The sequence below is a fragment of the Enterobacter sp. DVT3837 genome, from assembly GCF_056238685.1.
In genome coordinates this window covers 2,924,587-2,981,321 of sequence record NZ_JBWDLA010000001.1, presented here as the reverse complement: position 1 = coordinate 2,981,321, position 56,735 = coordinate 2,924,587, and the positions used below count along the sequence as shown (strand labels likewise).

Annotated in this window: 57 protein-coding genes (2 of these 57 only partly in view); 23 read left to right on the top strand and 34 right to left on the bottom strand. The window is 53.7% G+C overall.

Features of this window, described 5'->3' with window-relative positions; genetic code table 11:
- The 11 genes from AC0XWG_RS14760 to AC0XWG_RS14710 all read right to left on the bottom strand — a co-directional run.
- Positions 1 to 291, bottom strand: the 5' portion of a protein-coding gene (locus tag AC0XWG_RS14760) for a DUF1133 family protein (RefSeq protein WP_475680743.1). The gene continues 288 nt to the left of window position 1, outside the view; only the first 291 of its 579 coding nucleotides appear in the window; its start codon is at positions 289 to 291; its stop codon lies off the left edge, out of view.
- A gap of 13 nt (positions 292 to 304) precedes the next feature.
- Positions 305 to 1,294 carry a DUF968 domain-containing protein gene (locus AC0XWG_RS14755; RefSeq protein ID WP_475680742.1) on the bottom strand — a complete coding sequence of 330 codons (990 nt, stop codon included), beginning with the start codon at positions 1,292 to 1,294 and terminating at the stop codon, positions 305 to 307.
- A complete protein-coding gene (locus AC0XWG_RS14750; RefSeq protein ID WP_475680781.1) occupies positions 1,291 to 2,007 on the bottom strand; it encodes a phage antirepressor KilAC domain-containing protein in 717 nt (238 codons plus the stop codon). The genes AC0XWG_RS14755 and AC0XWG_RS14750 overlap by 4 nt, the downstream gene beginning before the upstream one ends.
- Positions 2,008 to 2,031: 24 nt before the next feature.
- Positions 2,032 to 2,421 (bottom strand): RusA family crossover junction endodeoxyribonuclease, encoded by a 390-nt coding sequence (locus tag AC0XWG_RS14745; protein ID WP_088208214.1) that lies wholly within the window; start codon positions 2,419 to 2,421, stop codon positions 2,032 to 2,034.
- Between the two features lie 70 nt (positions 2,422 to 2,491).
- Positions 2,492 to 2,740: a hypothetical protein gene (locus AC0XWG_RS14740; protein ID WP_475680741.1), complete on the bottom strand. Its 249-nt coding sequence runs from the start codon at positions 2,738 to 2,740 to the stop codon at positions 2,492 to 2,494.
- Complete coding sequence (locus tag AC0XWG_RS14735; protein WP_475680740.1) at positions 2,737 to 3,396, bottom strand: MT-A70 family methyltransferase; 660 nt, start codon at positions 3,394 to 3,396, stop codon at positions 2,737 to 2,739. The genes AC0XWG_RS14740 and AC0XWG_RS14735 overlap by 4 nt, the downstream gene beginning before the upstream one ends.
- Positions 3,396 to 3,890 (bottom strand): hypothetical protein, encoded by a 495-nt coding sequence (locus tag AC0XWG_RS14730; RefSeq protein ID WP_475680739.1) that lies wholly within the window; start codon positions 3,888 to 3,890, stop codon positions 3,396 to 3,398. Before AC0XWG_RS14730 ends, AC0XWG_RS14735 begins: the two co-directional genes overlap by 1 nt.
- Positions 3,887 to 4,777 carry a conserved phage C-terminal domain-containing protein gene (locus AC0XWG_RS14725; RefSeq protein WP_128348815.1) on the bottom strand — a complete coding sequence of 297 codons (891 nt, stop codon included), beginning with the start codon at positions 4,775 to 4,777 and terminating at the stop codon, positions 3,887 to 3,889. The genes AC0XWG_RS14730 and AC0XWG_RS14725 overlap by 4 nt, the downstream gene beginning before the upstream one ends.
- The gene (locus AC0XWG_RS14720) at positions 4,767 to 4,946 is read right to left on the bottom strand and encodes a DUF4222 domain-containing protein (RefSeq protein ID WP_083264141.1); all 180 of its coding nucleotides are present in this window, start codon (positions 4,944 to 4,946) and stop codon (positions 4,767 to 4,769) included. The genes AC0XWG_RS14725 and AC0XWG_RS14720 overlap by 11 nt, the downstream gene beginning before the upstream one ends.
- A gap of 240 nt (positions 4,947 to 5,186) precedes the next feature.
- On the bottom strand, positions 5,187 to 5,657 hold the full coding sequence (locus AC0XWG_RS14715; protein WP_063928804.1) for a YmfL family putative regulatory protein: 471 nt from the start codon (positions 5,655 to 5,657) through the stop codon (positions 5,187 to 5,189).
- Positions 5,658 to 5,698: 41 nt separating this feature from the next.
- Positions 5,699 to 5,917: a Cro/CI family transcriptional regulator gene (locus AC0XWG_RS14710; protein ID WP_023305900.1), complete on the bottom strand. Its 219-nt coding sequence runs from the start codon at positions 5,915 to 5,917 to the stop codon at positions 5,699 to 5,701.
- 98 nt (positions 5,918 to 6,015) lie between these two features.
- On the opposite strand from AC0XWG_RS14710, the gene AC0XWG_RS14705 reads away from it, so the two are divergent.
- The 13 genes from AC0XWG_RS14705 to AC0XWG_RS14645 all read left to right on the top strand — a co-directional run bounded on the left by AC0XWG_RS14705 (position 6,016) and on the right by AC0XWG_RS14645 (position 13,748).
- Entirely contained in the window at positions 6,016 to 6,735 is a 720-nt protein-coding gene (locus tag AC0XWG_RS14705; protein ID WP_032624446.1) for a LexA family protein, read from the top strand.
- Between the two features lie 1,123 nt (positions 6,736 to 7,858).
- Entirely contained in the window at positions 7,859 to 8,230 is a 372-nt protein-coding gene (locus AC0XWG_RS14700) for a hypothetical protein (protein ID WP_016247397.1), read from the top strand.
- A gap of 53 nt (positions 8,231 to 8,283) precedes the next feature.
- A complete protein-coding gene (locus tag AC0XWG_RS14695; RefSeq protein WP_181599446.1) occupies positions 8,284 to 9,114 on the top strand; it encodes a YfdQ family protein in 831 nt (276 codons plus the stop codon).
- Positions 9,115 to 9,249: 135 nt separating this feature from the next.
- Positions 9,250 to 9,789, top strand: coding sequence for a hypothetical protein (locus AC0XWG_RS14690; protein ID WP_061091835.1), 540 nt, complete (start codon positions 9,250 to 9,252; stop codon positions 9,787 to 9,789).
- Complete coding sequence (locus AC0XWG_RS14685) at positions 9,777 to 9,974, top strand: hypothetical protein (RefSeq protein ID WP_016247400.1); 198 nt, start codon at positions 9,777 to 9,779, stop codon at positions 9,972 to 9,974. Before AC0XWG_RS14690 ends, AC0XWG_RS14685 begins: the two co-directional genes overlap by 13 nt.
- The gene (locus AC0XWG_RS14680; protein ID WP_475680738.1) at positions 9,971 to 10,474 is read left to right on the top strand and encodes a hypothetical protein; all 504 of its coding nucleotides are present in this window, start codon (positions 9,971 to 9,973) and stop codon (positions 10,472 to 10,474) included. The genes AC0XWG_RS14685 and AC0XWG_RS14680 overlap by 4 nt, the downstream gene beginning before the upstream one ends.
- A complete protein-coding gene (locus AC0XWG_RS14675; RefSeq protein ID WP_061091837.1) occupies positions 10,471 to 10,692 on the top strand; it encodes a TraR/DksA family transcriptional regulator in 222 nt (73 codons plus the stop codon). The genes AC0XWG_RS14680 and AC0XWG_RS14675 overlap by 4 nt, the downstream gene beginning before the upstream one ends.
- Positions 10,693 to 10,698: 6 nt before the next feature.
- A complete protein-coding gene (locus tag AC0XWG_RS14670) occupies positions 10,699 to 10,911 on the top strand; it encodes a hypothetical protein (protein ID WP_061091838.1) in 213 nt (70 codons plus the stop codon).
- A complete protein-coding gene (locus AC0XWG_RS14665; RefSeq protein WP_061091839.1) occupies positions 10,908 to 11,141 on the top strand; it encodes a hypothetical protein in 234 nt (77 codons plus the stop codon). Before AC0XWG_RS14670 ends, AC0XWG_RS14665 begins: the two co-directional genes overlap by 4 nt.
- Positions 11,138 to 11,530, top strand: a complete 393-nt coding sequence (locus AC0XWG_RS14660; RefSeq protein WP_061091840.1) for a hypothetical protein — start codon at positions 11,138 to 11,140, stop codon at positions 11,528 to 11,530. Before AC0XWG_RS14665 ends, AC0XWG_RS14660 begins: the two co-directional genes overlap by 4 nt.
- A gap of 201 nt (positions 11,531 to 11,731) precedes the next feature.
- Positions 11,732 to 12,304 (top strand): 3'-5' exonuclease, encoded by a 573-nt coding sequence (locus AC0XWG_RS14655; RefSeq protein WP_061091842.1) that lies wholly within the window; start codon positions 11,732 to 11,734, stop codon positions 12,302 to 12,304.
- Between the two features lie 44 nt (positions 12,305 to 12,348).
- Positions 12,349 to 12,558 (top strand): hypothetical protein, encoded by a 210-nt coding sequence (locus tag AC0XWG_RS14650; RefSeq protein ID WP_001515618.1) that lies wholly within the window; start codon positions 12,349 to 12,351, stop codon positions 12,556 to 12,558.
- Between the two features lie 2 nt (positions 12,559 to 12,560).
- Entirely contained in the window at positions 12,561 to 13,748 is a 1,188-nt protein-coding gene (locus AC0XWG_RS14645) for a phage integrase Arm DNA-binding domain-containing protein (RefSeq protein WP_475680737.1), read from the top strand.
- Positions 13,749 to 13,966: 218 nt separating this feature from the next.
- Here the strand turns inward: AC0XWG_RS14645 and AC0XWG_RS14640 are convergent, their stop codons facing one another.
- Both AC0XWG_RS14640 and AC0XWG_RS14635 read right to left on the bottom strand, forming a co-directional pair.
- On the bottom strand, positions 13,967 to 15,154 hold the full coding sequence (locus AC0XWG_RS14640) for an MFS transporter (RefSeq protein ID WP_128347406.1): 1,188 nt from the start codon (positions 15,152 to 15,154) through the stop codon (positions 13,967 to 13,969).
- A 124-nt stretch (positions 15,155 to 15,278) separates the two neighbouring features.
- Positions 15,279 to 15,539 (bottom strand): DUF2534 family protein, encoded by a 261-nt coding sequence (locus tag AC0XWG_RS14635; RefSeq protein ID WP_008500962.1) that lies wholly within the window; start codon positions 15,537 to 15,539, stop codon positions 15,279 to 15,281.
- Positions 15,540 to 15,747: 208 nt separating this feature from the next.
- On the opposite strand from AC0XWG_RS14635, the gene eco reads away from it, so the two are divergent.
- The gene (gene eco / locus AC0XWG_RS14630) at positions 15,748 to 16,251 is read left to right on the top strand and encodes a serine protease inhibitor ecotin (RefSeq protein WP_049006431.1); all 504 of its coding nucleotides are present in this window, start codon (positions 15,748 to 15,750) and stop codon (positions 16,249 to 16,251) included.
- Between the two features lie 35 nt (positions 16,252 to 16,286).
- Here eco and mqo read toward each other — a convergent pair whose 3' ends face one another.
- From mqo to AC0XWG_RS14595, 7 genes are all read right to left on the bottom strand, one after another.
- Entirely contained in the window at positions 16,287 to 17,936 is a 1,650-nt protein-coding gene (gene mqo, locus AC0XWG_RS14625; protein ID WP_128347405.1) for a malate dehydrogenase (quinone), read from the bottom strand.
- A 255-nt stretch (positions 17,937 to 18,191) separates the two neighbouring features.
- Positions 18,192 to 19,628 (bottom strand): magnesium transporter, encoded by a 1,437-nt coding sequence (mgtE, locus tag AC0XWG_RS14620; protein WP_049006426.1) that lies wholly within the window; start codon positions 19,626 to 19,628, stop codon positions 18,192 to 18,194.
- Between the two features lie 144 nt (positions 19,629 to 19,772).
- Positions 19,773 to 21,416: a multidrug ABC transporter permease/ATP-binding protein gene (locus AC0XWG_RS14615; RefSeq protein ID WP_128347404.1), complete on the bottom strand. Its 1,644-nt coding sequence runs from the start codon at positions 21,414 to 21,416 to the stop codon at positions 19,773 to 19,775.
- Between the two features lie 75 nt (positions 21,417 to 21,491).
- A complete protein-coding gene (gene alkB / locus AC0XWG_RS14610) occupies positions 21,492 to 22,142 on the bottom strand; it encodes a DNA oxidative demethylase AlkB (RefSeq protein WP_028016277.1) in 651 nt (216 codons plus the stop codon).
- Positions 22,142 to 23,200, bottom strand: a complete 1,059-nt coding sequence (ada, locus tag AC0XWG_RS14605) for a bifunctional DNA-binding transcriptional regulator/O6-methylguanine-DNA methyltransferase Ada (RefSeq protein ID WP_049006423.1) — start codon at positions 23,198 to 23,200, stop codon at positions 22,142 to 22,144. The genes alkB and ada overlap by 1 nt, the downstream gene beginning before the upstream one ends.
- 72 nt (positions 23,201 to 23,272) lie before the next feature.
- Positions 23,273 to 24,331: an FAD:protein FMN transferase ApbE gene (gene apbE / locus AC0XWG_RS14600; RefSeq protein ID WP_028016275.1), complete on the bottom strand. Its 1,059-nt coding sequence runs from the start codon at positions 24,329 to 24,331 to the stop codon at positions 23,273 to 23,275.
- A gap of 116 nt (positions 24,332 to 24,447) precedes the next feature.
- A complete protein-coding gene (locus AC0XWG_RS14595; RefSeq protein ID WP_028016274.1) occupies positions 24,448 to 25,560 on the bottom strand; it encodes a porin OmpC in 1,113 nt (370 codons plus the stop codon).
- A 743-nt stretch (positions 25,561 to 26,303) separates the two neighbouring features.
- On the opposite strand from AC0XWG_RS14595, the gene rcsD reads away from it, so the two are divergent.
- The gene (gene rcsD, locus AC0XWG_RS14590) at positions 26,304 to 28,976 is read left to right on the top strand and encodes a phosphotransferase RcsD (protein WP_028016273.1); all 2,673 of its coding nucleotides are present in this window, start codon (positions 26,304 to 26,306) and stop codon (positions 28,974 to 28,976) included.
- Positions 28,977 to 28,992: 16 nt separating this feature from the next.
- A complete protein-coding gene (rcsB, locus tag AC0XWG_RS14585) occupies positions 28,993 to 29,643 on the top strand; it encodes a response regulator transcription factor RcsB (RefSeq protein ID WP_003859405.1) in 651 nt (216 codons plus the stop codon).
- A 66-nt stretch (positions 29,644 to 29,709) separates the two neighbouring features.
- On the opposite strand, the gene rcsC is transcribed toward rcsB, so the two are convergent.
- Entirely contained in the window at positions 29,710 to 32,556 is a 2,847-nt protein-coding gene (gene rcsC / locus AC0XWG_RS14580) for a two-component system sensor histidine kinase RcsC (RefSeq protein WP_028016272.1), read from the bottom strand.
- 136 nt (positions 32,557 to 32,692) lie between these two features.
- Positions 32,693 to 35,329, bottom strand: coding sequence for a DNA topoisomerase (ATP-hydrolyzing) subunit A (gene gyrA / locus AC0XWG_RS14575; RefSeq protein ID WP_028016271.1), 2,637 nt, complete (start codon positions 35,327 to 35,329; stop codon positions 32,693 to 32,695).
- A gap of 146 nt (positions 35,330 to 35,475) precedes the next feature.
- Between gyrA and ubiG the strand changes: the two genes are divergently transcribed.
- From ubiG to yfaE, 4 genes are all read left to right on the top strand, one after another.
- On the top strand, positions 35,476 to 36,204 hold the full coding sequence (gene ubiG / locus AC0XWG_RS14570) for a bifunctional 2-polyprenyl-6-hydroxyphenol methylase/3-demethylubiquinol 3-O-methyltransferase UbiG (RefSeq protein ID WP_475680736.1): 729 nt from the start codon (positions 35,476 to 35,478) through the stop codon (positions 36,202 to 36,204).
- A 347-nt stretch (positions 36,205 to 36,551) separates the two neighbouring features.
- Positions 36,552 to 38,837, top strand: coding sequence for a class 1a ribonucleoside-diphosphate reductase subunit alpha (gene nrdA, locus AC0XWG_RS14565; RefSeq protein WP_028016269.1), 2,286 nt, complete (start codon positions 36,552 to 36,554; stop codon positions 38,835 to 38,837).
- A 51-nt stretch (positions 38,838 to 38,888) separates the two neighbouring features.
- Complete coding sequence (gene nrdB / locus AC0XWG_RS14560) at positions 38,889 to 40,019, top strand: class Ia ribonucleoside-diphosphate reductase subunit beta (RefSeq protein WP_028016268.1); 1,131 nt, start codon at positions 38,889 to 38,891, stop codon at positions 40,017 to 40,019.
- Positions 40,019 to 40,273, top strand: coding sequence for a class I ribonucleotide reductase maintenance protein YfaE (gene yfaE, locus AC0XWG_RS14555; protein ID WP_028016267.1), 255 nt, complete (start codon positions 40,019 to 40,021; stop codon positions 40,271 to 40,273). Before nrdB ends, yfaE begins: the two co-directional genes overlap by 1 nt.
- A gap of 23 nt (positions 40,274 to 40,296) precedes the next feature.
- On the opposite strand, the gene glpQ is transcribed toward yfaE, so the two are convergent.
- Both glpQ and glpT read right to left on the bottom strand, forming a co-directional pair.
- Entirely contained in the window at positions 40,297 to 41,349 is a 1,053-nt protein-coding gene (gene glpQ, locus AC0XWG_RS14550; protein WP_128347401.1) for a glycerophosphodiester phosphodiesterase, read from the bottom strand.
- Between the two features lie 11 nt (positions 41,350 to 41,360).
- Positions 41,361 to 42,713 carry a glycerol-3-phosphate transporter gene (gene glpT / locus AC0XWG_RS14545; protein WP_032659131.1) on the bottom strand — a complete coding sequence of 451 codons (1,353 nt, stop codon included), beginning with the start codon at positions 42,711 to 42,713 and terminating at the stop codon, positions 41,361 to 41,363.
- 255 nt (positions 42,714 to 42,968) lie between these two features.
- On the opposite strand from glpT, the gene glpA reads away from it, so the two are divergent.
- From glpA to glpC, 3 genes are read left to right on the top strand one after another with little or no spacing between them, the layout of a single operon-like run.
- Complete coding sequence (glpA, locus tag AC0XWG_RS14540) at positions 42,969 to 44,597, top strand: anaerobic glycerol-3-phosphate dehydrogenase subunit A (protein ID WP_128347500.1); 1,629 nt, start codon at positions 42,969 to 42,971, stop codon at positions 44,595 to 44,597.
- Positions 44,587 to 45,804 (top strand): glycerol-3-phosphate dehydrogenase subunit GlpB, encoded by a 1,218-nt coding sequence (glpB, locus tag AC0XWG_RS14535; protein WP_108090817.1) that lies wholly within the window; start codon positions 44,587 to 44,589, stop codon positions 45,802 to 45,804. The genes glpA and glpB overlap by 11 nt, the downstream gene beginning before the upstream one ends.
- Positions 45,801 to 46,991 (top strand): anaerobic glycerol-3-phosphate dehydrogenase subunit GlpC, encoded by a 1,191-nt coding sequence (gene glpC / locus AC0XWG_RS14530; protein WP_128347400.1) that lies wholly within the window; start codon positions 45,801 to 45,803, stop codon positions 46,989 to 46,991. Before glpB ends, glpC begins: the two co-directional genes overlap by 4 nt.
- A 33-nt stretch (positions 46,992 to 47,024) precedes the next feature.
- On the opposite strand, the gene AC0XWG_RS14525 is transcribed toward glpC, so the two are convergent.
- The 10 genes from AC0XWG_RS14525 to AC0XWG_RS14480 form a co-directional block, all read right to left on the bottom strand.
- Positions 47,025 to 48,224, bottom strand: coding sequence for a nicotinamide mononucleotide deamidase-related protein YfaY (locus tag AC0XWG_RS14525; RefSeq protein ID WP_028016261.1), 1,200 nt, complete (start codon positions 48,222 to 48,224; stop codon positions 47,025 to 47,027).
- 93 nt (positions 48,225 to 48,317) lie between these two features.
- Positions 48,318 to 48,857, bottom strand: a complete 540-nt coding sequence (locus tag AC0XWG_RS14520) for a YfaZ family outer membrane protein (RefSeq protein WP_028016260.1) — start codon at positions 48,855 to 48,857, stop codon at positions 48,318 to 48,320.
- A 124-nt stretch (positions 48,858 to 48,981) separates the two neighbouring features.
- The gene (menE, locus tag AC0XWG_RS14515) at positions 48,982 to 50,343 is read right to left on the bottom strand and encodes an o-succinylbenzoate--CoA ligase (protein ID WP_475680735.1); all 1,362 of its coding nucleotides are present in this window, start codon (positions 50,341 to 50,343) and stop codon (positions 48,982 to 48,984) included.
- Positions 50,340 to 51,305, bottom strand: a complete 966-nt coding sequence (gene menC, locus AC0XWG_RS14510; RefSeq protein WP_475680734.1) for an o-succinylbenzoate synthase — start codon at positions 51,303 to 51,305, stop codon at positions 50,340 to 50,342. Before menC ends, menE begins: the two co-directional genes overlap by 4 nt.
- Positions 51,305 to 52,162 carry a 1,4-dihydroxy-2-naphthoyl-CoA synthase gene (menB, locus tag AC0XWG_RS14505; RefSeq protein ID WP_080328564.1) on the bottom strand — a complete coding sequence of 286 codons (858 nt, stop codon included), beginning with the start codon at positions 52,160 to 52,162 and terminating at the stop codon, positions 51,305 to 51,307. The genes menC and menB overlap by 1 nt, the downstream gene beginning before the upstream one ends.
- A gap of 10 nt (positions 52,163 to 52,172) precedes the next feature.
- The gene (gene menH, locus AC0XWG_RS14500; protein WP_128347397.1) at positions 52,173 to 52,934 is read right to left on the bottom strand and encodes a 2-succinyl-6-hydroxy-2,4-cyclohexadiene-1-carboxylate synthase; all 762 of its coding nucleotides are present in this window, start codon (positions 52,932 to 52,934) and stop codon (positions 52,173 to 52,175) included.
- Positions 52,931 to 54,601 (bottom strand): 2-succinyl-5-enolpyruvyl-6-hydroxy-3-cyclohexene-1-carboxylic-acid synthase, encoded by a 1,671-nt coding sequence (gene menD / locus AC0XWG_RS14495; protein ID WP_128347396.1) that lies wholly within the window; start codon positions 54,599 to 54,601, stop codon positions 52,931 to 52,933. The genes menH and menD overlap by 4 nt, the downstream gene beginning before the upstream one ends.
- Before the next feature lie 88 nt (positions 54,602 to 54,689).
- Entirely contained in the window at positions 54,690 to 55,985 is a 1,296-nt protein-coding gene (gene menF / locus AC0XWG_RS14490; RefSeq protein WP_128347395.1) for an isochorismate synthase MenF, read from the bottom strand.
- Between the two features lie 96 nt (positions 55,986 to 56,081).
- Positions 56,082 to 56,387, bottom strand: a complete 306-nt coding sequence (gene elaB / locus AC0XWG_RS14485; RefSeq protein WP_028016253.1) for a stress response protein ElaB — start codon at positions 56,385 to 56,387, stop codon at positions 56,082 to 56,084.
- A 53-nt stretch (positions 56,388 to 56,440) separates the two neighbouring features.
- Positions 56,441 to 56,735, bottom strand: partial view of a GNAT family N-acetyltransferase gene (locus AC0XWG_RS14480; RefSeq protein ID WP_475680733.1) — the 3' portion only. Its footprint extends 167 nt past the window's final position; 295 of the gene's 462 nt are visible here — the last part of the coding sequence; its start codon lies off the right edge, out of view — the gene reads right to left on this strand; the stop codon is at positions 56,441 to 56,443.

The following is a 56,735-nucleotide window of genomic DNA, read 5'->3' as shown; positions in this document are numbered from 1 at the left end:
AGAACAGAACGCCAGGCCGCTTTTGTTTTTGCTGTCGAGGATTTCGCGCAGGTATGCTTCCAGCTCAGGTTTAGTGATGCCGGATTTCTTCATGCGGCGCAGCGCATCGTTGATTGCGGTCTTGGTGATTTTCCCGGATGCCAGCAACTGGTTGAACATATTTCCGCCAGAACCACCACCGATGTATGACCAGCGGCCCCACATGCGAAGCTTGCCCTGTACCCAGATGCTTTCGAGAGTGTGAAGGCGAACCATCTCGCCGGATTTGCCAACTTTTGAAGGATTGATCATGTTGCGTCTCCACTTACGCCAGTACGCCGATTTCCAGCGCACGATCTAAAAACCGAAATAACAGCACCAACTGGTCGCCGTGCTTCGCTTCAAATGCCACAGGATCAGCGTGCAACTCATCGTGATGCGCTCTGCACAGCGGTATCACAAACAGGTCGTGCGCTTTTGTTCCCATTCCACCCTGCCCGTGGCCTATCAGGTGGTGGGGGTCGTCTGCCGGGTTATTGCAGCAACTGCACTGCTGCGACTTCACCCAGCGGGTGTACTTATCGTTCTCCCAGCGGCGGCGCTTTGGCCTCAGCATGAAAGATTCCGGTGATTCAGGATCGACCTTCACCGAGACTATCTTCTTAACTTTCTCCTGGAGGATTTCAGTAGCCGGTAATGACGGAACAATGTCGCTTTCCCGCATCACTGAGCTGTGCGATTCTGGCTTAATCCTGAGTGCCTGATTGGCCACTGATTCAGGTATAAGGTCAGCCAGATCGTTGCGTACCATCCACCAGCAGAACTCAGGAAGCGTCAGGGTGTGGTCTGCGCTAAAGCCAAGCATGATATTCACCCTTTCGAGTAACCATTTTACCAGGTTCTGCATGGCAATTCCTGCCAGTCTTTCAGTGTTTTGTTCACGTAACTGGTTATCACAGCCCCAGCAGAGTCGAATACTTCCGGGGGCGTGACGCATTACCGTAAAGTCCTTTGAATGCCATTCATTGTGAGGCCACTGACATTCGAATTTACGCTCCAGCCAAGCATCAAGACCGCTAAGCCCACCTGCCCGCTGAATTACTCTCTCATTCAGGAGAATTTCCTGCATACTGACATCATCTGTCAGTGGCTGGTGCGCTTCCGGAATAAGACCAGATGGAAGATGCTTGATTGCTTCTGATGGGGTTTCAATCACTACCCGGCCACGACGGAACAGCCACAGCAACTCGTTACCAGGGCGGAACAGCACCACCCCGGACATTGGCGCAACTTCAGGTGTCAGTATGGCTCTCACGCGATTTGCCCCTTAGCGATATGTTCAGCCCACAGGCCGCCAATCCAGCGGACGCCCTTAGCGGTGAAGCGAGACTGATTGAATGCGTAGTTGGTCTGGTTGGTGGTGCCGGTCTTCACTTCAAAGCGCCCTGCTTCGATGTGTTTACTCTTTGGTGTAAGCACACGGTTTAGTCGATACATGATGCCATTCTCAATGAGGAACATCGCGAACTCGGGTTCTTTGGCATTCAGGAGCTTGGCTACCTGCCGGAATGTCATTGAGCCAGTGGCTTTGACGTAGCGATCAACAAATTCAGCCTTAGGTGCGGCAATTGCCAGTTCTTCACTCAGGCGTTGCTTCTGTTCGGCAAGGTCGGCAGCGAGGCGGAGTGCTTCAGGAAGTGTTTGAGGAACTACCATCCCGGCTCCGTTCTCCAGTTCCTGCCAACGATCAACCAGACGAGCAGTAAACTCCGGGCACAGCTGTGCAACGATCACATAGCTGTCTCGCTTGTTAACTTCGTAGTAGTGATAAACCTGCTGGTTCTGGGGATGGGTGTACTGCATTGCAGCATACCCCCCAATAACACCTGAATGCATGAGTCGCTCGATTGCCACACAGACGTTGCTGTGCCGTGAGTCGACCAGTTTTGCAATCTCACGGCTGGACATCGTTATTTGATGCCCCATCGCGGAGGCGTGGTGAGTCGGACACATTACGGTGATATTCATCTGATTCATGCTCTTCTCCACTTATCAGGCGGCTGCACCCGCCAGAGGTTCATGTTTCTTGATCGATATCTCTACTCGTCCACCAGGTACTTTCGGGCCCCACTCCACCAGCATTCGCTGCACCTGACTGTCATCCTCCCAGATGCCAGCGTGAGTAAGCGCGTCAAAAAGAGCCTTGTTGTAGTTGTCGATATCACGGCGGCGTTCGTCCGGTGGGTACAGCATAATTTCGACGGCTGCCGGTACGGTCGACGGTTTCGGAAGGAAGCGCAACTGCTCAACAATGGCCACGCAGGCAGCGCTTTGATATGCCCTGCCTTTGGCGCTGATAAGATGGCGGCCTTTTAACGGCCCCTTGTTCGGGGCTCGCCAGTATGTGTTTACACTCGGCGGGAACGGGAGCACCAGTTTCATAAGGTCACTCCCTGCTTTTTCAGCCATTCCACCGCGTTATCTCTGGCCATGTATCCACCGGATAACTCGTTCATAAGTCCTCCCCAATGCGGCCCTTGTAGCGGCCAAAGCGACCGTTAAGCCGCCCGATGATGCTGTAGAACATCATTAGGCTTACCCCCATAGGCTTAACCTTCTCGTGATATTCCTTCAGGATCGGCGTTGCTATTGAGTTCCACCCTGCTGAGGGATTATCAGTGATGGCTTTCTTAAGCGCGGTGCTGCATTGACGAGCAACATCACGAACCGCGTTATCCTGCTCGGTTGATAGTTTTATCATGCTGCATGCTCCCGGTTATTTGTCACCGGAACAGCAACACCGGAAATCAATTCAACCGCAGCTGACTCGGCCTGATTACCCCAGTGGTCCCAGCCTGGCGCACCGCAGCGGCTGAATAGTTCGATGCGAGAAACGTCACCGTAAAGCTTCTCCAGCCTGAAACGGGCCTCTGCTGGCTTCTGGCTATGCTCACCGAGTGGACTGTAGATAACCTGCTTGATGCTGGCGCACTGGCGTTCGAGTCCATTCCCCCTGGTGGCGATCAGCATGTCTTCGGTATTGGCTCGGGTGTAGTTGCCGCCGTTCATGCGGGTCTGCTCGTTAAGCAGGTCGAGGAAGTCGTAAAAATCCTCTACTCCACCAGACTGAAGTGCTTTGTTGATGTGCTGTTCTGCCAGCGAGTTGAACTTCACCCAGGTGAAGCCCTTCATCGTGCGGACCTTAAAGCCCCATGCTTCAGCCAGTTCGATTGCCTCTCGGGTGTGCGTCCCGGTGAACCACATAGCCAGAACAGCATCATCGGCAGCAAGGTCCCAAACTGGAAGGCGCTTCATGTCGATCAGCTTCATCGTGTCGTAGTGGTCTTCTGCTGCACCGTTGCTGGCTTTGTTGTCATAGAGCCATGCTGGGTCAGCGTAAATCAGTGAGTATTTCATCAGACGTTCCTCGCTCTGCCAGTCAGACACCAGCCATCACCACATGGTTTTGCTCTCTGAACCATACTCAGGCAGCGCTGGCGCTCCTCCAGAATTTTCCCCCGCATTTCTTCGCTTTTGGAGCGATTGAAGGCATCCATCAGGACAGTGGCGGCCCGCAGGAACAAACCCTTGTCAGATAATTCCTTTGCCTTCTCCATCATCACAACGACAGCAGGGTTTGGTGCACTTTCCTGTTTTGGCTCAGGCATGACTTCGGCTTTTTCTACCGGGTAGCGCGGGACAATAGGCCCAATTGGACCAACAGGTGCCTTTGCGTAGTAACGGAAGTTAGGACGCACACCTTTGCGCTCAGCGCGGTTAAGCATGACCAGACGGCATACCGCACGCTGAACGCTGTGTAATTCGTACTCCGGTAGTGCGGCGGCGATCTCTCTGTTCGTCAGTCCTGGGTTGTTGGCCACGAACAGCTGGATAGTTTTCAGAAAGCTCATAGGGTACCTCCGGAAACACGGAAACCTGAGTTGGCTGGAACGCTGTAATCAACGTTCTGGAAGTTGGCCTTAAAGTTTGGGTCAGAGCTACCGCTCAGTTGCCAGCGTCCTTTGACACACGCAGGCCTGCCGCGCTTTTGCCATTTCTGAGCCTTATCAAAATACTCAACGCAATTTTCTGGACCAAAGAGAGTGCTCGGGCGAAGATAATCATCCATTTTTGGATCGTCAGCCCATTTTGCTGTGAGATAGTCCACCACCAGCATCAGGTCTTCAGCGCTGTAGTCTTCGGAAAGTCTTCCCCTGATGTATCCCAAAACGGTTTTGTTGCGCCCGCCCTTCCCGTATGACGATCCAGTAACCTCGTTGAAATGGGATAAGACACGAATTGCCGGATCGATATCGTCTGGTTGCGAGGCAACCTGACAAGAAGTTTTTTTATCTGATGGATCAGTAGTTGATTTTACTGACGGATCCCCACCAGATTCTGACGGGTGAAAACTGCCGTTATTACTGCTTTCCGACGCATCGAATTTTGACGGGTCGGATTTTGATGCATCAGATTTTGACGCGTCAGATTCTGACAGGTGAGAAAAGGCAGAATCACGGAGCTTTTTAACATTTAATTGATAAACGTTGGATGCGTTACGGTTGCCCTTACGGCGCTGCTGGCGAGTCAGCCAACCATCTTTCTCAAGTTGACCTATTGCCGTGCGAACAGTACTCTCACCAGCCCCAATCTGACGGGCAATAGTAGCGATAGAAGGCCAGCTAACCCCCTCGTCACTGCTGAAGTCTGCCAGACGCGCCATGATGGCAACGCTGGACAACTTCATGCCTGAAGAAGCGCAAGCGTCCCAAACGTAACCGGTTAATTTAGTGCTCATGGTCGTCCTTTAACTCTGTAAATTTACGCTGGAATTGCTCAAGAGGGCTGAAGCACTCATGATCGTACCCTTCGCGCAGGTATATAACGCGTCGAGTCTGTGGCTCCCATCTGATGACATGGACCGGGACGCCGTAGTGGTCTTTGAATCGCCGGTTAACTTCAGCCATTCCTCACGCCCCTTCTCGTTCATCTGAGCAAAAGCCTCTACCATCGCGTTCTCTGGCTGGTAGTTGTTCGTGCCAGCCTGGTCGTTTAATCTCTCCACATAGCCGAACGGGGAGTCTTTTCCCACCAGCGGAAGGCATCTGAATTGCTTCGCTGGTCTCAATCGGTTTAAACTGTTCATGCGTTAGTTTCTCCACTGAATACGACACGCCACGACGCCCGGAGCTGCACACTCGCGGGCGTCACTTTTTTGGGCTTTTCTTACGGCTAAACAGCGCGACAATCGCGCGGATTTCTTCCTCACGCGCAGCCAAGTGACGGCGGTGATGTTCGTGAATCTCTTCAGCTTCATGCGGCTCAATCACTCCATCCTCCAGGGCTTTCTGGATAATCTGATCAACCTGACCACGTGCTGCTGCAGTTCTCATAGCGCGGGTAAACAGATCGACACGGTCCAGGTCTTCCATCTGAGGAGCATCCACCAGCAGAGCACCGCGACGCTGTGCAAAGTAATCAGCCAGGAGAGACGTGTTTGAAATGTCCTCCATCGCTTCCAGCTCGTTCACTTCGAAGAAGCGGCAGCCGTTCTTCTCGTACAGGTTGTTGTTGAACTGCGTTACGGACATGCCAAGAGCACCAGCCATAGCCTCACGGCCACCGGGGTACGCTTTGCACATCGCTTTCACTACTTCTTTCAGGCTTGGCTCTACCATGTTGTTTTTCCTTTGGTAGTTACGTAATGCTGAATGCTGGGTTACGGTGTGACTGCAACGTCAGGATCAGCAGGTTTGTTTTTGTTAGGGAATGGTCGTACTTCCTCGGCTTCAATTTTCCCGTCTTCGTTAACCAGGATATTTACCCGGCGATTACGCTTGAGGGCTTTACTGATGGCGCTTTGGTATACCCCAAGAGCCTCAGCTGTTTTGGCCTGACCGTTTTCCAAAACATATTCAGAGAGCGGAATAATCTTCATTGGTTTTCCTCGTGGTTTGCACATAAGAAGTATCACTGTTAGTGATAAATAAGTCAACACTAGCGGTGATTGGTGATTATGCCGTGCGGTGATAAATTATGAGAATGAAAAAGAAACCATTGACCGCCGAACAAATTGCCGACGCCAACAGGCTGAAAGCTATCTTTGAGTCCAAGAAAAAAGCGCTGGGGCTCTCACAGGAGACTTTGGCTGAACAAATGGGTATGGGGCAAAGTGGTGTCGCTCAGTTACTGAATGGCACCAACGCTATCAACGCTACTCATGCTGCACAGTTCGCTAAAATTCTCGGGGTAAAAGTCGATGATTTCAGTCCATCCCTTGCAGCTGAGATATCAGCTATGTTTGAGGCGATTGCTAACGGAAGAAATCAATCCTCTGTGTATGAGTACCCGCTGTTAACCGAAGTTCAAGCGGGTTCATTTTGCCCAGTTAATTCATACACAGAACGCGACGCGAAGGAATGGGTTTCAACCACTGTTAAAGCCAGTGATTCTGCCTTTTGGCTTGAGGTATCAGGCCATTCAATGACTGCTCCTCCAGGAGTAAAGCCAAGCTTTCCTGAGGGAATGCTCATACTCATCGATCCAGAACAGGACGTTGAGCCTGGTGATTTTTGCGTAGCTGGTATATTCAACGATTCAGAGGTCACTTTTAAAAAATTTGTGCGTGAAGACGGGAAGCCCTGGCTAGAACCTCTAAACCCCAGCCCTCGCTATCAGGCCATTGAATGTAATGAGAATTGCAGGATAATAGGCAAAGTTGTTAAGGCCCAATGGCCTGAAACCATCTTCGAATAAGGAGCCAATCGGCTCCTTTTTTTTGCATCTTTTTTCATCTTACTAATCATAAAGTTAACACTATACGTGATATTTTTATCACTACAGGTGTTGACCATTTAATTACTATTGGTGATACTCATTATGCGCCGGGGTGATGATGTTTAAGACCATCGGTAAGTTAGCGGTACGGTATATGGCACATGTGCCGCAGCGGTCCGGGGATTCCTTGCAAGACATATCCAGATCCAGCGGGTAGCCGGAATGTGCAAGCCAGTTGTGTACGACAGCCAGAGACGTTTCACCAGCGTGGCGATTAGGTGACAGCCCAGACGATATCTGAGTGGCTTAAAAAACAGATGGGAGCCGGTGGAATCCCGGCACATAACATGAAAGCGCACTCCATCAACTATCGGTTGTGGATGACAGGTAAGTAAACGCACGGAGTGCGCTTCCAGTTGTGATGAATTGCAGCCCTTTGAGGCAACCAGAAGATAAGCACCTGGCGTCACAGCACTATTGAACATGGCGAAAGCCGAAAGACTTGAAGGCGGTTTTCTCAGGTTGCGCGCTAAAGAATAGCGGGGAGAACCTGGGGCGGAGAGCAAACCCCGCGATGCAGGACTTGAAATACCTCACAGACCAATAAGCCGTCTGGCAGCGTAACTGCCCTTTACATCAGCCCCGGCGAGGTGGCGCCGACGGACCGGGGCTGATGAATCGCAACACAACATGAAAGCGCATTCCTCTTTTCACTGATGGGGATCGGTTTGTTACCTGGCGGAGTGCGCTTCCAGTTGTGGTAATGCGGCTCTGCGCACGTGACGAGGCCAATAAGTTTATTTCAACTTTGAAATGAATACGTTTCTTAAGGTGTAGCGTCGTCGGTTCTGGCCGGTCCGGCAGGTGGAGGCACCACCGCCACAACAACATCATTGCTGTGTGTAGTCTTTGCCCATCACATCGGTGGGCACCTTTTTTACACAAGAGACAAGGGCATCACCGGGCGACGGGCTCATTCCCCAATCCACCCGGGCGCTATGGAAATGGACCTCCTACCCATAGCCGAAGCGCAGGTGCCCTTTTCTGTTGTGTATGGAGAAGTTCCACTGGCGGTGGCAGCCGCCTCACAGAGGGTTAAACCATGAGTAATGACCGCATGACCGTAGTGCCCGATTTCCTGGGCGAACTGGATGCCGGCGTGTTCATGAACAAGATCGCGGCAGCTTTAAACACTACCGCGCTTGGCGTTCTGAACAACGGTACCAAAGGCAAAGTAGTCCTCACCTTTGATATTGAGCGTATGGGTAACTCCGTCGAAGAGAAGCGCGTCAAGATCAAGCACAAGCTGAACTACGTCACCCCCACCCCGCGCGGTAAAGCCTCCGAAGAAGACACCACCGAAACACCAATGTGGGTTAACAAAGGCGGCAAGCTGACCATCCTGCAGGAAGATCAGGGGCAGCTGTTCGGGATCAACGGCGGCGTTGACGGAAAGCTTAAAGCGGCACAGTGATCCGCAGCAGACAAATCACTGACATCCGATTGACCACATATTAAGGAAATTTTATGTCCCAGATTTTAGACGGCAATGCCCTGCAGCAGGTGAAAGACCTGGTTCTTTCCGGTTACCACCTGGATGCAGCAAAAGTTACGGCATGCCCGACTGCCCTGCTTCCTGAAGGTGTTAACGTTGAAAGCCTCGAGCGTTTCGAACTTGAGCGTTTTCGCTTCCGTGGCGCCATGACCACAACCAGTATTCCTGATTTTGTGCGTTACGCAGCAGGCTACGCCAACGAAGCCGAACCAGCGCGCTGCTTTATCGATGCTGACAACATGACCGCACGCTCTGTCTTCAACATCGGTACGTTGGCTAACCCTGGCCATGCTGATAACGTCGCCTCGATCACCCTCAAAAAGACAGCACCATTCCGAGCCTTGCTTCAGGTAAACGGCAATCGTCTGGGCCAGAAAGAAATTGCTGAATGGCTGGAGGACTGGGCCGACTTCCTGACCGCATTTGATGCCGACGGGAATGTGTTGTCCATCGCGCAGGCAGCTGGTGCCGTTCGTCGCGTCAATATCAAACAAGTCTCGGAAGCTGCTCATGAAGACGAAGACTTTGGCGGCAAAAAGTCCCTGATGCAGAGCGTTGAAGCCAGCAGTAAAGACGTCATGCCGGTGGCCTTTGAGTTCAAATGCGTGCCATATGAAGGACTGGGCGAACGCCGCTTTAGCCTGCGTAACAGCCTGCTTAAAAGCGGGGAACCAGTGTTTGTACTCCGCATCGTTCAACTGGAAGCCCAGGAAGAAGCTATCGCCAACGAGTTCCGTGACCTGCTGATCGAGAAGTTCACCGACAAGCCGGTTGAAACCTTTATCGGTAACTTTAAAGCGTAATTTCTCTGCATTAAATCCCCGGCGCCGCGGGGATTTATTGAAGCGTAATTCCCTTTATTAATCGCCAATGGCGAGGGATTCGTACAACCAAAAACTGGCGCAGGTGCAGCTGCCAAATATGGAGAAGAAAAGACGATGAGTTATATCCAGACACTTTCAGGAAAGAAATTCGATTACCTCAATTCAACCGCTGACGATGTGGAGATCGAGGATATCGCGACCGCACTTTCACACATCTGCCGCTTCACTGGTCATCTGCCAGAATTTTACAGCGTGGCCCAGCACTCGGTGCTGTGCAGCCAAATTGTGCCGCCAGAGTTTGCCTTTGAAGCCCTGATGCATGACGCGGCCGAAGCGTATTGCCAGGACATCCCTGCTCCTCTCAAAGCACTTCTGCCGGATTATCAACGCATCGAAACGATGGTTGATGACCTGATCCGCACCAAATTCAGCATAACCTCTGATATGTCAGCGGTAGTGAAATATGCCGATCTGGTGATGCTTGCCACGGAACGCCGCGATCTGGATATCGACGACGGCTCACTCTGGCCTTGCCTCGAAGGTATTCCGGCCAGCGACATTATCCAGATCGTTCCTCTTCGCCCAGGCCAGGCATATGGCTTGTTCATTAACCGTTTCAATGAGCTTACGGAATCACGCGCATGCCTCGCATGAAGATAAAAGAACTGGTAGCCGCAGCCCATGCTGCGGCGGGGAAACTGCCACCAGCAGAAGCCTCTCTGATGCGTGAGGTAGCCACTCGCCTGGACGTTACATTTGCCGCCTTGACGGAATCGATGGACCAGCGAATGAGCCTTGACGCCGAAATTAACCATCTTCGTCAGGAGTCCGTCCAATGACCACCAACAAATACGCGACTCTGCACGGCACAATCGCCAGAGCTAAACGCAACGACTGCCAGAAGGTAGTGATGCGTGTGACGTTAGTTGAAAAACTCCTCCTTCAACTGTCAAACGCTGAGAAGCAGGTAGCTGCGCTAGCTGCGGAAGTTCAGGCGGTGCGATGGGCTGCCGGGCAGGTTTATTCAGCTGGGTATAATCATGGGCACCTTAATACTGCTGATGAACTCCCCTATGCATCTGATGAAGAACTTCTTCAGAGAGGAAATGAAGTCCTTATCGAGTTCACCGACCCAGACCATTCAGGCAATGTGACCGACGCTGTACTGGATGAAGTGCGTGCCCACGCTATCAAATCTGCCCTCAACGATTGTTCGGAGTGCCTCGATAGGGACTGCATCATGGATTCGAACGGCATCAGTTATGAAGATGCTGCACTCCGTGAAGCGGGTGCCATGGCGCTGCACGATGCGTTACTTCGCCAGGAGCGTGCCGTATGAGTTCAGACATCATCGATCAGGCAAACGAGCTGGTAGAGCACCGCCTGCAGCTGGCCATACAAAAACACCGTATTGATCAGAATGCAGTCTCTGCAGAGCACTGTTCTGAATGCGAAGAGGACATTCCTAAGGCGCGCCGGGTTGCAATGCCTGGCTGCAAAACATGCGCCAGTTGCCAGGAAGTTTTAGAGCTCATGATAAAGCAGCGTAAGGGGTAATCGACAATGGCAATAAACCAGAAAATAAAAACCCATACCGGAACCATCATCACCAAAGATGGCGAGAAAACCGTGCAGTTGCGCGAGACTCCAACGACCTGGTGTGTTGGCCGCACTGAAACCTACCGGAAAGAAGATGGCCGCCGCAGCGGAGCGCCGTTGACATCACGCAGACTGATTCTGAGCAGTATTAAGCCAATCGAAGGCGGTGGAGCATGAGCAATTTGTTACTTCTCAAATGCACCAAAGACACTGAAGGTTGGTGGACTGAGGGAGAGGTTTACCCGGCTCGTGTGGTTGCGGGTGGCTTCGTTCTGGTTGGTGATGATGACGAACTGGACGGAGAAGGATGGAGTGCCGCGCCGAAGGAATACCGTGAAGATGGCTCAGTGGTTTATCAGGTCGGCGGCGTTGATGGTGAAGTTTTGTTTGAGGAATCAGCCCAATGAGCGACGTTGGCAAACAACCGTACCGCGCTGACGGCGGCGATATAAGCACTGGCCGCCTCAAAGAGATAGCAGACAACCCATACGGTGACGAGGAGAAGTGCTGGCTGGCGAAGCGCGTGCTGGCATCGCTCGAAGCGGAGCCTGTGTCGCAGGTTCTCTCAAGTCGAGCGGGTAACGATACATCAACGATTGATAAAGCTCTGCCAGAAGGAACCACGCTCTACACCGTCCCACCAGCGCCGGTAGTGCCGAATGGTTGGGTGATGGTTCCGGTCGCGCCGACAGAAGAAATGCTTGCAGAACTCTGCCTTGTTAAAGGTTGGACAGACCGAGCGCTTAATGCCCGGTACCAAGCAATGCTTGCCGCAGCACCCAAGCCGGAGGCCTAATGCCCAGTAAACTCACACAGCGGCGTCTTCGCCGACTTAAAGCCGATGTCGCATGGTGGCGTGCAGAGGCTGAAGATTGCAGAACACGTCTGCTGGAGCTGGCGGGGGAAATCGATAGAGTACGAGCACAGATCGTCAGAGTACCAATGCCGGTGGTTGTCCCCTCGGCTTTAATCGCAGAATTAGCAATGGAGAAAGCAGTTGAACGACTTAATGATTGACCTTGAATCAATGGGAAAAAAGCCAAACGCGCCGATCGTCTCAATTGGTGCCGTCTTTTTTAACCCTCATACAGGTGAACTTGGCCAAGAATTCTATACGGCCGTCTCGCTTGAAAGCGCAATGGATCAAGGGGCGGTACCGGATGGAGAAACGATTCTTTGGTGGCTAAAACAAAGCCCTGAAGCGCGCTCAGCTATTTGCGTTGATGATGCGATGCATATCACTGATGCACTGTCGGAACTTAGCCATTTCATTCACCGGCATGCATATAATCTCAAATACATGAAGGTCTGGGGTAACGGGGCCACGTTTGACAATGTGATTCTGCGCGGAGCTTACGAACGCGCCGGACGCATTTGCCCGTGGGAATTTTGGAACGATCACGATGTACGCACGATTGTTACCCTCGGTCGCAGTGTTGGTTTCGATCCGAAGCGTGACATGCCTTTCATTGGCGATGTTCACAACGCCCTGGCTGATGCGCGCCATCAGGCAAAATATGTGTCAGCAATTTGGCAGAAACTTATCCCTGCCACCAGCACCAACGAGTAAACCACTCAGCCCGGGTGCAGCCGGGCTTTATGGAGAAGGAAACCATGGCAAAGCTAATGAAAGCGAGTCTCTGGAGTAAGCGCGAATTTACCAAAGACTCCATTCCTGACAACCGTACAATTAAACGTTGGGTCGAAAACGGATTACTCATGGGAAGGATTGTAGATGGTTCAGTTTTTGTCTATGAAACCGAAAAATGGGGAGTTGACTCAATTGTTAATCAGGCGGTACGTCAGTTAATAATTGAGGGTTGACCATGGCAGCAAGGCCACGAAAAAAAGAATACCGCCACCTTCCTGATTATCTTTTTTTTGATAAAGATCGTGGCGTGTATAAGTTCACGCTTATAACTGGGAAAAAGAAAACTCTCGGTTCGGATCGAGTAATGGCTATAGCCATCGCCCGAGAATATAACCTGAGGATGCGCCCTGAAAATACACCATCGATAGATTCATTAATTCGGGAATCGGGAGGGCTGAATGGTGAAGCCCAACCGTTTTCTGAACATGTTGATCGCATTATGGAGAGAGCAATCAAAGATGAGCAGCCGTCTAAAAGCACACTTGACGATTGGAATAATGATGCCATCAGGGTTAAAGAATTTTTTAATAACATACCCGCATGCGATATTGAGCTTGAGCACGTAAATGCCTACATACGAAATTACCATTCTGAATCGTCGGCCAATGTTCAGAACCGAAAAGTTAGCTTCCTGAAAAAGCTATTCTCTTATGCTGTTGATGAATCGCTAATGATGGATAACCCTGCAACACGGAAAAAAATGCGGCGTGTCGATAAAAAGGTCCGCCGGCGACTTACTTTGGAACAGTTCCTGGCCATACATGCAGCTGCTGAACCTTGGCTGAAGACTGCAATGGACCTTGCCATACAAACTACGCAAGCGCGCCTGGAAGTTTCCCGGATCCGGTACTCGATCAAGGAACCTCAAGAAGGGGTTTGCGGCTGTGTATGGTTCGATCAGGAGGAGGCTGGCATATTCGGAACGCTTTACATTCATCGGCAAAAAGTGCAGCACAAAGAGGCTTCACACGTCGCTATTCCGATCGGCAGGGCCCTGAAAGATATCATCGACAACAGCAGAGACAATGTGGCCAGTCCTTATGTTGTTCACCGGCTTCTGGAAAAGAGAAGCAATCCGATAAGCAAGGAAGTTAACCACCCAACACAGGTGGCCCCTGATTATTTGAGCAGGGCATTTTCAGAGCTGCGGGACCGGATAGGTGTAGCGGCAGAATTACCTATCAAAGAAAGGCCAACTTTCCACGAGATTAGAGCGCTGGCGGCTCATATTTTCGAAAGACAAGGTATCGATCCGCAGGCAAGGATGGCCCATAGTGATGCAAAATCGACAAAAATTTATACCCAGAACCATGTTGAATGGGTAGAAGTTCCTCATGCTGAAATTGTCTTTAAAGCCGGGTGATGTATGGGGAAAAACCTACCCGTAACTCATTGATGTATATAGTGCGGATTTTGCAAAAAATGCACTGTTTGCATATACAGTCAAACATGCCGTAGCACCAGTATTTACAAGGGTTGCAGCGGCTTTACCGCAGTGACATGGGGTGTCGGGGGTCGGAGGTTCAAATCCTCTCGTGCCGACCAAAAATACATTGAAAACCAGCCTGATGGCTGGTTTTTTTATTGCGCCTCACCCGGTGTTTTATGCAGATACGCCAGCGTAACAAGACAAATTACCGCTCCGGCATAAAACGTGTATTGTGCGCCAAACATTTCCCAGATCGCTCCGGCGCTCACGCTGGCGATTAGCAATCCCACGCCACTGACCAGGCTAAAAATACCAAAAGCCGTACCTCGCAGATCGGCCGGAGCGGTTTTAGCAACCATGGCCGCCAGCACCCCCTGAGTCATTCCCATATGAACGCCCCACAGTGCGACACCGACAATAATACCGATCCAGTGGCTACTCAGCGCCAGAACGACATCTGCGCCAATCAATACCATTAACCCCCACTGCAGGAGTCGAGTGTGGCTCATGCCATCAGAAAGCTTGCCAAAGGGATAGGCCGAGAGTGAATAGAGAACGTTCATTACCACCATCACCAGCGGAATAAACGCCAGGGGAACACCCGACTGTTGCGCACGAAGCACAAGAAATGCCTCGCTGAAACGGGCCAGAGTAAACACCGCGCCAAGGCCAATCACCCACCAGCACGCTTTCCCCAGACGCTTCAGATTCGCTCTTTTGATGGGGTTAGTGCGTTTGTGCTCGACAGGGGTTTTCGGTTCCTGCAGACCAAAATAAAGCAGTGCAACTGAAAGCAGGCCGGGGATGAGCGCTATCCAGAAAACGGTACGGAAATCATTATCCAGCAACAACATCAAACTCACCGCCAGTAATGGTCCGAGAAAGGCCCCAGTGGTATCCATCGACTGACGCAGCCCATATGCCGCACCGCGCATTTCCGGCGGTGTGACGTCTGCAACCAGTGCGTCTCGTGGTGCTCCCCGGATCCCCTTCCCCGTTCGGTCCATCAGACGTGCACCTAAAACCATACCTGAGGAAGAGGCCAAAGCGAAAAGGGGTTTGCTTAGCGCGCCCAGGCCATATCCCAACAGTGCCAGACCTTTGCGCTGACCAAGATAGTCGCTTATCGCTCCCGAAAAGACCTTAATAAAGAGAGCGGTTGCCTCCGCCAGCCCTTCAATCAGACCGATGAATAACACGCTGGTCCCGAGCGTGGTCATCATAAAAAGAGGGAGCAGGCTGTGAATACTCTCTGAAGAGATGTCCATCAGCATACTGACGCCTCCCACAACCCAGACACCTTTTGGGATCTGGCTGAGTACTGGAAATCTGGAAAGCATGCGCGACTCCTGCTTTAAAAACAGTTGCCTGAATGTTTACAGAATAGGATATGGCGGATTAAAAAACCTGAGGAGGAATAATGGGGCTATAAAAAAGCCAACCCGCAGGCTGGCTCATGAAGGCTTAGTGCTTTTCGCGTCCACCCAGGAAGAAAATACCCAGCGGGATAGCCAGCAGCACGGTGAACACCAGGCTGTAGACAAAGATCATTGCTGATTGCAGGACATACATGCTGGTCGTCCATGCTGAGAGGGGGATGTTGTATTGTTCGATAACGCCAACAATGGTTGCCCGCCCAACGCATGCGGCAGCAATCATAAACACAACCAGTAGCGCCAGGAGGAACTTACGGCCTTCAGGTGTTTTAAGTTTTGCACGAACCATCTCACTTCCCTTTACAGATGAATAACATTATAAGGTGTTTAAAATAACACGAACTATCGTCAGACTCCACACCAGTACAAACAACCATTAAAAACGCCAAAATTAAGTTTATAACACTGAGAATATTGAAAATGTAAGTAAATAAAACCAATCATTCATGAGCGCTATGCTAATCTGTTCAGGATCGTTTTGACATAAAGGAATGACAATGAAAAACGCACCTAAGTTTGCCATCGCTCTGATCGCCGCCGCGTGCGTCAGCACCAGCGCTTTTGCCAGCGAAACCCCAAAAGAGCAGCCGCTGGAAAAAGTTGCCCCATATCCGAAAGCGGACAAAGGGATGAAGCGTCAGGTGATTCAGTTACCGGCTCAGCAGGATGAAGCAAATTTCAAAGTGGAGCTGTTAATTGGCAAAACGCTGGAAGTGGATTGCAACCAGCACCGTCTGGGCGGTCAACTGGAAAGTAAAACCCTGGAAGGCTGGGGTTATGACTATTACGTCTTCGATAAAGTCACCTCTCCGGTCTCTACCATGATGGCCTGCCCGGATGGCAAGAAAGAGAAGAAATTTGTGACGGCGTATCTGGGTGACAACAGTCTGCTGCGCTACAACAGCAAGCTGCCGATCGTGGTCTACACGCCGGAAAACGTGGAAGTGAAGTATCGCGTCTGGAAGGCAGATGAGAATGTCGGACAAGCGGTAGTACGTTGAAAAAAAGCCGGGTAATCAATACCCGGCTTTTTTATTTACAGCGCGATATCCGCAACCGGTTTGTTTTCTGCCTGAGGTTTAAGCTCCGCTTTTGGCGCAGCATCAGCAGCCTGCGGCTTGACGTATTGCAGTTGCAGTACACGGCTGGTGTATTCCAGCTCCTGCTCCGTTGCCTCCACGTTACCGTTCAGCTTTGTACCGTAGGATGGAATAATAGTTTTCAGCTTAGCCTGCCATTCCGGGCTGGACACTTTATCTTTAAACACTTTTTCCATCAGGTGCAGCATGATTGGCGCAGCAGTAGATGCACCAGGTGACGCCCCCAACAGCGCAGCAATTGTGCCATCCTTATCGCTCACCACTTCGGTACCCAGGCGCAGCACACCACCCTCTTTCGGGTCGCGCTTGATGATCTGCACACGCTGACCCGCCTGCCACAGACGCCAGTCTTCTTTCTTCGCCTCCGGGTAGTACTCTTTCAGCGCTTCGAAACGATCGTCGTCAGAGAGCATCACCTGGCTAATCAGGTATTTCACCAGGTCGAAGTTATCCAGTCCCACATCCATCATTGGCTTAACGTTAGAGGTGGTGGTTGCACTGAGCAGATCCCACAGAGAGCCGTTTTTCAGGAACTTAGTTGAGAAGGTCGCGAACGGCCCAAACAGCACCACGCGTTTGCCGTCAAGCATACGGGTGTCGATGTGCGGCACAGACATTGGCGGCGCACCAACAGAAGCCTGACCGTACACTTTAGCCAGATGGCGATTCACCACTTCAGGGTTTTCGGACACCAGGAACTGGCCGCCGACCGGGAAACCGGCATAATCGTCAGCTTCCGGAATACCGGATTCCTGCAGCAGTTTCAGCGCCGCGCCACCTGCTCCAATAAAGACAAACTTCGCCTTGATGACGTGCTCGGCTTCGTTGTTTTTCAGGTCAGCAACGGTCACGCTCCAGCTGTTGTCCGCGTTGCGCTTAAAGCCACGCACTTCGGTGCTGAGCTGCAGATTGAAGTTCTCTTTTTTCTTCAGAGACGTCACCAGCTGACGGGTTATTTCACCGTAGTTAACGTCAGTACCAATTTCAGTACGGGTTGCCGCCACTTTCTGGTTCGGGTCACGACCTTCCATAACCAGCGGGGCCCACTCTTTGATCTGAGCGTGGTCTTCAGAGTATTTCATACCGCGGAACAGCGTGCTCTGCTGCAGAGCCGCGTAACGCGCGCGCAGGAAGTTGACGTTCTGCTCGCCCCACACAAAGCTCATATGCGGCACGGTGTTAATGAAGGAGTGCGGGTCATGCATCACACCGCTGTTGACCTGGTGTGACCAAAACTGGCGTGAAATCTGGAATGCTTCGTTGATCTCTACCGCCTTCTCGATACTAATGGAACCGTCCTTTTTCTGCGGCGTATAGTTCAGTTCCATGAGTGCCGAATGTCCCGTACCGGCGTTGTTCCAGCCGTTCGAGCTCTCCTGCGCCACGCCATCGAGGCGTTCGACCATGGTCATTGACCAGTCTGGCTGCAGTTCCTGCAGATAGGTTCCCAGCGTGGCGCTCATGATACCGCCACCAATTAAAAGGACGTCCGTTTCCTGCTCTTTTGGTGCGTCAGCTTTCGCCGCCATTGAGACGGTGTTAAGCCCCACGGCCAGAGAAAAGAGCATGGCAGTCATTTTTTTCATAATTTATGCCTTAGTGTAAAAGTGCTTGATGCGTGGAAATTGCAGGTGAAAAAAGCTGCGGGGGCACGGTAACAACTTTTAAATATTGTTTAAAGGTTACGAAATTATTGTAATTGTGAAATTTAATGATGGATTGTTTGTGGGGAATTACGCTGGCTGCTGGTACCGATTAATTTGCAAACGCAGTGAAAGGATTGGGTGTACTGGGCGGGATTATCATCATGGTACTGCTTCCCGCCCGTATTAAGCATCTGATTAAAGAAGAAAAATCGTCGCCAGCCCAAGAAAAATAAAGAAGCCACCGGTATCGGTGATGGCAGTGATCATCACGCTCGCCCCCACTGCAGGGTCGCGTCCCAGTTTGGTCATCGTCAGAGGGATAATCACGCCCATCATTGATGCCACCAGCAGGTTCAGTACCATCGCCAGCATCATCACGCCTCCTAGCGCCATATCGTCGTACAGCCACCAGGTAATACCGCCCATAATGCCGCCCCATACCAGGCCGTTAATCAGCGCAACGCCCATTTCTCTTAAGATCAGGAAGGTAAAGTTGCCGGGCTGAATGTTCTCCAGCGCCAGGGCGCGGACGATCATAGTGATAGTCTGGTTTCCGGTGTTGCCGCCAATCCCGGCCACAATCGGCATCAGCGACGCCAGCGCGACTAACTGAGAAATAGTGTGTTCAAAACCATCAATCACGCGGGAAGCGATAAACGCAGTACACAGGTTAATGGCAAGCCACGCCCAGCGGGTTTTGACGGCCTTGCCAACGGATGCATGGACGTCGTCTTCCGCGCTGAGCCCGCCGAGAGCACGTAAATCGTTATCAGTTTCTTCGTAAACCACATCAACGATCTCATCAATGGTCAGACGCCCCATCAGCTTGCCGACAGAATCGACTACCGCTGCACTCACAAGGTCGTCACGTTCGAAGGTACGCGCCGCTTTTTCAGCATCGTCTTCCGGAGAGAAGACCATCGGCTCGGTCTCCATCACTTCACTCACCCGCCGTTGAGTACTATTGAGCAGGATCGTTTTCAGTTCCAGCTCACCGAGCAACGTTTTATCCCGCGAGGTCACAAACAGTTTATCGGTGTTATCCGGCATACTGCCGAGGCGGCGCAGGTAGCGCTGGACGGTACCAAGCGTAACGTCCGGGCGTACCGTGATAACGCCAAACTCCATGATCGCGCCAACGCTGTGTTTCTCGTAGTGCATCACCTGACGCACACGTGCCCGCTCTTCGGCTGGCAAAGAGGCCAGCAGGCGGCCGGTCAGATTACGCGGCAGATGTTGAACAAGGTAAATCTGTTCGTCGATATCCAGCGTTTTCAGCGCATCAAGAATATCCCGGTCGCTCATCTCGTCGATAAGGTCATCCCAGACGTTTTCCGAGGCTTCAAGCAGCACCTGACCACGCTCGTGATCCTGCACCAGACGCCACAACGCATGGCGCTCCTCCGAAGGGAGCGCCTCAAGGGTATCGGCCAGGTCAGGCGGGGGTAAATGGGCAACCAGCGCACCTACCTCAGCAATATCGTCGGCTAAGGTGCCGACATCATATTGCTCAGCCAGGGTCAGTTTGCCCAATAACGCAGAAGTGACCGCTTTATCGGTCGTGAGAAGCCAGATCAGTCGCGCGCGTTCCTGGTCACGCTGTCTGGCGCTGTTTTTCGTTAATACCGACATCAATCATAAATCCATGAAATAAGATGGTATTAAGCATAGCGCGGGGATATGTAAATAAGAATAAACAACAGGGCGGGATGGAGAAAAAAGCGGCATTACGGCCACGTTTTATCCCCTCTCCCTGTGGGGGAGAGGGTAACGGCATCATGCCGTACGCGCCACCGCGTCACGCGACGCCGCATCTCGCTCTTCACCGGTCAACTCGCTCAGTTGACCGTCGCGCATCTCCAGCAGACGGTCGGCATGAATGAAGTAATGATCGTCGTGGCTGATGGCGAAAATGGTTTTGCCCATCTCCTGCATCAGCGGCAGCAGAACCTGATAAAACTCGCGGCGGAAATGCGGATCCTGATCCGCTGCCCACTCATCCAGCAGAATAATGTCGCGCTCTTCCGCCAGCGCCAGCAGCAGCGCCACGCGTTTTTTCTGCCCTTTAGAGAGTTTCAGGTTGAGGATCTTTCCGTCCTGTAGCTCCAGCTTGTGCGACATCTGCAATTGTGCCAGCCATTTCTCCACCAGCGCAGGATTGGCCTGTTGCCCTTCAGGCCCAAGCAGTTGTTCAAACAACCAGACATCGGTGAACACCGCCGAGAAAAGCTGGCGGTAATCCTCAGGTTTCTCCGCGTTCAACGCCCTACCGTCCAACAAAATCTCGCCCGATTGCGGCTGATAGAGCCCGGTCAGCAACATTGCCAGCGTCGATTTACCACTACCGTTGCCCCCAATCAGGAACAACAGCTCACCGCGATGTATCGTCAGGTTGACCGGTCCTATGGAGAAGGCATTGTCCCGATAGCGGAACGTAACGTTACGAAGCTCCAGCGTTTGCCAGTTGGGGAAGGCCTGCGGGCGCGGAAATTCGGCTTTGAACGGCGCAAGGTCGAATTTTTTGAGTTTATTAAACGCAACTTGCGCACTCAGCAAGGTAGGCAGTGCGCCGACAGCGGAGAGCAGCGGTGTGCGTAAAAACAGTAACGTTAATGAGTAGGTTGCCGCCACGTTGGTGTCCGCCCAGCCCAGGCTGTTCGCCATCCAGAATACCAGGCCAATGGCGCCCAGCATCATAATGTTTGACCAGTTCACCGCGCTCAGGTGGAAGGTATCGGCGCGAATGATATGGTGTCGGTATTCGCGCGCATCCGGTAGGTAGAGATGGTTAAAGATATGCTCGGCACGTTCGCGGTTCAGCGTCAGCTCTTTACGCCCTTCCAGCACCGTCTGGTAATCGTTATAGAGCTTATCTTCGGTTTCGCGCAGCACCGCCATGTGTTTATAGACGCGTGACACCAGAACAAAACCGCCCCAGATGGTAATGACTATCCATAGAGCAGTCACTGCCAGCATTTTGCTGGAGAGCCAGGCGAGATAGGCCGCAGAGCCAAAGGTCAGAATGATCCCCTGGACCAGTTCCGGTAAACGGACGAATGCAATAGTGATGGCGCGCACATCGCTGGTCAGTCCCGCCAGCAGAGAAGCACTTCCGAGTTGTTCAACACGCTCGATCTGGGTGTCCAGAATCCGCTTGATAAATTCACTGCGTAAACGAAAAACAAAATGGTGCCCAAGCGCAGTCAGCGCCAGCTGAGAGCCGAGCGTGACCGCCATCAACAACAGCAACAGGCCAAGAAACTCCGGTAAAACGGAGAGTGACGTGTCGACCATTTCAATCAAACGTACGTTAATAAATGCGATCAGGCCAATACCTAATGCGGCACTGGCAAGGCTTAACGCCATTACTGCAATGAAGGGCCAGCGATACTGACGCCAGACAAGAAGAATTAGTTGCATGCAGGCAATCCGGACAATAAAAATCAGCCAGCAGTGTAAACTGCCCTGCGGTTACATCAAGAATAATTCTTATTTTTATTTACTCTCTCCTGCCTGGCGAAAGGTCAGGTTAAATCGGTACTCGCCAGTTAATGGGTGAACCCCGGGTTTCAGAGGCTGAATGCCGTGGTAAAACAGCCGCGCTTCCCTGCCCCACACCACCACATCGCCATGCTCCAGCATCAGGCGCTTGAGCGGGTCGTTGCGGCGTAACCCGCCGAACTGGAAGACGGCAGGCAGACCCAGGGAGACGGATACGATAGGCGCGCGCAGGTCAGGTTCATCCTTATCCTGATGCAGCGAGAGCTTCGCACCCACGGCGTAGCGGTTAATCAGACAAGCATCCGGGCGGAAGTCTGGATAATCCGCAGCCACGGCGGCCTCGTGGCAGAGAGACTGAAAAACAGCAGGGATGGGAGGCCACGGCTGACCGGTTAAGGGATCGACAGGGGCATACAAATAGCCCCGTTCGTTCGTCGCCCAACCGAGTTCTCCGCAGTTGGCCATTGCCACCGACATGGTGTAGCCTCCCGGCGTCACCATATGGCGAAACGGTGAAACGGCCGTTACCTCTTCAATACCGGCAAGCAGCGCCGCCGCACGTGAAAGTGCAAAGCGGCGGAGGATCACCGCGCCCGGAGCAAGGGGTTCCTGCCAGGGTTCAGCATCCGCAAAAAGATCGAGCATCATCCCTCCTGGTGTTCCGCCTCACGTTTCAGTAATAACGCTTTTCGTTCAGTTCCCCATCGGTAACCCGATAGCGCACCGTCATTGCGAACAACGCGATGGCAGGGGATCACAATTGCCAGTTTGTTTGCAGCACAGGCTCCGGCAACGGCACGTACGGCATTGGGTTTACCAATTGCTTTTGCCACCTGCTGATAACTTGCCGTTTCGCCGCAGGGAATGTCGCGAAGTGCCTGCCAGACGCGCTGCTGGAAAGCAGTTCCACGTATATCCAGCGGCAGTGACAGCGGCACTGCACGGTTATCAATACTGGCGATCACCTGGTGGGTCCGCAGCGCAAAAGCGTCTTCCAACGGTACGCGCTCTGCTTTTGGAAACAGCGTAGCAAGCTCTTCGGTTAATTCTGTATCGCTGTCACCCAGCAGTATCGCGCAGATCCCCCGCTCGCTTTCAGCAACCAGACAGAGTCCTAACGAACAGTCGTCAATGGCGTAACGCACGGCCACATCTCCTTTACGATACTGTTTCGCCGTCATACCCAGCGTATCGCTGGCTTTACGATAATAACTGCTGCTATCAGGAAATCCTGCCGCCAGCACGGCGTCGGTAATGTTGTCTCCCTGCGCAAGCGCCGTGCGCAGTCGCTGTCCCCGCGCCGCCTGCTGCCAGGCTTTTGGCGTCATACCCGTCACGGATTTAAACAGACGATGGAAATGGAAAGGACTCATGGCAACCTGGTTAGCCAGCTTTTCCAGTGTCAGAGTGGGATCCTGCTCCAGAAGGCGACAGGCGTGCTCTATTTTTGCCAGTTTCTGTTCCTGAGGATTGCCTTTGTCCGGCATGCAGCGCTTGCACGGGCGAAACCCTGCCTGAATGGCATGGTGGACATCAGCATAAAAGCAGACATTTTTACGCAGCGCGTGGCGGGCACGACAGGACGGACGACACACGATCCCCGTGGTCTGCACGGCAAAGACAAACTGTTCGTCAGCGCGTGGATCGCGGGCCAGCACGGCCTGCCAGCGCTCTTCATCGGTAATAAAGGTCGGGTTTTTCATCATCAACTCCTCTTACAAGCATACATACAGCGTGCCTGAGTGCCACTGATAAAAAACCCGCAACCTTGCTTTTTAATTTTTTTCGCTCACCAGGAAGCTGTTGAACTGCGGCGAATGCCAGGTTTTAAATCCGTCAGCCTCTTTGATGATCATATAAACCGCCAGCCCTTCCTGGCGAACCACCTCTTTGGCTTTCTCCGGTCCGAGTACCATTAACCCGGTATCCCAGGCATCGGCTTCCAGCGCAGTGGGTGCAATGACCGTCACCGAAACCAGATTATGGGTGATTGGGCGCCCGGTCTGTGGGTCAATGACATGCGAAATGCGTTTACCGTCAAGTTCGTAATAGTTACGGTAGCTTCCGGATGTGCTGATGCCATGCCCGTTGATATCCACCATCGCCTGCACGGCGTTTTGCCGATCGGTCGGCTTTTGGATGGCCACCCGCCAGGGCTTATCACTGGCGTTCATGCCGCGGCTCACTAAGGCGCCCCCCACAGACACCAGATAACGCGAAATCCCTTCCTGGGCCATCAGCGCTGCCAGGTGATCTGCCGCATAGCCTTCCCCAACCGTTGACAGGTCGACAAACAGATCGGGGATATCTTTTTGCAGGTACTGTTGACCGTACTGATTGATCACCGTCAGATGCTGTAGACCGGTTCTGGCACGGGCATCATCAATGGCTGCCTGATCGGGTGTGGTGACCGGCTGCTTGTTGGGGCCAAACCCCCAGAGATTTACCAGCGGTCCAACGGTGACGTCCATCGCTCCGCCGGTTTTGTAGCCCACGCGGAGTGACTCCGTCACGATATCGGCCATCGCTTCACTAACCGGCCACAGGGAAGTACTGCTTGAGAGATTAAAGCGCATCAGCGCCGAGTCATTTTTATACGTTGAAAGTAGCTGATCGTCGGCATCCAGTTGAGACTGTATTTTGCCACGGAGTTCGTCTGCGCGCGTTTTATCAAGGTTCATAACGCTGACGCGCCAGAAGGTGCCCATCGTTTTACCTTCAAGCACCGTCGCCGCAGGTGCATCGGCTTTCGCCACCGGCGGCGTGGAAGAGTCACAAGCGGTCAGGAAAAAAAAAGTAGCCAGAAAGCTGGCGCGTAAAAAAGTCATGTCCATTCATTATTATCCTCATGCCAGGGCGGCAAGAGTACACCAAAACGGGTAAGTTGTGAGATCCTAAAAAAACAGACTAAAAAGGGGCCATCAGGCCCCTTTGTCAAATTGCGAAGCGATTAGAACTGGTAAACCAGACCCAGCGCTACGATATCATCAGTACCGATACCAGCCTGTTTGGTGAAGTTGTTGTCATCCAGCAGGTTGATTTTGTAGTCCACATAGGTAGACATGTTTTTGTTGAAGTAGTAAGTCGCACCCACATCAACATATTTCAGCAGATCCTGATCGCCGTAAACTTCAATGTCCTTACCTTTAGACTGGAGGTAAGCCACGGAAGGACGCAGGCCGAAGTCGAACTGGTACTGAGCAACCACTTCAAAGTTCTGCGCTTTGTTGGCAAAGCCGTAAGCGGTAGTTGGGTTGCTGCCGTTAGAGGTACCGAAACGGGTTGCGTTGTAGGTCTGAGAGTACTGCGCTGCCAGATAGATGTTGTTGGCATCGTATTTCAGGCCACCAGAATAGACTTCTGCGTGATCGCCCTTACCGTATACGCCAGCTGCATTCTGGTCGGCGGTACGTTTGGAGGAGGACATTGCGCCGCCCACGCTGAAGCCTTCGCCCAGGTTATAGGTCACGGATGCACCGTAGCCGTCGCCGTTCTGGTTCAGCAGGCTGCGACCGTTAGTGTTTTCACCGCTTACGCTGCCGTTTTTGCCCTGATATTGCAGAGCAAAGTTCAGGCCGTCAACCAGACCAAAGAAGTCCTGGTTACGGTAGGTTGCAACGCCGTTAGCACGGGATTGCAGGAAGTTGTCTGCGCCGTAGGTATCGCCGCCAAATTCTGGCAGAACGTCAGTCCAGGAGGTTACGTCGTAGATTACGCCGTAGTTACGACCGTAATCGAAAGAACCCGCCTCAGCGAATTTCAGACCCGCGAACGCCACACGCGTCCAGGACTGGTTGTCACCTTCAGTGGTGTTGCCCTGGATCTGGTATTCCCACTGGCCGTAACCGGTCAGCTGATCGTTAACCTGAGTTTCGCCTTTGAAGCCAAGACGCATATAGGTCTTGTCGCCGTCGTTACCCTTGTCGTCAGAGAAATAGTGCAGACCATCGACTTTACCGTACAGATCTAATTTGTTGCCATCTTTGTTATAAATTTCGGCCGCATTTGCTGCGCCTGCTACCAGCAGTGCTGGTACCAGGAGGGACAGTACTTTAACTTTCATTTTATTAACCCTCTGTTATATGCCTTATAATTACCACTGCTTACTGGTTAACCCTCATTAACCAGTCGGCAATTTCATTCTCCGCAAAATTACAGAATAATCCAATGCGAATATGATACTAAAACTTTGAAGATGTTTCATTTATGCATCAACATGTTTCAATTTGTAAATATCAAGGAACTTTTACAAAGCACAAATAGCTTAGAAATTTAGCACGCATAATCAAACAGAAAAATAACCACATAAATATCAACAATTTACAATAAAATTCGTTACAGCACTGAATGACAAAACAAGATCGCGCCTAATCTCTAAAATAACCCCTGCTATCATCATTAACTTTATTTATTACCGTCATTCAGTTTTGAATGTCTGTTTATCCCTAATTCAACCGGATGCTTCGCATTCGGTTTTTTTTTACCTTTCTTTACGTAAATTTTCTTTTCCTGTGCTACCACCCTGAAATTGTAACGACTATTAACTAAATTCTCGCCGCGTATCCCCTGACGTGGAAAAAATGATGAAAAACTCAATTTCTTGTTAATTCGTGCTTTTTGCCATATAGCACTGTTTTATATTTGTACATTCCCGGTGAGTGTGTACATGTTTAGGACACTTTCCATCTCTGATATTACCTGTGGAAAAAGTCGTCGCTTCCAGACCAGTGGCGCTGGAAATTCAGTTATTACCCTTTATACTGCCCTATCGCGACAGAGCACGACCATCACAGGTTAGAGATATCAATGAGTCAGACTGAAACTACCGCCCCGAGCAAATTCTCCCTCCTCCCCGGGAGCATCACCCGTTTCTTTCTTCTTTTGATCGTTGTGCTGTTAGTCACCATGGGGGTTATGGTGCAGAGCGCGGTGAACGCCTGGCTAAAGGACAAAAGCTATCAGGTTGTTGATATCACCCATGCCGTACACAAACGCATTGATACCTGGCGCTACGCCACCTGGCAGATTTACGACAATATTGCGGCTGCGCCCGCAACCTCATCCGGGGATGGGCTGCAGGAGACACGTCTTAAGCAGGACGTCTATTATCTCGAAAAACCGCAGCGCAAAACGGAGGCACTTATCTTTGGCTCTCACGACAGTGCGACGCTGGAGATGACGCAGCGCATTTCGACCTATCTGGATACCCTTTGGGGAGCCGAAACCGTGCCGTGGTCGATGTACTATCTGAATGGTCAGGACAACAGCATGATCCTGATCTCGACGCTGCCGTTGAAAGATCTCTCTTCCGGGTTTAAAGAGACAACCGTGGGCAGCATCGTCGATTCCCGTCGGGCAGAGATGTTGCAGCAGGCAAATGCTCTCGATGAACGTGAGAGCTTCTCTTCCCTGCGTCGCCTGGCCTGGCAAAATGGTCACTATTTTACCCTGCGCACCACGTTCAACCAGCCAGGGCATCTGGCGACGGTGGTGGCCTTCGATTTGCCAATTAATGATTTAATCCCGCCGGATATGCCGCTCGACAGCTTCCGCCTTGAGCCAGACAGCAGCACACAGAATATGCGTGCGGCGTCTGACAAAGAGGCCGCAGAGAGCGTATCGATCTCTTTTAATGGCTCGAAAATTGAAATTGCCTCTTCGCTGAACTCAACCGGTATGCGTCTGGTGTGGCAGGTGCCGTTTGGCACGCTGTTGCTCGACACCCTGCAAAATATCCTGCTGCCTCTGCTGCTGAATATCGGTCTGCTGGCGCTGGCTCTGTTTGGCTACAGTACGTTTCGTTTCCAGCCGGGTCGTCAAAGCGACGCCTCTGCGGTTCCGGCGGGCACCACTAATGAGTTGCGCGTGTTACGTGCATTGAATGAAGAGATTGTTTCCGTGCTGCCGCTTGGGGTCTTAGTTCACGACCAGGAAGCGAATCGTACGGTGATGAGCAACAAAATTGCCGACCATCTGCTGCCGCATCTTAACCTGCAAAACATCACCACCATGGCGGATCAGCACCAGGGGGTGATTCAGGCCACCATCAACAATGAACTGTACGAGATCCGTCAGTTCCGCAGTCAAATCGCCCCACGCACGCAAATTTTCATTATCCGCGATCAGGATAGAGAAGTGCTGGTGAATAAAAAGCTGAAGCAGGCGCAAAGACTGTATGAGAAAAACCAGCAGGGGCGCGCGGCATTCATGCAGAATATTGGTGATGCCTTCAAACAGCCATTAAAAACGCTGGCAACCCAGGCGGCAGCGTTAAATACGTCAGAAAGCCACCAGCTTGCCAGCCAGGCCGACTCACTGGTTCGTATGGTTGATGAGATCCAACTGGCGAATATGCTGGAGAATGATTTCTGGAAAGGAACACCTACCCTCTTCTCCATTCAGAATCTGATCGATGAAGTGGTTCCGGAAGTCCTGCCCGTGATTAAGCGCAAAGGACTGCAACTGCTAATCAATAACCATTTATCCGCGAATGATGAACGTCATGGCGATCGCGAAGCACTGCGCCGCATTCTGCTGATGCTTATTCAGTATGCGGTGACCACCACGCAGATTGGCAAGATCACCCTGGAGGTGAGCACAGACGAGTCTGCTGAAGATCGTCTGACGTTCCGCATCCTGGACACCGGGGAAGGCGTCACAACGAGCGAAATTGATAATCTGCACTTCCCGTTCCTTAATGACACGCAGAGCGATCATTACGGCAAAGCCAATGCGCTGACCTTCTGGTTATGCGATCAACTGGCGCGTAAGCTTGGTGGTCACCTGAATATCAAGGCCCGTGAATCCCTCGGCACCCGGTACTCTCTGCACGTTAAAATGGCCGCCAATCCACAAGAAGAAGATGAAGAACGTCTGCTGGATGATGTTGTGGTGATGGTCGATGTGACCTCAAATGAGATCCGCAATATTGTGGTTCGTCAGTTAGAAAACTGGGGCGCGGCCTGCATCACGCCGGATGAAAGGCTGGCAAGTCAAGAATTTGATCTGTTTTTAACTGATAATCCGTCTAATCTTACTGCCTCCGGCTTGCTTTTAAGCGATGATGAGTCAGGCGTGCGGAAAATCGGCCCTGGCCAGCTGCGCGTCAACTTTAATATAAGCAATGCGATGCAGGAAGCTGTACTACAACTAATAGAAGAACAGCTGGCGCAGGAAGAGATAGCGGAATCCCCGCAAGGCAGCAATGAAAATGCCGAGCTTCACGCCAGCGGATATTATTCGCTCTTTGTTGATACAGTACCAGATGATGTTAAGCGGTTGTATACTGAGTCCGCTGCGAATGATTTTGCAGCGCTGGCACAGACAGCACACCGGCTTAAAGGGGTGTTTGCCATGCTTAATCTGGTTCCCGGCAAGCAGTTATGTGAAACGCTGGAACATCTAATTCGTGAGAAAGATGCCTCTGGCATTGAAAAATACATCAGCGACATTGACGCCTACGTCAAAAGCTTGCTGTAGCAAGGTAGCCTTATACATGAACAATATGAACGTAATTATTGCCGATGACCATCCGATTGTACTGTTCGGTATTCGCAAATCACTTGAACAGATCGAGTGGGTGAATGTAGTCGGTGAATTTGAAGACTCTACAGCACTGATCAATAACCTCCCAAAGCTTGATGCACACGTGCTCATTACCGATCTCTCCATGCCTGGGGACAAGTACGGTGATGGGATCACGCTCATCAAATATATTAAACGTCACTTCCCCGATATCTCGATTATCGTTCTGACCATGAACAACAACCCGGCGATTCTGAGCGCGGTGTTGGATCTGGATATCGAAGGCATTGTGCTGAAACAAGGCGCACCAACCGATCTGCCAAAAGCGCTCGCTGCGCTGCAGAAAGGCAAGAAATTCACGCCTGAGAGCGTCTCTCGCCTGCTGGAAAAAATCAGCGCAGGTGGCTACGGTGACAAGCGCCTGTCGCCGAAAGAGAGCGAAGTACTGCGCCTGTTCGCCGAAGGTTTCCTGGTGACCGAAATTGCCAAGAAGCTGAACCGCAGTATTAAAACCATCAGCAGCCAGAAGAAATCAGCGATGATGAAGCTGGGTGTGGACAACGATATTGCCCTGCTGAACTATCTCTCCTCCGTCACGCTGAGCGCAACGGATAAGGATTGATTCCCTACGTGTGCCCCTCTCCCACAGGGAAGGGTGAAAACGTAAAAGGCCCTTGCGGGCCTTTTTTTATATCCGCGTTTTTCTCACGCGATCCGCATAAACAGACAGTGTCTGCTTCAGCACATCCAGCGTCACCGGTTTTGATAAACAGCTGTCCATACCTGACTCCAGGCAGCGCTGTTTCTCTTCCGCCAGCGCATTCGCCGTCACGCCCACAACCGGTAACGTCAGGCCAAGCTGGCGGATGCGCTGCGTCAGACGATAGCCATCCATATTCGGCATATTTACGTCGCTGAGAACGATATCAATATGATTTTTACTCAGTACATTCAGCGCATCCACGCCATCATTAGCCGTTTTGCACTGATAGCCAAGCGAACCCAACTGGTCGGCCAGCAGGCGGCGGTTAATCGGATGGTCATCCACCACCAGAATCATCATATCGTCATTCACCGACGCCAGAGACTCCGGTGACGGTAATCCACCCGCGCCGTCACTCTCTTCCAGATGCACTTTGTAGATGCGTGCCAGCAGGCTCATCAGCTCATGCGGCGTTGCTACGCTATGTACCCATTCTCCCGGCGCACGCTCAACCGGGATGCCGATGTGACGACGGCAGAAGAGTACCGTCCCTCTTCCCTGCCACGGCTGTTCCGGCATATCGTCGGTAATCAGCACATCGTCCACATCCGGTGTTTGACCTTCATAACGGGACACCCTCACGCCGCTGTGAGTGAGCAGCGCAGTGAGATAGTCATTCAGTGAAGCATTATGCACCGCCAGCCAGCAGCGCTTATTGCTCAGGCCGTCAACCGTCGTTTTTGCCGGATACTGAGCCGAATAGAGCGGAATGCGGATAGTGAACTGACTACCCATGCCGGGCTCAGTATCAACAGAGATATCGCCGTCCATCATGCTCACGAGCTTTTCACAGATCGCCAGCCCCAGCCCGGTGCCCTGGAAGTTACGCTGCACGCCGGTACCGACCTGGAAGAACGGGTCGAACAGACGAACCACTTCTTTCGCTGGAATACCCACTCCCGTGTCCCTCACGCGGATACTCAGGTAGTCTCCGGCCCGGCAAACGTGTAAAACAATACAGCCGATATCGGTGAATTTAATGGCGTTACTGAGCAGGTTAGAGATGACCTGCTGCAGGCGCATGGGATCGCCGTGCAATGTCAGCGGCACATCCGGTTCGATAAAACAGTAAAGCCCCAGCTGTTTACGCACCACCAGCGGCAGATAGTTGGCGCTGATGTGGTTCATCACCTCACGCGGAGAGAACTCACGCGGTTCGATTTTCAGCTGCTCAGACTCAATTTTGGAGAAGTCGAGAATATCGCTGATGATTTTCAGCAGCAGGCTGGAGGAGTTGTTCATCGCCGTCACCAGCCTGTCGACCCCTTTCGGCAATTCCTTCGTCTGCAACAGGTCGAGGTTACCGATAATCCCGTACAGCGGCGTTCGCAACTCGTGGCTGACGGTCGCAAGGAACATCGATTTCGACTGACTGGCCTGCTCTGCCGCCTGCGCCATCTCCTGCAACGACTCTTCCATCTTCACGCGTGCAGAAACATCCACCAGCACGCAAATCGCCACGTTTTCATTGCGATAGCGGGAATGAACAAAGCTGATTTGCAGGTTAGTGTGCGTGCTGGTCAGCACGTCGACAAAGTTAACCTGCTGACCACAGATAATTTGCGTCAGCCTTTGCCGATCCTCATGCGTCAGCATGTTCAGGTAATTATGTGCCAGCTCATTACTCAGGATATTGGTCCCGTCCTGGGTACGCAGAATACAGATCCCCACCGGCGCCGAGGCAACAATCTTGCGGTTAAACTGCTCGTGTTCCTCCAGCCGCTGGGCGTCGCTTTCGGCAGGAATAAAGATTTTCCGCTCATACATGCGCGCCAGCGTGAACAGCGCGCCCCCCACCAGCAGGTTGAGCAGAATCGCATTCATGATAAGAATACGTATCCGCTCAAGCACCATATCCACCGGCAGCGAATAGACGATACTCAGCGACGAAGGCGGCAGGCTCTTCTTCAGCACCAGTTCGCGGAACCCCGAGGTATAACCAAACCACGATCGCTCCTGCATCCAGTGCGGATCGACGTTTAAACGGTTGTCCGGCCCGGCAAGGGAGATAAGCTGATGTCCATTTTCATCAAGAATAGTCACCCCCATTGGCAGACTGCCCGGGGTGAAGAAGTTTTCCATGCGAATGGTCTGTTCAATCCCCAGCAGCGCCTGCAGGCGATTGCCCAGATACACCGGCGTCAGGGCGTAGAAATAACCCACCCCCGTGCGCGGACCCTGGCTTATCCAGAAGATGTTATTTCCGCGCTCATCCTGCGGTGCATTGCGGTATTTCACGATGCGTTCGTGCAGGCTTTTCAACGCATCATCACGCTCGACGGGAAGATCGCGCAGGCCAAAATCCGCCACGCAGAGATTTTCACTGCCAATCAGGAATACGCGATTGAGGTCATAAGCAGCAGAAAAATTGTCGCGCCAGTAGCGCATAAACCAGGCAAGAGATTCCAGTGACCCACGCCAGGTATTGCTCATGGTGGAACAATCGGAATCCGGGAACAGCGGCTGGAAGTCCGGGACTTCGGTTTTGTCGTTACGACCGCGGAGGGCAAGAATACCGTTTTCCGCCGTCAGACGATTTTCAGCAATGTACTTCAGCTCCTTCATTACATCAGACGTTCGCTGAATGTAGCGCTGGGCCTGGTCGGAGCTTAAATTAAACTCCTGGCGGATCTCCGCCTCTTTCTGATGCAGCGCGTTAACGATGTAAAACACCGAGAACAATGCCACCAGCAGCCAAAGCAAGAGCGCCAGCGCCCGAAACAGATAGCGAGATACTTTCAGCGTAGTACGAAAGGAGACGAGGTATTTCAAAGGGGCGAGGCTCCGCCGTCGGGGTCAAAAAGAATGGGTTTAAGGTAGCGGTAAACGCGCCTTGTCGCAACGTTGAGTTATCTGCTTCTGCAAAAGAAAAGGGCCGGAATCCGGCCCTTTTTTGCATCATGCAATATTACTCGTCAGCGTCATCCGCTGCATCGTCGTCGGTGTCGGTTTCCGGTGCGATATCATCATCACCTTCAGCGACGCTGCCGTCGATGGAATCGAGCTCTTCGTCGTCCACCGGCTCTGCGACACGCTGCAGACCCACAACGTTTTCATCTTCCGCAGTACGGATGAGGATCACGCCTTGGGTGTTACGACCCACCACGCTGATCTCAGAAACGCGCGTACGCACCAGCGTACCGGCATCGGTGATCATCATGATCTGGTCGGTATCATCTACCTGAACCGCGCCCACAACGGAACCGTTGCGTTCGGTGACTTTGATAGAGATAACGCCCTGCGTGCCGCGAGACTTGGTTGGGTATTCCCCTTCCGCCGTACGTTTACCGTAACCATTCTGCGTCACGGTCAGGATAGCCCCTTCACCGCGCGGAATAATCAGGGAAACCACAGAGTCTTCACCAGCCAGCTTGATACCACGAACGCCCGTAGCGGTACGCCCCATTGCACGGACGGCGTTCTCTTTAAAGCGCACCACTTTACCGGCCGCAGAGAACAGCATCACTTCATCCGAACCGGAGGTCAGATCCACGCCAATCAGCTCATCACCTTCGTTCAGGTTCACCGCGATGATACCGGCAGAGCGTGGACGGCTGAACTCGGTGAGCGCGGTTTTCTTCACGGTACCGCTGGCGGTCGCCATAAAGACGTTCACGCCCTCTTCGTACTCGCGTACCGGCAGAATGGCGGTAATACGTTCGTTCGCTTCCAGCGGCAGCAGGTTAACGATTGGACGACCACGCGCGCCACGGCTCGCTTCCGGCAACTGGTAGACCTTCATCCAGTACAGACGACCACGGCTTGAGAAGCAGAGGATCGTGTCATGGGTGTTCGCCACCAGCAGGCGGTCAATAAAGTCTTCTTCTTTAATACGTGCCGCAGACTTGCCTTTACCACCACGACGCTGTGCTTCGTAGTCGGTTAACGGCTGATACTTCACGTAGCCCTGGTGAGACAGGGTCACAACAACGTCTTCCTGGTTGATCAGGTCTTCGATGTTGATGTCCGCGGTGTTCGCGGTGATTTCGGTGCGACGCTCATCGCCGAACTGATCGCGGACCAGCTCCAGCTCTTCACGGATCACTTCCATCAGACGTTCTGCGCTACCCAGGATGTGCAGCAGCTCAGCAATCTGTTCCAGCAGTTCTTTGTATTCGTCGAGCAGTTTTTCATGCTCAAGGCCGGTCAGTTTCTGCAGACGCAGATCCAGAATCGCCTGGGCCTGCTGTTCAGTCAGGTAGTATTGACCGTCACGCACGCCGAACTCGGGTTCCAGCCACTCAGGACGCGCAGCATCATCACCCGCACGTTCCAGCATCGCTGCAACGTTACCCAGATCCCACGGACGGGAAATCAGTGCCGCTTTCGCTTCTGCCGGGGTTGGCGCACGACGGATCAGTTCGATGATCGGGTCGATGTTAGCCAGGGCAACCGCCAGCGCTTCAAGGATGTGCGCACGGTCGCGCGCTTTGCGCAGTTCAAAGATGGTACGACGAGTCACCACTTCACGGCGGTGACGCACGAACGCGCTCAGGATCTCTTTCAGGTTCATGATCTTCGGCTGACCATGGTGCAGTGCAACCATGTTGATACCGAAGGAAACCTGGAGCTGAGTCTGGGAGTACAGGTTGTTCAGAACAACTTCACCCACCGCGTCGCGTTTGATTTCAATCACGATACGCATGCCGTCTTTATCAGACTCATCACGCAGCGCGCTGATACCTTCAACACGTTTTTCTTTTACCAGCTCGGCGATTTTTTCAATCAGACGCGCTTTGTTCACCTGATACGGGATCTCGTGAACAATGATCGTTTCACGGCCGGTTTTGGCGTCCGCTTCCACTTCTGCGCGGGCACGGATGTAAATCTTGCCGCGACCGGTGCGGTACGCTTCTTCAATACCACGACGACCGTTGATGATCGCCGCCGTCGGGAAGTCCGGGCCCGGGATGTGTTCCATCAGCCCTTCAATGCTGATGTCTTCATCGTCGATATAAGCCAGGCAACCGTTGATCACTTCCGTGATGTTGTGCGGCGGAATGTTGGTTGCCATACCGACGGCGATACCGGACGAACCGTTCACCAGCAGGTTAGGGATTTTCGTTGGCATAACGTCAGGAATTTTTTCCGTGCCGTCGTAGTTATCAACGAAATCAACCGTCTCTTTTTCCAGGTCGGCCATCAGCTCATGGGCAATCTTCGCCAGACGGATTTCCGTATAACGCATTGCCGCGGCGGAGTCGCCGTCGATAGAACCAAAGTTACCCTGACCATCTACCAGCATGTAACGCAGCGAGAATGGCTGCGCCATACGGACGATAGTGTCGTACACCGCGGAATCACCATGAGGATGGTATTTACCGATTACGTCACCAACGACACGGGCAGATTTTTTGTAGGCTTTATTCCAGTCATTGCCCAATACGTTCATGGCGTATAGTACGCGACGGTGTACCGGCTTCAGGCCATCGCGGACGTCCGGCAGCGCACGGCCAACAATGACCGACATCGCATAGTCCAGATAGGAGCTCTTCAGCTCTTCCTCGATGTTAACCGGTGTAATTTCTCTCGCAAGGTCGCTCATCTAACCGCTATCCCTCTACTGTATCCCGGATTCAAAGGTCGCAAATTATAACACAGCCGAGGTGATTGAGGTAAACCTATACGCTTTATTCACAGGGATTGCCTGATATACTCATTCGTCTTGCTAAATAAGGAGTAAAAGCGCCCATGAATGCCGAAAAATCCCCGGTGTCTCACAACGTTGACCATGAAGAGATTGCCAAATTTGAAGCGGTGGCGTCCCGCTGGTGGGATCTCGAGGGTGAGTTCAAACCTCTGCACCGTATTAACCCGCTGCGTCTGGGCTACATCGCGGAGCGTTCCGGCGGTCTGTTCGGTAAGAAAGTGCTCGATGTCGGTTGCGGTGGCGGTATCCTGGCAGAGAGCATGGCGCGCGAAGGGGCTACTGTCACGGGTCTGGACATGGGCTTTGAGCCGCTGCAGGTTGCCCGTCTCCATGCCCTGGAGTCCGGCATAAAGGTAGAATACGTGCAGGAAACCGTGGAAGAGCACGCGGCCAAACATGCGCATCAGTACGATGTGGTGACCTGCATGGAGATGCTGGAGCACGTTCCCGATCCGCAGTCCGTAGTGCACGCCTGCGCAGAACTGGTGAAACCGGGCGGCCAGGTCTTCTTCTCGACCATCAACCGTAATGGTAAAGCCTGGCTGATGGCCGTCGTCGGCGCAGAGTATGTGCTGCGCATGGTGCCGAAAGGGACACACGACGTGAAGAAATTCATTAAGCCTGCTGAGTTACTGAGCTGGGTTGACCAGACGTGGCTTAAAGAGCAACACATCACCGGTCTGCATTTCAATCCATTGACCGATAAATTCAAACTCGCACCGGGCGTGGATGTTAACTATATGTTGCATACAACCGCCAAAAACGACTAACGTCATCTGTTATTCTTATAAAGATTGCGCGACATCATGTTGCGCAATTCTGACCTCTCGTTGAAGAAATCAGCACTCGATCAAATTTTGAATTTTTTTTCTTAATTATTGACATGTCTTCCAGGCCTTACGGTACGAGGACTTACGCTTTTTTACCCTTTCACAACCTCAATTTAACGTCAAAATCAACCCTTGTGCTGAAAAGAATCGATACTAGAATACTCACCATATAGCGTTTTTCTTATCGCAAACCCCCTATATGTAGTATTTATCCACAGAGTTAGTCACAAGACGGATCTGTGGATAAACGGGGGATATTTTTTATTTCACGGACAGGTAAAACCCACATGAATCAGAGTCTGCTGGTGACAAAGCGCGACGGTACCACCGAGCGTATCAATCTGGACAAAATCCATCGAGTTCTCGACTGGGCAGCAGAAGGACTGAACAACGTATCTATCTCCCAGGTTGAACTGAAATCTCACATCCAGTTCTACGACGGCATCAAAACGTCTGATATCCATGAAACCATCATTAAAGCGGCGGCGGATCTGATCTCCCGTGAAGCACCGGATTATCAGTACCTGGCTGCACGCCTGGCCATTTTCCACCTGCGCAAAAAAGCCTACGGCCAGTTTGAGCCGCCTGCGCTTTACGATCACGTAGTGAAAATGGTTGAGCTGGGCAAATACGACACGCATCTGCTGGAAGACTATACGGAAGAAGAGTTCGAGCAGATGAACGGGTTTATCGATCACTGGCGCGACATGAACTTCTCCTACGCGGCGGTGAAGCAGCTCGAAGGCAAATACCTGGTTCAAAACCGTGTGACCGGTGAGATCTACGAAAGCGCCCAGTTCCTCTATATTCTGGTGGCCGCTTGCCTGTTCTCTAACTACCCACGTGAAACCCGTCTGGAATACGTGAAGCGTTTCTATGATGCGGTATCCACGTTCAAAATTTCTCTGCCTACGCCAATCATGTCTGGCGTGCGCACCCCTACCCGCCAGTTCAGCTCCTGCGTGCTGATCGAGTGTGGTGACAGCCTGGATTCTATCAACGCCACCTCCAGCGCCATTGTGAAATACGTTTCCCAGCGTGCTGGTATCGGTATCAACGCCGGTCGCATCCGTGCTCTGGGCAGCCCAATTCGCGGCGGTGAAGCATTCCACACCGGCTGTATCCCGTTCTATAAGCACTTCCAGACGGCGGTTAAATCCTGCTCTCAGGGCGGCGTACGCGGCGGTGCTGCGACCCTGTTCTACCCGATGTGGCACCTGGAAGTGGAAAGCCTGCTGGTACTGAAAAACAACCGTGGCGTAGAAGGCAACCGCGTGCGTCACATGGACTACGGCGTACAGATCAACAAATTGATGTACACCCGTCTGCTGAAAGGTGAAGACATCACCCTGTTCAGCCCGTCTGACGTCCCTGGCCTGTACGACGCGTTCTTCGCTGATCAGGATGAGTTCGAACGTCTGTACACCAAATATGAGAAAGACGACAGTATCCGTAAACAGCGTGTGAAAGCGGTAGACCTGTTCTCTCTGATGATGCAGGAACGTGCCTCTACCGGCCGTATCTACATCCAGAACGTTGACCACTGCAACACCCACAGCCCGTTTGATCCGGCTGTTGCGCCAGTGCGCCAGTCTAACCTGTGCCTGGAAATCGCCCTGCCGACCAAGCCGCTGGACGATGTTAACGACGAAAACGGTGAAATTGCGCTGTGTACGCTGTCTGCGTTCAACCTGGGTGCGATTAAGAGCCTCGACGAGCTGGAAGAGCTGGCCGTGCTGGCGGTTCGTGCGCTGGATGCCCTGTTGGACTACCAGGATTACCCAATCCCGGCCGCTAAACGTGGTGCAATGGGTCGTCGTACCCTGGGCATTGGCGTGATCAACTTTGCCTACTGGCTGGCGAAAAACGGCAAGCGTTACTCTGACGGCAGCGCCAACAACCTGACCCACCAGACGTTTGAAGCTATTCAGTATTACCTGATGAAAGCGTCCAACGAGCTGGCGAAAGAGCAAGGTGCGTGCCCGTGGTTTAACGAAACCACCTACGCGAAAGGCATTATGCCGATCGATACCTACAAAAAAGATCTGGACGCGATTGTCAGCGAGCCGCTGCATCTGGACTGGGAAGGCCTTCGCGAATCCATTAAGACTTATGGACTGCGTAACTCCACGCTCTCTGCCCTGATGCCGTCTGAGACCTCTTCGCAGATCTCTAACGCCACCAACGGTATCGAGCCACCTCGCGGCCACGTCAGCATTAAAGCGTCGAAAGACGGTGTTCTGCGCCAGGTGGTGCCGGATTACGAGACGCTGGGTAACAACTACGAGCTGCTGTGGGAAATGCCAAACAACGACGGCTACCTGCAGCTGGTTGGGATCATGCAGAAGTTTATCGACCAGTCGATCTCTGCAAACACCAACTACGACCCAACGCGCTTCCCGTCAGGTAAGGTACCGATGCAGCAACTGCTGAAAGACCTGCTCACTGCCTATAAATTTGGCGTGAAAACCCTGTACTATCACAACACCCGAGATGGTGCAGAAGACGCGCAGGACGACCTTGTACCGTCAATTCAGGACGATGGCTGCGAAAGCGGCGCATGTAAGATCTAATAAAGGGCGGGGATTTCCCCGCCTTTATTTCGTAAGACAGGACTCCAATTCATGGCATACACCACCTTTTCACAGACGAAAAACGACCAGCTCAAAGAGCCGATGTTCTTCGGCCAGCCAGTCAACGTGGCACGCTACGATCAGCAAAAATATGACATCTTCGAAAAGCTGATTGAAAAGCAACTCTCCTTCTTCTGGCGCCCGGAAGAGGTTGACGTCTCCCGCGACCGTATTGATTACCAGTCGCTGCCGGATCACGAAAAACATATCTTCATCAGCAACCTGAAGTACCAGACGCTGCTGGACTCCATTCAGGGCCGCAGCCCGAACGTGGCGCTGCTGCCGCTGATCTCCATTCCGGAACTGGAAACCTGGGTGGAAACCTGGGCGTTCTCTGAGACGATCCACTCCCGTTCTTACACCCATATCATTCGCAATATCGTTAACGATCCGGCGGTGGTGTTTGACGATATCGTCACTAACGAGCAGATCCAGAAACGCGCAGAAGGCATTGCTCACTACTACGACGAACTGATCGAGATGACCAGTTACTGGCATCTGCTGGGCGAAGGCACCCATAACGTGAACGGCAAAACTGTTACCGTGAACCTGCGTGCGCTGAAAAAACAGCTGTATCTGTGCCTGATGAGCGTCAACGCGCTGGAAGCCATTCGCTTCTACGTGAGCTTTGCCTGCTCTTTCGCCTTTGCCGAACGCAAGCTGATGGAAGGTAACGCCAAAATCATCCGTCTTATCGCCCGTGACGAAGCCCTGCACCTGACCGGCACCCAGCACATGCTGAACTTGCTGCGCAGCGGCGTGGACGACCCGGAAATGGCGGAAATCGCCGAAGAGTGCAAACAGGAGTGCTATGACCTGTTCGTGCTGGCGGCCCAGCAGGAGAAAGAGTGGGCAGACTACCTGTTCCGCGACGGCTCCATGATTGGCCTGAACAAAGACATTCTGTGCCAGTACGTTGAGTACATCACCAACATCCGTATGCAGGCTGTCGGCCTCGACCTGCCGTTCCAGACGCGCTCCAACCCCATCCCGTGGATCAACACCTGGCTGGTGTCCGATAACGTGCAGGTTGCGCCGCAGGAAGTGGAAGTGAGTTCTTACCTGGTCGGTCAGATTGACTCCGAAGTTGATACTGACGACCTGAGCAACTTCCAGCTCTGATGACACGCGTAACGCTACGTCTTTCTGGCACCGAAGTGCTGTGTCAGGAAGAGCACCCTTCTCTGCTGGTGGCGCTTGAGGCGAACCAGGTGGCGGTTGAGTATCAGTGTCGTGAAGGCTATTGCGGCTCCTGTCGCTGCCGTCTGGTGACAGGTCAGGTGGACTGGCTGACCGAGCCGCTGGCCTTTATCAGTGAAGGGGAAATTTTGCCCTGCTGCTGCCGGGCAAAAGGCGATATCGAGATCGAGATGTAAAAAAGGGCCTTACGGCCCTTTTTCTATTTTAAGAACGTCACTGCTTTATCCGGGAAATCCGTAAACAGTCCGTCCACGCCCGCCTGGTTATACAGCACGTCGTAAAGCTGATTCACGTCCGTGGCATACGGCGGCAACTGGTCTGCACGCACCGTGTACGGATGGACCTGCATCTTGCTGGCATGCGCCTCTTTCACCATCGCCGTCAACTTCACGTGCCCAGGCGTTGAGCCTTCCGCCACCAGCATGTGATAATCCGGCCCGATGCCATCGGCGTACTGCGCTATCTGCTTCATCGCACCCGGCTTAAACATCCAGTCGTAGTTGTAGTTCACCCACTTCCCATCCGGCTGCTTCTCCTGGGTTTCGTTCCAGTCGGTATAGGCAATCAGCTGCACCAGATTGAGATCCATCCCCCTCTTCGGCTCCAGCTCGGTTTTGATGCGCTTCAACTCAGCGGCGTCAAAACACTGCAGATACACCTTGTCCTTCTTGCTGGTGTATCCGTACTGCTTGAGTACGTCCAGCGTTTTGGCCGCAATGTCTTTCCCTTCCTGGTGGTGGAACCACGGCGCTTTGATTTCCGGGTAGATACCGATATTTTTACCGGTTGAGTGGTTCAGCCCCTGAACAAACTCAATCTCTTCCTGGAAGGTATGGATCCGGAAGTCAGATTTGCCCATCGGGAAGCGTCCCGGATAGACCTGCACCTTCTTGCCGTTTTCGATCTCAAAGCCTTCGGTAAACTTCAGCGAGCGAATTTCCGCCAGCGTGAAGTCGATGGCGTAGAAACGGCCATCTTTGCGGGCGCGGTCCGGGAAACGCTCCGCCACGTCCGTCACGCGGTCAAGATAGTGGTCATGCAGGACGACCAGCTGGTCGTCCTTCGTCATCACCAGATCCTGCTCCAGGTAATCCGCGCCCTGCGCATAGGCCATCGCTTTTGCCGGGAGCGTATGCTCCGGCAGATAGCCGCTTGCGCCGCGGTGGGCAATAACGATTTTATCTGCCGCCAGCGCAGAGCCTGTCATCAGGCCTGCCAGCAGCAGACTGGTAGCTAACTGAGTTAATTTCATCGCAATGCTCCTTATTGACGACGCGCCAGCACTTCAGCGTGGTGACGTTTTTCGCCGATCATCACAACAATCAGCAGCAGAACCGCCAGCACGCTACCGCCAATCATCACCATAAAGCCGCCGTCCCAGCCGAAGAAGTCAACGGTATAGCCCACAATGGCGCTTGCCGCGACCGACCCGCCGAGGTAGCCAAACAGGCCGGTAAAGCCTGCCGCCGTGCCCGCCGCTTTTTTCGGCGCCAGCTCCAGCGCGTGCAGACCGATCAGCATCACCGGACCGTAAATCAGGAAGCCGATGACGATCATGCAGGCCATATCTACTGATGGGTTGCCCGGCGGGTTGAGCCAGTACACCACGGTGGCGATGGTCACCAGGGTCATAAAGAACACGCCTGTCGCACCGCGGTTACCTTTAAACACTTTGTCCGACATCCAGCCGCAAAGCAGCGTGCCTGGGATCCCGGCATATTCGTACAGGAAGTAGGCCCAGGAGGATTTATCCAGCGCGAAGTGCTTCACCTCTTTCAGGTAGGTTGGCGACCAGTCGAGGATGCCATAGCGCAGCAGGTAAACGAACACGTTCGCCACCGCGATGTACCACAGCAGCTTGTTCGGCAGGACGTACTTCATGAAGATCTGTTTTGCAGTCAGCTCTTCTTCGTGCTCCTTGCTGTAATCATCCGGATAGTCGTTTTTGTACTCTTCGATCGGAGGCAAACCGCAGGACTGAGGCGTGTCGCGCATCAGCGCGAAAGCGATAATCGCCACGACGATAGCACCAAAAGCAGGCATATAGAGCGCCGCGTGCCAGTCGTTGAACCAGGCCATCCCCAACAGGAACAGCAGCGGTGGAATACCGCCTCCCACGTTATGCGCACAGTTCCATACCGACACGATGCCGCCACGTTCCTTCTGCGACCACCAGTGCACCATGGTGCGTCCGCATGGTGGCCATCCCATTCCCTGGAACCAGCCGCAGAGGAACAGCAGCACGAACATGATGGCAATACTGGAGGTTGCCCACGGCACAAAGCCCATAAACAACATCACCGCTGCCGCCAGGATCAGACCGGCTGGCAGAAACACACGCGGGTTCGAGCGATCCGACACGGAACCCATGATGAATTTGGAAAAACCGTAGGCAATCGAAATTCCCGACAGCGCGAACCCTAAATCCCCCCGCGAAAAGCCCTGCTCCACCAGATAAGGCATGGCGAGCGCGAAGTTTTTACGCACCAGGTAGTACGCCGCGTACCCGAAGAAAATCCCCAGGAAAATTTGCCAACGCAGACGACGGTATAGCGGATCAATTTCTGCCTCAGGCAGACGCGCACGATGCGGCGCGGGTTTGAAGATACTGAGCATGACAGCCTCCGTGGCCAGGTATTGAATTTACTGGGGTTTTACTGCCCCATACTCCAGAGAGGCGGCGATGTTAAGAAATCACGGTGATTGTTACTGTGAATCAACGCACAGATTGTTACAGAAATATGACAGAATGCGCAAAAAAGCGCATGAAATCACGTTTCACTTTCGAATTTCGCTCGTTTGTGTTCGAAATCAAACAAACCATAGTTTTCATGTGGCTAAATGGTAAAAAACGAACACAGAGGGATGACAATGACAATTCACGATCCACGCTACAGCGATGTGATTATCATTGGCGGCGGTGCGACCGGTGCCGGCATCGCACGTGATTGCGCACTCAGGGGGTTGAGCGTCACGCTTCTGGAGCGCCATGATATTGCGACAGGTGCCACCGGGCGCAATCATGGCCTGCTTCACAGCGGTGCCCGCTACGCCGTTACCGATGGCGAATCGGCTCGTGAATGTATTGCCGAAAACCAGATCCTGCGGCGGATTGCTCGCCACTGCATTGAACCTACAGACGGCTTGTTTATCACGCTTCCCGAAGACGATCTCGCCTTTCAGGCTACCTTTATTACTGCCTGTCGCGCGGCGGGGATTCAGGCCGAGGCCATTGACCCGGCCCTGTCGCGGCGCATTGAGCCCTCCGTCAACCCGATCCTGACAGGGGCGGTAAAAGTGCCAGACGGTACGGTTGATCCTTTCCGCCTGACGGCCGCCAACATGCTTGATGCCCGCGAACATGGCGCGCACATCCTGACCGGGCATGAAGTGACCGGGCTTATCCGGGAAGGTCACCGCGTCCGTGGCGTGCGGCTTTTTAATACGCAATATAACGAACACAGCGAACTGTATGCTTCCGTGGTCGTCAATGCGGCGGGGATCTGGGGGCAGCGGATTGCGGAGTATGCCGACTTGTCCGTTCGCATGTTTCCGGCAAAAGGCTCGCTGCTGATCCTCGACCATCGCATCAATAACCATGTGATTAACCGCTGCCGTAAACCGTCTGATGCCGATATTCTGGTTCCGGGCGATACCATTTCATTAATCGGTACCACCTCAACCCACGTGGACTATAGCGAGATTGATTACAACCGCGTCACTGCTGAAGAAGTGGATATTCTGCTGCGTGAAGGGGAAAAACTGGCCCCGGTGATGGCGCAGACCCGGATCCTGCGCGCCTACGCGGGTGTGCGTCCGTTAGTTGCCAGCGATAACGACCCAAGCGGGCGTAACGTCAGCCGGGGCATTGTGCTGCTCGATCATGCTGAACGCGACGGCATGGAAGGGTTTATCACCATCACCGGTGGCAAACTGATGACCTATCGTCTGATGGCCGAATGGGCAACCGATGCCGTCTGCCGCAAACTGGGCAACACCGAGCCGTGCAAAACGGCAGAACAGCCCCTGCCCGGCTCACGTCAGTCTACCGAGAAGACGCTGCAAAAAATTATCTCCCTGCCCGCTCCTCTGCGCGGTTCGGCCATCTATCGTCATGGTGACAGGACGCCGGTCTGGCTGGGTGAAGGCCGGCTTAGTCGCAGCCTGGTCTGCGAGTGCGAAGCCGTAACCGCGGGCGAAGTACAATATGCGGTGGAGAATCTGACCGTCAATTCTCTGCTCGATCTCCGCCGTCGTACCCGGGTTGGAATGGGGACGTGTCAGGGTGAATTGTGCGCCTGCCGTGCCGCCGGGTTATTGCAACGCTTTCATACCACCACCGCGACCCAGTCGCTCGATCAACTCAGTGCTTTTTTAAATGAGCGCTGGAAAGGCATTCAGCCTGTCGCCTGGGGCGATGCTCTGCGTGAAAGTGAATTTACCCGCTGGGTCTACCAGGGGCTTTGCGGTCTGGAGAAGGAGCAACACGATGAAATTTGATACCGTGATCGTCGGCGGCGGGCTGGCGGGTCTGCTCTGTGGCATCAAACTCACAAAACAGGGGCTACGCTGCGCCATTATCACCCGGGGTCAGAGCGCCCTGCACTTCTCGTCGGGCTCGCTGGATCTGGTGGACGAAACGTACCGAGAAAAACTTCCGCCAGAGCACCCTTATCACCTGACAGGCGCGCAGCATATCGATCGCTTTGCCCTGGAAACCGAAGCGCTACTGGCGGATTGCGGTGCTCGTCTGCAGGGAAGCGCCAGGCAAAATCATCAGCGTGTTACACCACTCGGCACCCTACGCTCCGCCTGGCTCAGCCCGGAGGAGGTGCCCGTTACCCCGCTCAGCTCAGCGCGTGTGCGGGTGGTAGGTATTAGCGGTTTTCTGGATTTTCAGCCCCATCTCGCGGCGGCATCACTTTGTCGCCAGGGGGTAAACGCTGAAACAGCAGAAATAGAGCTGCCTGAGCTTGATGTCCTGCGCGACAACCCGAGCGAGTTTCGCGCGGTGAATATTGCCCGTTTTCTTGATCATGAAGAGAGATGGCCGCTGCTGTATGAGGCGCTCAAACCGCTTGCAGAAGGGTGCGATGCGCTGTTTATGCCCGCCTGCTTTGGCTTAAACGACAATCGACTCTGGCGCTGGCTGTCCGATCGACTGCCCTGCACACTCGGTTTACTGCCGACGCTCCCCCCTTCGGTTCCCGGTATTCGCCTGCATACCCAGCTCCAGCGCAAATTTGTTGCGCAGGGTGGCGTCTGGATGGCGGGTGATGAGGTGAAAAAAATCACCCTGACTGACGGGGAAGTGAGCGAAATCTGGACGCGCAACCACGATGATATTCCGCTTCGCGCCCGCTTTACGGTGCTGGCAAGCGGCAGTTTCTTCAGTAACGGGCTGCTGAGCAGTCGGGACGGCATCCGCGAAGCCATAATGGGCCTGGATGTCCGACAAAGCGCCTCCCGCGCGGACTGGTATCAGAGTGATTTCTTCACGCCACAACCCTGGCAACAGTTCGGCGTCATTGTCGATAACCACCTGCACCCGCAGCTTTCGGGTAAGTCAGTCAGGAATCTCTTTGCTATCGGCTCGCTTCTTGGCGGATATGATCCTATCGCCCAGGGCTGCGGTGGCGGGGTCTGCGCCGTCACGGCGCTGTATGTGGCAGAGCAAATTAGCCAGCGCATGGAGGCTGAACAATGAGCGATACCCGTTTCGAAAGCTGCATTAAATGCACGGTGTGTACTACCGTCTGCCCGGTCAGCGGCGTAAATCCACGTTATCCTGGTCCGAAACAGGCCGGGCCGGACGGTGAGCGTCTGCGTCTGAAGGACGGCAAGCTGTATGATGAGGCGCTGAAGTACTGCATCAACTGCAAACGCTGTGAAGTTGCCTGCCCGTCAGATGTCAACATTGGCGACATTATCCAGCGCGCCCGGGCGCGTTATAGCACGCAAAAGCCATCATTGCGGGATGCCATTCTCAGTCACACCGATTTGATGGGGAGCATCTCGACGCCGTTCGCCCCGCTGGTGAATGCGGCGACAGCGCTCAAACCGGTGCGCCAGCTGCTGGATGCGACACTGAAAATAGACCATCACCGCAGCCTGCCGAAATATTCTCACGGTACCTTCCGTCGCTGGTATAAATCCGTCGCGGCGCAACAGGCGCAGTATGCCGAACAGGTGGCGTTCTTCCATGGCTGCTATGTGAATTACAACCACCCGCAGTTGGGTAAAGATCTGCTTAAAGTGCTGAATGCGATGGGGACGGGCGTTCAGTTACTTAGTAAGGAAAAATGCTGCGGTGTACCACTGATCGCCAACGGATTTACGGATAAAGCGCGCAAGCAGGCCAAAAGCAATGTCACCTCACTGCGTGAAGCCATCGTCGACAGGGGGATTCCGGTGCTGGCCACCTCGTCTACCTGTACCTTCACCCTGCGAGATGAGTACCCGCATCTGCTGGACGTGGATAACACCGGGCTGCGCGAGCACATTGAACTGGCAACACGCTTCCTGTGGCGCAAACTGGATAGCGGGCAGACGTTGCCGCTGGGAAAATTGCCGCTGAAAGTGGTGTATCACACGCCCTGCCACATGGAAAAAATGGGCTGGTCGCTCTATACGCTTGAACTGCTACGCTTAATTCCTGGGCTGGAACTGACGGTGCTGGATTCCCGCTGCTGCGGTATTGCGGGAACGTACGGCTTCAAAAGTGAAAATTACGAAACGTCACAGGCGATTGGCGCCCCACTGTTCCGTCAGATTGAGGAAAGCAGCGCGGATATCGTGGTAACCGACTGCGAAACCTGCAAGTGGCAAATAGAGATGTCCACCAGCAAGCGCTGCGAACATCCGATCACCTTACTGGCGAGGGCTCTGGGCTGAACATGACCGGGGCAAGAAGCCCCGGACAACGTTTTACTCAACGAACAGCGACTCGACAACGTTTATCCAGCCGTGCTCGCTGGCAACCTCTTTGCCATTCAACCAGCGGCGCAGCATGTTCAGCGCCATCATGGCGCAAACTTCCTGCCGTATCGCCAGGCTGTGGCGGGTGATACTCATTTTTACCCTCAGGGCATACGTGCCTTCCGGTGTCGCCAGCGCAAAGTTCAGGTATTCCTCATCCAGCCCACCGACAAACAGCGCCAGCCCGGCAAAATGTTTTACCCTTCTTTCAGAAGCCCAACGGGCGGTCTGCGCCAGCGTCTCCTGCTGGAACGGCACCACTTCGCTGGCCAACAGCGGCGCATTGACGCGCGACAGCTGCAGCGCCAGCAGACCGCCGGTGAACTGCTCGCTTAAGGTCACGCTCAACTGACGAGACTGCAGCTGCTTCGCAATCTGCGCGGGCAACCCTTCCGTCCCTTCAAAGATCAGGCTTTCACCCGCCACACGCTGCACCTCAGGCCAGAGTGCCAGCATCGCCGCTTTCTGCTCTGCAGGCCCCGTCAGCTTGAGTTCAATGATTGGCATGGAGGACCGATACCCCATTGATACGTCAGGCGGCAGTTGCAGGTGATCAAGACTCTGGGCCAGGTCGCTTTCCGAGCGGCCAAAAGTGGTCAGACGCAGGCAAATCGGGGGTTCAGGCAGGGTAAAACGATCGCGAAGGCGCGGCAGGATCTGCTGCTCGACCATCACTTTAAATTCTGAGGGTACGCCCGGCGTGAAGAACATCAGGCAGCGGTTCAGCTGCATGGCAAATCCACATGCGGTACCGACCGGGTTGTCAACCAACTCAGCGCTGGCGGGAATTTCAGCTTGTTTGCGGTTGCTGGGTGCCATGACGCGGCCACGTTCGGAGAAAAAGCGCTCCATCTGCGAGAGCCACGCCTCGTGCAGCACCAGCCCTTCACCTTTTGCTGTGGCGGCGGCCAGTGCGCTGAGATCGTCACTGGTGGGGCCAAGTCCGCCATTCACAATCAGCACGTCACACTGTTCGCTGCGCTCACGCAGGATATTGACCAGTGACTCAAGATTGTCGCCCACCGTGTTGCGGCGCGTTAACGGTAATCCTTGCTCAAAGAAAAGATCGGCAAGCCAGGCAGCATTGGTGTCGATAATCTGTCCATGCAGCACTTCATCGCCGGTGGATAACATCTCCACGTTAATCATTATGTTCTCCCGCTTAAATGGTCAAAACACTATAACGCAAACGCAGGATGGAGAAGAGAGAAACTGGCGCGACAGAATGCCGCGCCGGAGTGATTAGAAACCTGCGCTGACGCCCACGTAAGGGCCATCGGCCAGCGCGTTGTCGCGGTTGCCGTCTTTACCGGCCAGGTTCAGGTAGCGATAGCCTGCTTCGATGGTAATTGGACGCATGATGGTCCAGCGCGCACCGGCGTTGGCTTCTTCATAGCTTTCAATGCCGCTGGAGAGCGAGTCCGGGGAATAGTAATACTCACCAAACAGACCGAAGCTGTCGCCAATTTTCCACTGCAGACCGCCACCCACTGCCGCCGCATAGCCTTCATCACCGTCGTTCGGGTTGGTATAAATACCTTTACCGCCGACAGTGGCCAGGAACGGACCAAGAGGAATGTTCAGACCCAGGCCAAGGCTGGCTGCGTCGCCGTCGTCATCGTTATGTGTCCAGCCACCGGTCATTGCCAGACCAGAAGTCTCGGTGCCCATGCCAAAGCCCAGGTGGGTGTAATCCTGACCCGCCGAGCCGTTAATACTAATGGCGTTAGCCGCCGCAGAAACAACCATCAGGCCGAAGCCCAGTAATGCCACTTTTTTCATTGTCGTGATCCCGCACAATTATTATAAAGAAGTCCCAAAACCGCGAGATTTTAACCGGAGTCTCCATGGGATCAAGCACTCTGCGTGCGGCAAGCCGGTAGATTGTAACTATTTGAAACGGCTACTATCCCTTAAGCGATGCATTCACCCACTGTTGCAGCGCGCGACGGGAGACCTTAATGCCGCCATTTTTGAGCTCAGTCGGCAACACTAGCCACCGGACGGGTTGCTGAAAACGCGCCAGTTTATCCCGGACCCAGTCAGGTAAACAGGTGATATCCGTTCCCGGTTCACACTCCACCACGGCTACCGGGCGCTGCCCAAACTCGGCATCGTCCAGCGGGACGATAAACACCTGGTTAATTTGCGGATGACGGGCGATAACCCGCTCAAGACTTTCAGGCTGGATCCCTTCTCCACCGCTAAAAAAGAGGTTGTCCATACGCCCCAGAATTGTCAGCCGGTCATCATGCCATTCACCGCGATCGCGGGTCGCGAACCAGCCCTGCTCATTCGTCAGCGGGATCAACTCCCCGTCACGCCAGTAGCCTGAGGCCATACTTTGCGCTTTGATCCAGACTTCACCGTCAACCACCTGCACTTCTCTGCCCGGCAGTACACCGCCCACATCCGGCTCGCCGTCCGCCTCTTTCGCACAGACTGTTGAAGCAAACTCCGTCAAGCCATAGCCACAGAAGGTGCGAACGCCCTGTTTTCGCGCTTCCTCTGTCAGTTCAACAGGTATTGCCGCTCCGCCGAGCAGAACGGCTTTCAGCGCAATATGATGCTGAGTGTTAAGCAGACGCCAGAGCTGTGTCGGTACCAGAGAAGCGTGGGTACAGCCCTGCAGTGCCTGCTCAAGCGGCTGCTTTTCGCGAACGGTTAAACGTGCCCCGGCCTGCAACCAGCGCCATAAAATCCCCTGACCGGAAACATGAAACAGCGGCAGCGAAAGTAACCAGTCATCCTCATCACCGTAGGGCATCAGCGCCAGCACACCGCGCGCGCTGGCAAGATGGGCTTCGCAGGTATGGACCGCCGCTTTCGGCAACCCGCTGGAGCCGGAGGTCAGCGTCATGGAGGCCAACCGCGCCGATTGCCACGTAACGCGGTGTTCGCCAGCATGCTCGTACATGTTCAGGACGGGAAGATCGTCGTAGATGCCGTCCAGTACCAGCGCAAAGCGCAGGGTCATCTGCGGAAGCAGAACATCCAGCAGATGACGCGGCAACTGCGGGTTAACGGGAAGAATGCGCACCCCGCACTGGAGCAGTGCCAGCCATGCCGTCAAGGTTTGCGGATGATTATGGGCCAGCAGCAGCACACCGTCGCCCTCTCCGACGCCCTGCTGCTGAAATCCTGCCGCAAGGTGGTCGACATGCGCACACAGCTGTTGCCAGGTAAGCACCTCATCGTTCAGCCTCAGCGCCGGCTTATCGGCAGCCTGCGCACACCAGTGCCGCCACGGCCAGTCGGTAAAACTCATAGCAATGGCTCCAGCGCCTCAACGTCGAGGCACGGCAGCGGACTGTCCGGCCACTGGCGAACAAGCTGAGCCTGCATCAGGTTTAGCGTGTCGAGACCCGGGATCGTGTCTGGCGTTAACCAGGCAGCGATACGTGCCAGTTGGGTCAGCCCAAGGCTGGATTCGATGGAGGAGCTGATCACCGCCGTCAACCCCAACGCATGTGCCGCTGCGACCTGCTCGCGCACTTTCGCCAGACTGCCGGTCAGCGTTGGTTTAATCACTACCGCGCTGACGCCGGGCTCGGCGACAAATTCAAAATCCGCTTCGCGCAGGCTTTCATCCCAGGCGATGGCAATCCCCGTTTCCCGGGCAAACGCACGCGAATCATCGCGGGTTTTACACGGTTCTTCCAGGAAGGCAATGCGACTGCGGTATGCCGGATTGACGTACTTCGCGAATTGCTGTGCCTTAAGTGGCGTCCACGCGCGGTTAGCATCCAGACGCAGATGCAGATCCGGGATCGCCTCCAGCAGGAGGTTAGCGACCATTCCGTCTCTCACCGCTTCGTACAGGCCAACTTTGATTTTCGCCACTTTCTCACCGGGCATAGCGGAAAGCAGGGCGAACAGTTCGTCCGGATCGCCGGTGCAGAGCGGTGCCGCACGGTAATTAGCCTCTTCAGGCAAACTACCGTCGAGTTCCGCCAGCGCACAGCTAATGCCAAAAGCCGCGGAAGGAACGTCCGGCAACGCCGGATCCGCTCCCTCACGCCACTCTCCGACCCACGCCAGTAATGCAGACTGCGAGTCATCCAGCGACTCAAGGCTAAAGCCCGGCAGAGGTGAAACCTCCCCCCAGCCTTCCCGCTCACCCTGCTGCAAATGAACGAAGAAGCCGTCACGGGTTTTTAACCGCCGTTCACGCAGTACCACACCCGCGTCCATCGGTATCTGCCAGCGGTAAACCTGCGCGCGACGCATTACGGGTTCCGTTTGTATTTGCTGAAATCTGGCTGGCGTTTTTCGTTAAACGCGTTGCGCCCTTCCTGACCCTCTTCGGTCATATAGAACAGCATCGTGGCGTTGCCCGCCAGTTCCTGCAGACCCGCCTGACCGTCACAGTCGGCGTTCAGCGCGGCTTTCAGGCAGCGCAGCGCCATCGGGCTGTTTTGCAGCATTTCACGACACCAGCGCACGGTCTCTTTTTCGAGATCGGCAATCGGTACGACAGTATTGACCAGCCCCATATCCAGCGCTTCCTGAGCATTGTACTGACGGCACAGGAACCAGATTTCGCGAGCTTTTTTCTGCCCGACAATGCGCGCCATGTAAGAGGCACCCCAGCCGCCGTCGAAAGAGCCCACTTTCGGGCCAGTCTGGCCGAAGATAGCGTTCTCTGCGGCAATCGTCAGATCGCACATCATGTGCAGCACATGACCGCCACCGATGGAATAGCCTGCCACCATCGCCACGACCGGTTTTGGACAGGTACGGATCTGACGCTGGAAATCGAGCACGTTCAGGTGGTGTGTACCCGCATCATCCTGGTATCCGCCGTAGTCACCGCGCACTTTCTGATCGCCACCGGAGCAAAACGCTTTGTCACCTTCGCCGGTCAGAACAATCACGCCGATGTTGTCGTCATAGCGCGCATCTGCCAGCGCCTGGATCATCTCTTTCACGGTCAGCGGACGAAAGGCGTTACGTACCTGTGGACGATTGATGGTGATTTTAGCAATGCCGTCTGCGGATTTGTGGTAACGGATGTCGGTATAACCTTCGGAGCAGTCTTGCCATTCAACCGGAGCATAGAGCATGTGTTCATCAGGATAGATCATAGAGAGTCCTTTATCGAAGACGCAGTATCTGAGCCAGACACGCAGCAACTGCACCCGGGTTTTCCCGGTGGGCGTTGTGTCCGGCGTTGGGAATTGCATGGCGAACGGCGTTCAGTTTCGCGGCAAGGGCCGTAAACTTGTCATCATGTTCACCATATAAATATTCAAATGGGAAATTGCGGGCGCTGAGCGCGGCACGCAAATCAGGCTGCACGGCCAGCGATGTCGCCTCCAGCATCATCGCCAGCGTCGTGCCGTTGTTCTGACTGCGCAAAGTAACCAGCGCTTCGCGCTGGGTGTCCGTCAGGGAGGCGAACACGGGCTGTTGATACCAGTCAGTAAAGACTTTATCCAGCGGTTCAGTACGAAAACGCTGTGCCCAGCGGCGATCAGATACCCGCCGCCTGATGCGCTCTTCGTCATCATGCAGACCCGGATGCCCACCTTCCACAATCACCCCCTGCAGCCCCTGTGACTGCTGGCAGGCATGGAACATCGCAACGCGGCCGCCGAGGGAGTACCCGATAAGCCAGAAGTTAAGTATGTTGTAACTAAGCAAGGTTCGGGTGAGCATTGTGCTCATCTCATTAAACCCGGACACGCCAATATTCCCGGAGCCACCGTGCCCCGGTAGATCCAGGTACAGCCGGGGATAATTGCTGAGCATCTCGCCAACGACCTGCCACTCACGGCAATCCCCGGAGAAACCGTGCAAAAAGACCAGCCAGGGATAACCTGGTTTTCCAGCCTGTTGCACACCCGAGAGGATCACAGCTGGCTCACCTGTGCCAGCAGGCTTTGCAGCATCTGCGCGCCGTCAGCATCATTCACCACCAGCTCAATCAGCGTTGCTCCCGGCTGTTTCCAGGCGGTGCTCAGCGCTATATCAAGCTGTTCCCAGTTTTCCGGGCGATGGTATTTCAGGCTGAACATCGCTGCGGCGTGTTCAAACTGGACATTCTGCGGCATCAGGTAAAAGCGTTCACGCTCGCTTTGCGGCGTTGGCAAGAGAGAGAAGATCTGCCCGCCGTTGTTGTTGACCACAATCAGCACAAACGGGGCCGACGCCTGTCGTAGCAGCGCCAGCGCGTTGAGATCGTAGAGTGCAGAGAGATCGCCCACGATTGCCAGCGTTGATTTCGCGCTGGCACGCTGCACGCCTGCTGCCGTTGAGATCAGCCCATCGATACCGCTGGCGCCACGGTTGCTGTACACCGGGTAGCCTGCCGGCAGCTGCGAAAACGCGTCAATCAGGCGGACAACGAGGCTATTTCCGACAAACAGTTGCCCCTGCTCAGGCAGATACTGGCGAATACGGTGCGCCAGTCCGGCCTCGCTAAACGCTTCACAATGCGCTTTGGTGAGCTCCCACGCCTGACGCGAAAGTTCCGGGATCGCAACGGCCCAGGGTTTGCGTTTTTCCGCCGGATGGAGCGTAAGCCAGGTGTCGATACTGCTGACCAGACGACGCCCGCGATGGTGCGCCGGGTCGAGCCGCCCTTCCAGCGGATCCACCAGCCAGTATTCTTCCGGGGTGCACGTTGCCTGCCATTGCAGTAATCGCTTACCGGTTAAGCTTGAGCCAAGCTGGACAACAATCTGCGCCTGCGAAAGCTCAGTGACGGCTTTCGCATTCCCCAACCAGAGATCGGCGCACGGCAGCGGCTGGCCGGTCTGGGAGAGCACGTCACCAATCAGCGGCCAGCCAAGTGTTTGCGCCCATTCAGCAACCCATTTTCCTTCAGCAGCGCTCATGCGCCCGGCGATAACCACGCCGCGTTTTTGCCGCCAGAAGAACCAGTCACGTTGTTTAGCACTCTCAAGATGCGTCTGCTCACGCAGCCACGGTTTTTCACTTACCCACCAGTCACCGAGGGAGTGCTGCCACTCAAGGCCGGTGTTATCCAGTTCGCCATACAACGGTTCGGCAAACGGGCAGTTGATATGCAACGCCCCACTGCGCAATGTCTCCATGGCGTGATCGACGGTGGATACCAGCCAGCTTGCCGGGATATCCTGCGTGGGACGCGGCAACGAGATTGTCTGCGAAGGGTGCGAGGAAAAGAGTCCCGGCTGACGAATAGCCTGATTGGCGCCACAGTCGATAAGCTCAGGTGGGCGGTCAGCCGTCAGCAGGATCAGTTTTTCACCGGTTAAACCGGCTTCAATCAGTGCCGGATAGAGGTTCGCCACGGCAGTACCGGAGGTGACAATCACCGCTACAGGCTCTTTGCTGACCTTCGCCAGCCCCAGTGCCAGATGGCCAAGACCGCGTTCATCAAAATGAGTATGGTGAATGAATGCCCGGTTTTCAGCGGCCGCCAGCGTCAGCGGCGTTGAGCGAGAACCCGGCGCAATACACACGTGCCTGACGCCATGGCGGGTCAGGGCTTCAAGGATCACCGCCGCCCAGCGCCGGTTAAAAGAACTTACTGACATGAGATTGTCCGGAATCAAGATTACGACACAGTATAAATAATAGAAAAATTTGGAATTTTGATATGAATCGGGAATGCACGAATCAGTATTAATCCCTAAGGAGCAGAGAACGCAACCCTGCGGCTTTGTTTTCTATCTCCTGCCACTCCTGCTCCGGGTCAGACCCGCTGACAATTCCGGCTCCGGCGTACAGCCGCAGGGCGTCATCCTGGACACGTGCAGAGCGTAATGCCACGCAGAACTCGCTTTGTTCGGGTGATAAATACCCGGCCGACCCGGCGTACCACTCGCGGTTAAAGGGTTCAACATTCTCAATAAACGCCCGTGCAGGTTGACGCGGCAGCCCGGCAACGGCCGCCGTAGGCTGCAGAATATGTAAACACTGTTCATCACTGGCCTGTTTCAACTCGGTCCAGATACAGCGGCGCAAATGCTGCACTTTGCGCAGACGCACAACCTGAGCAGGCAACACATCAAGCGTCTGGGTAAAGTGCTGAAGGCGCTGACAGATATCTTCCACTACCAACATATTTTCGCGTTGGTTTTTATCATCATTCAGCAACCATTCGCCCAGACGCAGGGCTTGTTTATCATCAGCATGACTGGCGACAGTGCCCGCCAGCGCTTCGGTACGAAGCAATTTTTCCCGCCGCCGCCAGAGACGCTCGGGCGTTGAGCCGAGAAACGCATTGCTGGCGTCGAAAACCATGCAGAAATGATAGCAATTTAAATTCAGGGCGCGGCTGGCGGCCATCAGTGCGACAGGGTTAACGCGCTGTTTAAACTGCAGATCGGTTGCCCTGGCGAGGACCACCTTTTCAAATTCACCGCGCGCGATAGTCTCTGTTGCCTTGCGGATAAGCTCCAGCCATTCCTGCTTTTGCGGATGATGGGTTTCGCACTCAACCTGCACAGACAGCGGGCGGATAGGTCTGCCGGCATGGAGTTGCTGCAGAAAATCCAACGCGGTGCGGGCATCGTCCTGAAGAGAGTCATCGCTCCACAGTTGCAGGCGCAACGTGGCATTTCCGGCGGAACGTCGCCAGAGCAGGCGAGGTAAAAAGAGACTGCCCTGCTCCGGGTTAAATGCATTCAGGCCGCAAATACGGGTATCATTTGCCGCATTCTGCTCACGCAAAAACTGCGAGGCTAACGCCAGCGAGGAGAATTGGGTGACAGCCCCCAGAGCAGCCAGTTCCTCATCACCATTACGCTGTTGCCAGTAAAACTGGGGATAGCACTGCTGCGCGCCAAGCCAGGCAAGAGGATCGAAAGCGTCGTTTAACGGGAAAGTGACGTCGAAATGACGTAGACCGGGTATTGCGGGTAACGCTTGCGTAAGCTGACTACGCAGGTGCTCCAACGCGAGGAAAATCGAATTCACGCGAACCTCTCCCTGTTGAAACCTCATATTATACGGGGTACTGGTTATAAATAGCAGTACCCACGTATAGGGAGTGGTTAAGCGTTAAACATAAAATTAACGACGAGCCAGAAGCAGCCCAAACACCAACCCGACAGCTGCGCCCACACCAATGCCTCTCCACGGTTTTTCGTGAACATAATCATCGGCACGATAAACCGCCTTTTTGGCGCGGTAGTAGTACGTGTCGGACGCATGGCTGACGCGGTTTTTAACGTCATTTAGCGCCTGTTCTGCACGTTCTTTCAGCTCAATATATTTCTGATCGGCAGGGTCGCCCGACGAACGTAATACTTCTTCCAGCGTTTCTCTCAATAACGTCAGGTCGTCATCGATACGGGTATCCCAGGATTGAAATGACATATTTTTCTCCATGTTAGTACACCAGTCCGCTAACTATAGCCAACGACGACCCATTACGCCTGCTTAGCCTCCCGCGCCATGCCAATGTGCGGTATACCGTCTTCGTCATATACGTCAGTGACCGGCGTGAAGCCAAAATAACCGTAGAAAGATTGCAGATGCGCCTGCGCGCCCAGGTATAACGCCTTGTCCGGCCACAGTTTCTGGCACGCCTCCAGCGTTTTTTCCATCAGCTGATAGACCAGTTTTTCACCGCGCGCCTTACCGCTAATGATGACGCGGCCAATCACCACAGGCTCGAAATCGTCTTCGCTTTTCAGAATCCTCGCATACGCCACCAGCTCGTTA

Coding starts and splice junctions, on each gene's coding strand:
- menB (WP_080328564.1), bottom strand. CDS start 52,162: ATGATCTATCCTGATGAACACATGCTCTATGCTCCGGTTGAATGGCAA.
- AC0XWG_RS14670 (WP_061091838.1), top strand. CDS start 10,699: ATGGCAATAAACCAGAAAATAAAAACCCATACCGGAACCATCATCACC.
- eco (WP_049006431.1), top strand. CDS start 15,748: ATGAAAAACGCACCTAAGTTTGCCATCGCTCTGATCGCCGCCGCGTGC.
- glpB (WP_108090817.1), top strand. CDS start 44,587: ATGAAATTTGATACCGTGATCGTCGGCGGCGGGCTGGCGGGTCTGCTC.
- AC0XWG_RS14750 (WP_475680781.1), bottom strand. CDS start 2,007: ATGAATATCACCGTAATGTGTCCGACTCACCACGCCTCCGCGATGGGG.
- AC0XWG_RS14705 (WP_032624446.1), top strand. CDS start 6,016: ATGAGAATGAAAAAGAAACCATTGACCGCCGAACAAATTGCCGACGCC.
- AC0XWG_RS14735 (WP_475680740.1), bottom strand. CDS start 3,396: ATGAAATACTCACTGATTTACGCTGACCCAGCATGGCTCTATGACAAC.
- ubiG (WP_475680736.1), top strand. CDS start 35,476: ATGAATGCCGAAAAATCCCCGGTGTCTCACAACGTTGACCATGAAGAG.
- AC0XWG_RS14700 (WP_016247397.1), top strand. CDS start 7,859: ATGAGTAATGACCGCATGACCGTAGTGCCCGATTTCCTGGGCGAACTG.
- AC0XWG_RS14725 (WP_128348815.1), bottom strand. CDS start 4,777: ATGAGCACTAAATTAACCGGTTACGTTTGGGACGCTTGCGCTTCTTCA.
- AC0XWG_RS14695 (WP_181599446.1), top strand. CDS start 8,284: ATGTCCCAGATTTTAGACGGCAATGCCCTGCAGCAGGTGAAAGACCTG.
- AC0XWG_RS14730 (WP_475680739.1), bottom strand. CDS start 3,890: ATGAGCTTTCTGAAAACTATCCAGCTGTTCGTGGCCAACAACCCAGGA.
- AC0XWG_RS14690 (WP_061091835.1), top strand. CDS start 9,250: ATGAGTTATATCCAGACACTTTCAGGAAAGAAATTCGATTACCTCAAT.
- nrdA (WP_028016269.1), top strand. CDS start 36,552: ATGAATCAGAGTCTGCTGGTGACAAAGCGCGACGGTACCACCGAGCGT.
- AC0XWG_RS14635 (WP_008500962.1), bottom strand. CDS start 15,539: ATGGTTCGTGCAAAACTTAAAACACCTGAAGGCCGTAAGTTCCTCCTG.
- AC0XWG_RS14615 (WP_128347404.1), bottom strand. CDS start 21,416: ATGCAACTAATTCTTCTTGTCTGGCGTCAGTATCGCTGGCCCTTCATT.
- AC0XWG_RS14675 (WP_061091837.1), top strand. CDS start 10,471: ATGAGTTCAGACATCATCGATCAGGCAAACGAGCTGGTAGAGCACCGC.
- nrdB (WP_028016268.1), top strand. CDS start 38,889: ATGGCATACACCACCTTTTCACAGACGAAAAACGACCAGCTCAAAGAG.
- gyrA (WP_028016271.1), bottom strand. CDS start 35,329: ATGAGCGACCTTGCGAGAGAAATTACACCGGTTAACATCGAGGAAGAG.
- glpA (WP_128347500.1), top strand. CDS start 42,969: ATGACAATTCACGATCCACGCTACAGCGATGTGATTATCATTGGCGGC.
- AC0XWG_RS14595 (WP_028016274.1), bottom strand. CDS start 25,560: ATGAAAGTTAAAGTACTGTCCCTCCTGGTACCAGCACTGCTGGTAGCA.
- elaB (WP_028016253.1), bottom strand. CDS start 56,387: ATGTCATTTCAATCCTGGGATACCCGTATCGATGACGACCTGACGTTA.
- AC0XWG_RS14680 (WP_475680738.1), top strand. CDS start 9,971: ATGACCACCAACAAATACGCGACTCTGCACGGCACAATCGCCAGAGCT.
- AC0XWG_RS14720 (WP_083264141.1), bottom strand. CDS start 4,946: ATGGCTGAAGTTAACCGGCGATTCAAAGACCACTACGGCGTCCCGGTC.
- mqo (WP_128347405.1), bottom strand. CDS start 17,936: ATGAAAAAAATGACTGCCATGCTCTTTTCTCTGGCCGTGGGGCTTAAC.
- glpC (WP_128347400.1), top strand. CDS start 45,801: ATGAGCGATACCCGTTTCGAAAGCTGCATTAAATGCACGGTGTGTACT.
- AC0XWG_RS14650 (WP_001515618.1), top strand. CDS start 12,349: ATGGCAAAGCTAATGAAAGCGAGTCTCTGGAGTAAGCGCGAATTTACC.
- mgtE (WP_049006426.1), bottom strand. CDS start 19,628: ATGTCGGTATTAACGAAAAACAGCGCCAGACAGCGTGACCAGGAACGC.
- AC0XWG_RS14660 (WP_061091840.1), top strand. CDS start 11,138: ATGAGCGACGTTGGCAAACAACCGTACCGCGCTGACGGCGGCGATATA.
- AC0XWG_RS14685 (WP_016247400.1), top strand. CDS start 9,777: ATGCCTCGCATGAAGATAAAAGAACTGGTAGCCGCAGCCCATGCTGCG.
- glpT (WP_032659131.1), bottom strand. CDS start 42,713: ATGCTCAGTATCTTCAAACCCGCGCCGCATCGTGCGCGTCTGCCTGAG.
- AC0XWG_RS14645 (WP_475680737.1), top strand. CDS start 12,561: ATGGCAGCAAGGCCACGAAAAAAAGAATACCGCCACCTTCCTGATTAT.
- AC0XWG_RS14640 (WP_128347406.1), bottom strand. CDS start 15,154: ATGCTTTCCAGATTTCCAGTACTCAGCCAGATCCCAAAAGGTGTCTGG.
- rcsB (WP_003859405.1), top strand. CDS start 28,993: ATGAACAATATGAACGTAATTATTGCCGATGACCATCCGATTGTACTG.
- rcsD (WP_028016273.1), top strand. CDS start 26,304: ATGAGTCAGACTGAAACTACCGCCCCGAGCAAATTCTCCCTCCTCCCC.
- AC0XWG_RS14715 (WP_063928804.1), bottom strand. CDS start 5,657: ATGGTAGAGCCAAGCCTGAAAGAAGTAGTGAAAGCGATGTGCAAAGCG.
- apbE (WP_028016275.1), bottom strand. CDS start 24,331: ATGGACATGACTTTTTTACGCGCCAGCTTTCTGGCTACTTTTTTTTTC.
- menC (WP_475680734.1), bottom strand. CDS start 51,305: ATGCGTCGCGCGCAGGTTTACCGCTGGCAGATACCGATGGACGCGGGT.
- menD (WP_128347396.1), bottom strand. CDS start 54,601: ATGTCAGTAAGTTCTTTTAACCGGCGCTGGGCGGCGGTGATCCTTGAA.
- AC0XWG_RS14520 (WP_028016260.1), bottom strand. CDS start 48,857: ATGAAAAAAGTGGCATTACTGGGCTTCGGCCTGATGGTTGTTTCTGCG.
- AC0XWG_RS14525 (WP_028016261.1), bottom strand. CDS start 48,224: ATGATTAACGTGGAGATGTTATCCACCGGCGATGAAGTGCTGCATGGA.
- glpQ (WP_128347401.1), bottom strand. CDS start 41,349: ATGAAATTAACTCAGTTAGCTACCAGTCTGCTGCTGGCAGGCCTGATG.
- alkB (WP_028016277.1), bottom strand. CDS start 22,142: ATGCTCGATCTTTTTGCGGATGCTGAACCCTGGCAGGAACCCCTTGCT.
- AC0XWG_RS14745 (WP_088208214.1), bottom strand. CDS start 2,421: ATGAAACTGGTGCTCCCGTTCCCGCCGAGTGTAAACACATACTGGCGA.
- AC0XWG_RS14665 (WP_061091839.1), top strand. CDS start 10,908: ATGAGCAATTTGTTACTTCTCAAATGCACCAAAGACACTGAAGGTTGG.
- yfaE (WP_028016267.1), top strand. CDS start 40,019: ATGACACGCGTAACGCTACGTCTTTCTGGCACCGAAGTGCTGTGTCAG.
- AC0XWG_RS14740 (WP_475680741.1), bottom strand. CDS start 2,740: ATGATAAAACTATCAACCGAGCAGGATAACGCGGTTCGTGATGTTGCT.
- ada (WP_049006423.1), bottom strand. CDS start 23,200: ATGAAAAACCCGACCTTTATTACCGATGAAGAGCGCTGGCAGGCCGTG.
- menE (WP_475680735.1), bottom strand. CDS start 50,343: ATGAGTTTTACCGACTGGCCGTGGCGGCACTGGTGTGCGCAGGCTGCC.
- AC0XWG_RS14710 (WP_023305900.1), bottom strand. CDS start 5,917: ATGAAGATTATTCCGCTCTCTGAATATGTTTTGGAAAACGGTCAGGCC.